The sequence below is a fragment of the Staphylococcus sp. CoH_129_LAB_1 genome (assembly GCF_058191515.1).
The window spans coordinates 90185-145766 of sequence record NZ_JBXWKZ010000001.1; the positions used below are offsets into that span (position 1 = coordinate 90185).

At 33.6% G+C, this 55582-nt stretch carries 75 protein-coding genes and 1 tRNA gene; 7 read left to right on the forward strand and 69 right to left on the reverse strand.

What is annotated here, in order from left to right:
• Window positions 1–56: 56 nt before the first annotated feature.
• On the reverse strand, window positions 57–191 hold the full coding sequence (locus AC2FB1_RS00410; protein WP_490673312.1) for a beta-class phenol-soluble modulin: 135 nt from the start codon (window positions 189–191) through the stop codon (window positions 57–59).
• Between the two features lie 42 nt (window positions 192–233).
• Window positions 234–368, reverse strand: a complete 135-nt coding sequence (locus AC2FB1_RS00415; protein WP_103167484.1) for a beta-class phenol-soluble modulin — start codon at window positions 366–368, stop codon at window positions 234–236.
• A gap of 747 nt (window positions 369–1115) precedes the next feature.
• Between AC2FB1_RS00415 and AC2FB1_RS00420 the strand changes: the two genes are divergently transcribed.
• Window positions 1116–1883 carry a hypothetical protein gene (locus tag AC2FB1_RS00420; protein ID WP_490673313.1) on the forward strand — a complete coding sequence of 256 codons (768 nt, stop codon included), beginning with the start codon at window positions 1116–1118 and terminating at the stop codon, window positions 1881–1883.
• Window positions 1884–2704: 821 nt separating this feature from the next.
• Window positions 2705–3202, forward strand: coding sequence for a GNAT family N-acetyltransferase (locus AC2FB1_RS00425; RefSeq protein WP_490673314.1), 498 nt, complete (start codon window positions 2705–2707; stop codon window positions 3200–3202).
• 813 nt (window positions 3203–4015) lie between these two features.
• Here the strand turns inward: AC2FB1_RS00425 and AC2FB1_RS00430 are convergent.
• From AC2FB1_RS00430 to AC2FB1_RS00705, 56 genes are all read right to left on the reverse strand, one after another.
• Window positions 4016–5431: an N-acetylmuramoyl-L-alanine amidase gene (locus AC2FB1_RS00430; protein ID WP_490673315.1), complete on the reverse strand. Its 1416-nt coding sequence runs from the start codon at window positions 5429–5431 to the stop codon at window positions 4016–4018.
• A gap of 11 nt (window positions 5432–5442) precedes the next feature.
• Window positions 5443–5694, reverse strand: coding sequence for a phage holin (locus AC2FB1_RS00435; protein ID WP_490673316.1), 252 nt, complete (start codon window positions 5692–5694; stop codon window positions 5443–5445).
• 56 nt (window positions 5695–5750) lie between these two features.
• Entirely contained in the window at window positions 5751–7229 is a 1479-nt protein-coding gene (locus AC2FB1_RS00440) for an SGNH/GDSL hydrolase family protein (RefSeq protein ID WP_490673317.1), read from the reverse strand.
• Window positions 7230–7269: 40 nt separating this feature from the next.
• A complete protein-coding gene (locus tag AC2FB1_RS00445) occupies window positions 7270–8748 on the reverse strand; it encodes a BppU family phage baseplate upper protein (RefSeq protein WP_490673318.1) in 1479 nt (492 codons plus the stop codon).
• 51 nt (window positions 8749–8799) lie between these two features.
• Window positions 8800–10731 (reverse strand): glucosaminidase domain-containing protein, encoded by a 1932-nt coding sequence (locus AC2FB1_RS00450; protein ID WP_490673319.1) that lies wholly within the window; start codon window positions 10729–10731, stop codon window positions 8800–8802.
• A gap of 52 nt (window positions 10732–10783) precedes the next feature.
• Window positions 10784–11275, reverse strand: a complete 492-nt coding sequence (locus AC2FB1_RS00455; protein ID WP_490673320.1) for a phage holin family protein — start codon at window positions 11273–11275, stop codon at window positions 10784–10786.
• A 39-nt stretch (window positions 11276–11314) separates the two neighbouring features.
• Window positions 11315–11455, reverse strand: coding sequence for an XkdX family protein (locus AC2FB1_RS00460; RefSeq protein ID WP_490673321.1), 141 nt, complete (start codon window positions 11453–11455; stop codon window positions 11315–11317).
• The gene (locus AC2FB1_RS00465) at window positions 11448–11786 is read right to left on the reverse strand and encodes a hypothetical protein (protein ID WP_490673322.1); all 339 of its coding nucleotides are present in this window, start codon (window positions 11784–11786) and stop codon (window positions 11448–11450) included. Before AC2FB1_RS00465 ends, AC2FB1_RS00460 begins: the two co-directional genes overlap by 8 nt.
• A gap of 4 nt (window positions 11787–11790) precedes the next feature.
• Window positions 11791–13326 carry a BppU family phage baseplate upper protein gene (locus AC2FB1_RS00470; protein ID WP_490673323.1) on the reverse strand — a complete coding sequence of 512 codons (1536 nt, stop codon included), beginning with the start codon at window positions 13324–13326 and terminating at the stop codon, window positions 11791–11793.
• A complete protein-coding gene (locus tag AC2FB1_RS00475) occupies window positions 13326–15998 on the reverse strand; it encodes a peptidase G2 autoproteolytic cleavage domain-containing protein (protein WP_490673324.1) in 2673 nt (890 codons plus the stop codon). Before AC2FB1_RS00475 ends, AC2FB1_RS00470 begins: the two co-directional genes overlap by 1 nt.
• 11 nt (window positions 15999–16009) lie before the next feature.
• Window positions 16010–17866 carry an SGNH/GDSL hydrolase family protein gene (locus AC2FB1_RS00480; protein ID WP_490673325.1) on the reverse strand — a complete coding sequence of 619 codons (1857 nt, stop codon included), beginning with the start codon at window positions 17864–17866 and terminating at the stop codon, window positions 16010–16012.
• A 12-nt stretch (window positions 17867–17878) separates the two neighbouring features.
• Complete coding sequence (locus tag AC2FB1_RS00485; RefSeq protein WP_490673326.1) at window positions 17879–18820, reverse strand: phage tail family protein; 942 nt, start codon at window positions 18818–18820, stop codon at window positions 17879–17881.
• Window positions 18821–18834: 14 nt separating this feature from the next.
• Window positions 18835–22143 (reverse strand): phage tail protein, encoded by a 3309-nt coding sequence (locus tag AC2FB1_RS00490; RefSeq protein WP_490673388.1) that lies wholly within the window; start codon window positions 22141–22143, stop codon window positions 18835–18837.
• Window positions 22144–22221: 78 nt separating this feature from the next.
• On the reverse strand, window positions 22222–22524 hold the full coding sequence (locus AC2FB1_RS00495; RefSeq protein WP_490673327.1) for a hypothetical protein: 303 nt from the start codon (window positions 22522–22524) through the stop codon (window positions 22222–22224).
• A 47-nt stretch (window positions 22525–22571) separates the two neighbouring features.
• Window positions 22572–23081 carry a tail assembly chaperone gene (locus AC2FB1_RS00500; RefSeq protein ID WP_490673328.1) on the reverse strand — a complete coding sequence of 170 codons (510 nt, stop codon included), beginning with the start codon at window positions 23079–23081 and terminating at the stop codon, window positions 22572–22574.
• A 54-nt stretch (window positions 23082–23135) separates the two neighbouring features.
• The gene (locus AC2FB1_RS00505) at window positions 23136–23675 is read right to left on the reverse strand and encodes a phage tail protein (protein WP_490673329.1); all 540 of its coding nucleotides are present in this window, start codon (window positions 23673–23675) and stop codon (window positions 23136–23138) included.
• Window positions 23662–24099 (reverse strand): DUF3168 domain-containing protein, encoded by a 438-nt coding sequence (locus AC2FB1_RS00510; RefSeq protein WP_490673330.1) that lies wholly within the window; start codon window positions 24097–24099, stop codon window positions 23662–23664. The genes AC2FB1_RS00505 and AC2FB1_RS00510 overlap by 14 nt, the downstream gene beginning before the upstream one ends.
• A 12-nt stretch (window positions 24100–24111) precedes the next feature.
• A complete protein-coding gene (locus tag AC2FB1_RS00515) occupies window positions 24112–24525 on the reverse strand; it encodes an HK97-gp10 family putative phage morphogenesis protein (RefSeq protein WP_490673331.1) in 414 nt (137 codons plus the stop codon).
• The gene (locus tag AC2FB1_RS00520; RefSeq protein WP_490673332.1) at window positions 24518–24847 is read right to left on the reverse strand and encodes a phage head closure protein; all 330 of its coding nucleotides are present in this window, start codon (window positions 24845–24847) and stop codon (window positions 24518–24520) included. Before AC2FB1_RS00520 ends, AC2FB1_RS00515 begins: the two co-directional genes overlap by 8 nt.
• Window positions 24840–25154, reverse strand: coding sequence for a phage head-tail connector protein (locus tag AC2FB1_RS00525; RefSeq protein ID WP_490673333.1), 315 nt, complete (start codon window positions 25152–25154; stop codon window positions 24840–24842). The genes AC2FB1_RS00520 and AC2FB1_RS00525 overlap by 8 nt, the downstream gene beginning before the upstream one ends.
• Entirely contained in the window at window positions 25154–25447 is a 294-nt protein-coding gene (locus AC2FB1_RS00530; RefSeq protein ID WP_490673334.1) for a Rho termination factor N-terminal domain-containing protein, read from the reverse strand. The genes AC2FB1_RS00525 and AC2FB1_RS00530 overlap by 1 nt, the downstream gene beginning before the upstream one ends.
• 15 nt (window positions 25448–25462) lie before the next feature.
• On the reverse strand, window positions 25463–26275 hold the full coding sequence (locus AC2FB1_RS00535) for a N4-gp56 family major capsid protein (protein ID WP_490673335.1): 813 nt from the start codon (window positions 26273–26275) through the stop codon (window positions 25463–25465).
• A 17-nt stretch (window positions 26276–26292) separates the two neighbouring features.
• On the reverse strand, window positions 26293–26886 hold the full coding sequence (locus tag AC2FB1_RS00540) for a phage scaffolding protein (RefSeq protein WP_490673336.1): 594 nt from the start codon (window positions 26884–26886) through the stop codon (window positions 26293–26295).
• Between the two features lie 98 nt (window positions 26887–26984).
• On the reverse strand, window positions 26985–27929 hold the full coding sequence (locus AC2FB1_RS00545) for a phage minor head protein (RefSeq protein WP_490673337.1): 945 nt from the start codon (window positions 27927–27929) through the stop codon (window positions 26985–26987).
• Window positions 27889–29319, reverse strand: coding sequence for a phage portal protein (locus AC2FB1_RS00550; protein ID WP_490673338.1), 1431 nt, complete (start codon window positions 29317–29319; stop codon window positions 27889–27891). The genes AC2FB1_RS00545 and AC2FB1_RS00550 overlap by 41 nt, the downstream gene beginning before the upstream one ends.
• A 5-nt stretch (window positions 29320–29324) precedes the next feature.
• Window positions 29325–30590: a PBSX family phage terminase large subunit gene (locus tag AC2FB1_RS00555; protein WP_490673339.1), complete on the reverse strand. Its 1266-nt coding sequence runs from the start codon at window positions 30588–30590 to the stop codon at window positions 29325–29327.
• Complete coding sequence (locus AC2FB1_RS00560; protein WP_490673340.1) at window positions 30574–31008, reverse strand: terminase small subunit; 435 nt, start codon at window positions 31006–31008, stop codon at window positions 30574–30576. The genes AC2FB1_RS00555 and AC2FB1_RS00560 overlap by 17 nt, the downstream gene beginning before the upstream one ends.
• Before the next feature lie 356 nt (window positions 31009–31364).
• A complete protein-coding gene (locus AC2FB1_RS00565) occupies window positions 31365–31757 on the reverse strand; it encodes a hypothetical protein (RefSeq protein WP_490673341.1) in 393 nt (130 codons plus the stop codon).
• A 284-nt stretch (window positions 31758–32041) separates the two neighbouring features.
• Window positions 32042–32188 (reverse strand): hypothetical protein, encoded by a 147-nt coding sequence (locus tag AC2FB1_RS00570; protein ID WP_490673342.1) that lies wholly within the window; start codon window positions 32186–32188, stop codon window positions 32042–32044.
• Entirely contained in the window at window positions 32185–32580 is a 396-nt protein-coding gene (locus AC2FB1_RS00575) for a hypothetical protein (RefSeq protein WP_490673343.1), read from the reverse strand. Before AC2FB1_RS00575 ends, AC2FB1_RS00570 begins: the two co-directional genes overlap by 4 nt.
• A gap of 59 nt (window positions 32581–32639) precedes the next feature.
• On the reverse strand, window positions 32640–32813 hold the full coding sequence (rinB, locus tag AC2FB1_RS00580; protein WP_490673344.1) for a transcriptional activator RinB: 174 nt from the start codon (window positions 32811–32813) through the stop codon (window positions 32640–32642).
• A complete protein-coding gene (locus AC2FB1_RS00585) occupies window positions 32806–33084 on the reverse strand; it encodes a hypothetical protein (RefSeq protein ID WP_017175563.1) in 279 nt (92 codons plus the stop codon). The genes rinB and AC2FB1_RS00585 overlap by 8 nt, the downstream gene beginning before the upstream one ends.
• Window positions 33085–33132: 48 nt before the next feature.
• A complete protein-coding gene (locus AC2FB1_RS00590) occupies window positions 33133–33480 on the reverse strand; it encodes a MazG-like family protein (RefSeq protein WP_490673345.1) in 348 nt (115 codons plus the stop codon).
• Window positions 33481–33666: a hypothetical protein gene (locus AC2FB1_RS00595; protein ID WP_490673346.1), complete on the reverse strand. Its 186-nt coding sequence runs from the start codon at window positions 33664–33666 to the stop codon at window positions 33481–33483. It abuts the gene before it with no gap.
• Window positions 33653–33961 (reverse strand): hypothetical protein, encoded by a 309-nt coding sequence (locus tag AC2FB1_RS00600; protein ID WP_490673347.1) that lies wholly within the window; start codon window positions 33959–33961, stop codon window positions 33653–33655. Before AC2FB1_RS00600 ends, AC2FB1_RS00595 begins: the two co-directional genes overlap by 14 nt.
• Window positions 33945–34157, reverse strand: a complete 213-nt coding sequence (locus tag AC2FB1_RS00605) for a hypothetical protein (RefSeq protein ID WP_490673348.1) — start codon at window positions 34155–34157, stop codon at window positions 33945–33947. The genes AC2FB1_RS00600 and AC2FB1_RS00605 overlap by 17 nt, the downstream gene beginning before the upstream one ends.
• Window positions 34154–34870, reverse strand: coding sequence for an HNH endonuclease (locus AC2FB1_RS00610; protein WP_490673349.1), 717 nt, complete (start codon window positions 34868–34870; stop codon window positions 34154–34156). Before AC2FB1_RS00610 ends, AC2FB1_RS00605 begins: the two co-directional genes overlap by 4 nt.
• A gap of 2 nt (window positions 34871–34872) precedes the next feature.
• Window positions 34873–35319: a DUF3310 domain-containing protein gene (locus AC2FB1_RS00615; RefSeq protein ID WP_490673350.1), complete on the reverse strand. Its 447-nt coding sequence runs from the start codon at window positions 35317–35319 to the stop codon at window positions 34873–34875.
• Window positions 35320–35323: 4 nt separating this feature from the next.
• The gene (locus AC2FB1_RS00620) at window positions 35324–35581 is read right to left on the reverse strand and encodes a hypothetical protein (RefSeq protein WP_490673351.1); all 258 of its coding nucleotides are present in this window, start codon (window positions 35579–35581) and stop codon (window positions 35324–35326) included.
• Between the two features lie 16 nt (window positions 35582–35597).
• Window positions 35598–35792 (reverse strand): hypothetical protein, encoded by a 195-nt coding sequence (locus AC2FB1_RS00625; RefSeq protein WP_490673352.1) that lies wholly within the window; start codon window positions 35790–35792, stop codon window positions 35598–35600.
• A gap of 4 nt (window positions 35793–35796) precedes the next feature.
• Entirely contained in the window at window positions 35797–35970 is a 174-nt protein-coding gene (locus tag AC2FB1_RS00630; protein ID WP_490673353.1) for a hypothetical protein, read from the reverse strand.
• Window positions 35970–36380: a hypothetical protein gene (locus tag AC2FB1_RS00635; RefSeq protein WP_490673354.1), complete on the reverse strand. Its 411-nt coding sequence runs from the start codon at window positions 36378–36380 to the stop codon at window positions 35970–35972. Before AC2FB1_RS00635 ends, AC2FB1_RS00630 begins: the two co-directional genes overlap by 1 nt.
• Window positions 36367–36783: a DUF1064 domain-containing protein gene (locus AC2FB1_RS00640; protein WP_490673389.1), complete on the reverse strand. Its 417-nt coding sequence runs from the start codon at window positions 36781–36783 to the stop codon at window positions 36367–36369. Before AC2FB1_RS00640 ends, AC2FB1_RS00635 begins: the two co-directional genes overlap by 14 nt.
• Before the next feature lie 4 nt (window positions 36784–36787).
• Window positions 36788–37033, reverse strand: a complete 246-nt coding sequence (locus AC2FB1_RS00645) for a DUF3269 family protein (protein WP_490673355.1) — start codon at window positions 37031–37033, stop codon at window positions 36788–36790.
• On the reverse strand, window positions 37008–37232 hold the full coding sequence (locus tag AC2FB1_RS00650; RefSeq protein WP_490673356.1) for a hypothetical protein: 225 nt from the start codon (window positions 37230–37232) through the stop codon (window positions 37008–37010). Before AC2FB1_RS00650 ends, AC2FB1_RS00645 begins: the two co-directional genes overlap by 26 nt.
• Window positions 37229–38464, reverse strand: coding sequence for a DnaB helicase C-terminal domain-containing protein (locus AC2FB1_RS00655; RefSeq protein WP_490673357.1), 1236 nt, complete (start codon window positions 38462–38464; stop codon window positions 37229–37231). Before AC2FB1_RS00655 ends, AC2FB1_RS00650 begins: the two co-directional genes overlap by 4 nt.
• Window positions 38457–38816 carry a replicative helicase loader/inhibitor gene (locus AC2FB1_RS00660; protein ID WP_049417241.1) on the reverse strand — a complete coding sequence of 120 codons (360 nt, stop codon included), beginning with the start codon at window positions 38814–38816 and terminating at the stop codon, window positions 38457–38459. Before AC2FB1_RS00660 ends, AC2FB1_RS00655 begins: the two co-directional genes overlap by 8 nt.
• On the reverse strand, window positions 38813–39550 hold the full coding sequence (locus AC2FB1_RS00665; protein WP_490673358.1) for a DnaD domain protein: 738 nt from the start codon (window positions 39548–39550) through the stop codon (window positions 38813–38815). The genes AC2FB1_RS00660 and AC2FB1_RS00665 overlap by 4 nt, the downstream gene beginning before the upstream one ends.
• Window positions 39547–40218, reverse strand: a complete 672-nt coding sequence (locus AC2FB1_RS00670; RefSeq protein ID WP_490673359.1) for a putative HNHc nuclease — start codon at window positions 40216–40218, stop codon at window positions 39547–39549. Before AC2FB1_RS00670 ends, AC2FB1_RS00665 begins: the two co-directional genes overlap by 4 nt.
• Window positions 40219–40770: an NUMOD4 domain-containing protein gene (locus AC2FB1_RS00675; RefSeq protein WP_490673360.1), complete on the reverse strand. Its 552-nt coding sequence runs from the start codon at window positions 40768–40770 to the stop codon at window positions 40219–40221.
• Window positions 40771–40781: 11 nt separating this feature from the next.
• Entirely contained in the window at window positions 40782–41192 is a 411-nt protein-coding gene (locus tag AC2FB1_RS00680) for a single-stranded DNA-binding protein (RefSeq protein ID WP_490673361.1), read from the reverse strand.
• Window positions 41185–41811 carry a Sak single strand annealing protein gene (locus AC2FB1_RS00685; RefSeq protein ID WP_490673362.1) on the reverse strand — a complete coding sequence of 209 codons (627 nt, stop codon included), beginning with the start codon at window positions 41809–41811 and terminating at the stop codon, window positions 41185–41187. The genes AC2FB1_RS00680 and AC2FB1_RS00685 overlap by 8 nt, the downstream gene beginning before the upstream one ends.
• The gene (locus tag AC2FB1_RS00690; RefSeq protein ID WP_490673363.1) at window positions 41804–42031 is read right to left on the reverse strand and encodes a DUF2483 family protein; all 228 of its coding nucleotides are present in this window, start codon (window positions 42029–42031) and stop codon (window positions 41804–41806) included. Before AC2FB1_RS00690 ends, AC2FB1_RS00685 begins: the two co-directional genes overlap by 8 nt.
• The gene (locus tag AC2FB1_RS00695; protein ID WP_490673364.1) at window positions 42003–42245 is read right to left on the reverse strand and encodes a hypothetical protein; all 243 of its coding nucleotides are present in this window, start codon (window positions 42243–42245) and stop codon (window positions 42003–42005) included. The genes AC2FB1_RS00690 and AC2FB1_RS00695 overlap by 29 nt, the downstream gene beginning before the upstream one ends.
• 77 nt (window positions 42246–42322) lie before the next feature.
• On the reverse strand, window positions 42323–42493 hold the full coding sequence (locus tag AC2FB1_RS00700) for a hypothetical protein (protein WP_490673365.1): 171 nt from the start codon (window positions 42491–42493) through the stop codon (window positions 42323–42325).
• A gap of 4 nt (window positions 42494–42497) precedes the next feature.
• The gene (locus AC2FB1_RS00705) at window positions 42498–42812 is read right to left on the reverse strand and encodes a DUF771 domain-containing protein (RefSeq protein ID WP_490673366.1); all 315 of its coding nucleotides are present in this window, start codon (window positions 42810–42812) and stop codon (window positions 42498–42500) included.
• Between the two features lie 58 nt (window positions 42813–42870).
• On the opposite strand from AC2FB1_RS00705, the gene AC2FB1_RS00710 reads away from it, so the two are divergent.
• Window positions 42871–43101 (forward strand): hypothetical protein, encoded by a 231-nt coding sequence (locus AC2FB1_RS00710; protein WP_490673390.1) that lies wholly within the window; start codon window positions 42871–42873, stop codon window positions 43099–43101.
• On the opposite strand, the gene AC2FB1_RS00715 is transcribed toward AC2FB1_RS00710, so the two are convergent.
• The 3 genes from AC2FB1_RS00715 to AC2FB1_RS00725 form a co-directional block, all read right to left on the reverse strand.
• Window positions 43028–43222: a hypothetical protein gene (locus tag AC2FB1_RS00715; RefSeq protein ID WP_490673367.1), complete on the reverse strand. Its 195-nt coding sequence runs from the start codon at window positions 43220–43222 to the stop codon at window positions 43028–43030. The genes AC2FB1_RS00710 and AC2FB1_RS00715 overlap by 74 nt on opposite strands.
• 12 nt (window positions 43223–43234) lie before the next feature.
• Window positions 43235–44011, reverse strand: a complete 777-nt coding sequence (locus AC2FB1_RS00720) for a Rha family transcriptional regulator (RefSeq protein WP_490673368.1) — start codon at window positions 44009–44011, stop codon at window positions 43235–43237.
• 144 nt (window positions 44012–44155) lie between these two features.
• Window positions 44156–44401, reverse strand: coding sequence for a helix-turn-helix domain-containing protein (locus AC2FB1_RS00725; RefSeq protein ID WP_490673369.1), 246 nt, complete (start codon window positions 44399–44401; stop codon window positions 44156–44158).
• A 178-nt stretch (window positions 44402–44579) separates the two neighbouring features.
• Between AC2FB1_RS00725 and AC2FB1_RS00730 the strand changes: the two genes are divergently transcribed.
• The 4 genes from AC2FB1_RS00730 to AC2FB1_RS00745 are packed head-to-tail and all read left to right on the forward strand — an operon-like array spanning window position 44580 to window position 47501.
• The gene (locus tag AC2FB1_RS00730) at window positions 44580–44915 is read left to right on the forward strand and encodes a helix-turn-helix domain-containing protein (RefSeq protein WP_049420376.1); all 336 of its coding nucleotides are present in this window, start codon (window positions 44580–44582) and stop codon (window positions 44913–44915) included.
• Window positions 44916–44927: 12 nt separating this feature from the next.
• Entirely contained in the window at window positions 44928–45389 is a 462-nt protein-coding gene (locus AC2FB1_RS00735) for an ImmA/IrrE family metallo-endopeptidase (RefSeq protein ID WP_490673370.1), read from the forward strand.
• A gap of 16 nt (window positions 45390–45405) precedes the next feature.
• Window positions 45406–46419, forward strand: coding sequence for a DUF5067 domain-containing protein (locus AC2FB1_RS00740; RefSeq protein ID WP_490673371.1), 1014 nt, complete (start codon window positions 45406–45408; stop codon window positions 46417–46419).
• A gap of 56 nt (window positions 46420–46475) precedes the next feature.
• On the forward strand, window positions 46476–47501 hold the full coding sequence (locus tag AC2FB1_RS00745; RefSeq protein WP_490673372.1) for a tyrosine-type recombinase/integrase: 1026 nt from the start codon (window positions 46476–46478) through the stop codon (window positions 47499–47501).
• A gap of 131 nt (window positions 47502–47632) precedes the next feature.
• On the opposite strand, the gene AC2FB1_RS00750 is transcribed toward AC2FB1_RS00745, so the two are convergent.
• The 8 genes from AC2FB1_RS00750 to uvrC form a co-directional block, all read right to left on the reverse strand.
• Window positions 47633–47706 (reverse strand) — tRNA-Arg (locus tag AC2FB1_RS00750).
• A 226-nt stretch (window positions 47707–47932) separates the two neighbouring features.
• A complete protein-coding gene (locus AC2FB1_RS00755; RefSeq protein ID WP_490673373.1) occupies window positions 47933–48445 on the reverse strand; it encodes a YfcE family phosphodiesterase in 513 nt (170 codons plus the stop codon).
• The gene (locus AC2FB1_RS00760; protein WP_490673374.1) at window positions 48445–49026 is read right to left on the reverse strand and encodes an XTP/dITP diphosphatase; all 582 of its coding nucleotides are present in this window, start codon (window positions 49024–49026) and stop codon (window positions 48445–48447) included. The genes AC2FB1_RS00755 and AC2FB1_RS00760 overlap by 1 nt, the downstream gene beginning before the upstream one ends.
• Window positions 49027–49050: 24 nt before the next feature.
• Complete coding sequence (gene racE / locus AC2FB1_RS00765) at window positions 49051–49848, reverse strand: glutamate racemase (protein WP_490673375.1); 798 nt, start codon at window positions 49846–49848, stop codon at window positions 49051–49053.
• Between the two features lie 174 nt (window positions 49849–50022).
• The gene (gene sdhB / locus AC2FB1_RS00770; RefSeq protein WP_490673376.1) at window positions 50023–50880 is read right to left on the reverse strand and encodes a succinate dehydrogenase iron-sulfur subunit; all 858 of its coding nucleotides are present in this window, start codon (window positions 50878–50880) and stop codon (window positions 50023–50025) included.
• Window positions 50880–52646, reverse strand: a complete 1767-nt coding sequence (gene sdhA, locus AC2FB1_RS00775) for a succinate dehydrogenase flavoprotein subunit (protein ID WP_490673377.1) — start codon at window positions 52644–52646, stop codon at window positions 50880–50882. The genes sdhB and sdhA overlap by 1 nt, the downstream gene beginning before the upstream one ends.
• An 80-nt stretch (window positions 52647–52726) precedes the next feature.
• The gene (locus tag AC2FB1_RS00780; RefSeq protein ID WP_490673378.1) at window positions 52727–53341 is read right to left on the reverse strand and encodes a succinate dehydrogenase cytochrome b558 subunit; all 615 of its coding nucleotides are present in this window, start codon (window positions 53339–53341) and stop codon (window positions 52727–52729) included.
• A gap of 421 nt (window positions 53342–53762) precedes the next feature.
• Window positions 53763–55547 carry an excinuclease ABC subunit UvrC gene (gene uvrC, locus AC2FB1_RS00785; protein WP_490673379.1) on the reverse strand — a complete coding sequence of 595 codons (1785 nt, stop codon included), beginning with the start codon at window positions 55545–55547 and terminating at the stop codon, window positions 53763–53765.
• Between the last annotated feature and the right edge of the window lie 35 nt (window positions 55548–55582).

A 55582-nucleotide genomic window follows, 5' to 3' on the forward strand; every position in this document is an offset into this window, starting at 1 on the left:
ACTAATTTAGTCATTTTAATTTCTCCATTCTTATTTTAATTTTTAAGTATAATAAATTAGAATCCTAAGTATTTACCTACGATACTTACACCATTTGCTACGATGTCTACGATACTTGTACCTAATTTTGTCCAATCTTGGTTAATACCTGCATCTACTGTATTTCTGATTGCGTCGAATAATTTATCCATGTTTTGTTATCTCCTTTGTATTATTTATAGTTAATGATTAATTTAGAATCCTAAGTATTTACTTAGTAAACCTACACCGTTTTCAACGATACCTACAATACTAGTACCTAATTTTGTCCAATCACCATTAATACCTGCAGTTACTGTATCTTTAATTGAGTTAAATAAACCTTCCATCTTATACACTCCTTAGAAATTAATTGGTAAAATTCTAAAACGATAGGTAACTTGTTTGTATTGCTTTGTTTAACTATCGTTTTGTTATCTTTACTATAAAGGGTTTATAACCTTTTATGTATTATTCTCCGTAACTCCTACTTTAATCATCATAACTGTACTTTATAAAATCCAAATAACACACTTAGGAATTCAAATATGTGCTAATAAAAAGCATATTCTTTTTAAAATTATAATTTTAAATTTTATATATATAATTTTAATGCGTCTAAAATTTATAAATATGTTATTATTTTAAAGTATATATTTAAATTAATGACTTAAAGGCGGTGATTTTAAGGATATACATTACTATCATCTTAGAATAAATGAATATTAAAACTAGTATGTTTTAAAGAGAATACGTAGTGAACGACATCTTTAAAACTTACACAGAGATAAGTACATTAAAAAATGGAAAGCATATTTACCATAATAAAATAAGAAAAAGCAACGTAAAAAGATTGGCTATTCAAATGTGCTAATTGTTTAATTTTTATTAACTATAGGCATATCTATATATTTTTCCAATTTATTCGGTTTTAATTCTAACTCTGTTTCAAATAATAATACTTTAAACAATGTTAAATCTATCAAAGTAAGCTTTAAATTTAACATTAATAATGATTAATTATTTATTTAAGCTATTGCTTTTCCTTTAAAAATAGCTTATTTATCCTCTACTTTTAATATATAAGGAGTTAAAAAATGAAAAAAATTTTATATTTACTTTTTAGTAGCGCTTTAATTCTAGGTGCATGTAGTAACAATAATTCATCTAGTGATGATTCTGATAATAAATCAGAAAAGAATTCTGAAAAGACAACAGATAATAAAACTAAAGAAGAAAAGAAGTCTAAAGAGAACAAAAGCTTTAAAGAAGACAAAAAAGAAAAATTTTCTAATGAAAGCAATAAGAATCTTAATTCAAGTACAAAGGAACATAATAATGAACAAAACTCTCAAGATAATTCATCGAATAAACAGATTCAATCAACTCAAAATATTGATATAACAAATATTAAAGATAAAAATACTCTTGAGTCTGTTATCTATGGAAATTATAGTGAAACTGATAAAATTCAAGCTTATAATAATGTAGTAGCTAATGGTGTTATTCCTCAAGGTAATGTTATGGAAGGTCCTGCTTATGCAGCTTATGAGAGTTCTTTAAGAATTGAAAATGGTCAAGAACAATCAGTTTATGACCGTCCAAAAGAACAAGATGCTCCAGTAGAAGATAAAAATATAAATTCAGATCCTAATGATGAAATAAATGCCGCTCAAACTAAAGATGAGTATTATGACGCTTTAAGAAAAAAATATAATGGAGGCCTTTCATCTGGTGAATTACAAACAAAATATGCTATAGAACAGGGTTACTATGATAGCGACGATGCTGAAGAAGTGTATCAGAATATAAAAGATCAAGAAAAAGAAATTGAAGATGGAAAATGGAATAAATATAGAAATTAAGTCCTCAATATTTATATGTTAATATAGAATCACAAAAACCTCGTAACTATAATAGTTTATGAGGCTTTTTAGTATCTTAGAAGAAAGTCATTACCCTTTTTATTAGTTAGCTTTTTAAAACCTATAATATCGATGTTTTTATCTAATTCCTTTTTATAACTTTAGTATATCTTCAAACTTTTCATCAAATAAGATTAAATATCTGTAATATTATCACAAAAATATAACTACATAATACATTTATGACAAGCAAATTCTTAGAAACCTCATATTTTTAAAATACAAGAGATTGATCTTGAACATGAAAATACATTTTAAAAGTAAATAATGAATCTCTAAAAAAAATGCCTTATGAAACAAAGAATAAACGCCTCTTTTTTAACTACTAAAAATGCTTTTAGTAAGCAAAAATTTGATGCCAACTTAGATAGGTTTATAAATGATCTAGATTCAATAGCTAGTAATTTAGAAAGGCAAGCTATGTTTATTTTTTATTCTATACAATAAAAACAATATTGCGATGAAGATAAATATTTTATAACAGATATGATAACTTTAAATTTTCAATCATATGACCTAGAACATACAAATCATAATACTGCTATAGCTATCAAATATATAAGTATTCATATTATTAGTAAAAAGTACAATTATACATAATAGAAAAACAATTTAATTTCCTATATAAATTAATTAAACTATTTTTGTATTACCTTCTTTTTTATATTATAAATAGTAAGTATAATATATTAATAAATTAAGATGATTTATTTCTCTTATTTATAATGCAAGTATATAGAACGAATTTTAGGAGTGGAATGATGAAACTTAGAGCATTAGAGGCTAGCGATTTACCTTTTGTTCATGAATTAAACAATGAATACTCAATTATGTCTTATTGGTTTGAAGAGCCATATGAGTCTTTAACAGAACTTCAATATCTATTTGATAAGCATTTATTAGATGAATCTGAAAGACGTTTTATTGTAGCAGATGAAAATCAAGTAGTCGGTATTGTTGAATTGGTAGAAATTAATTATATACATCGTAATTGTGAAATCCAAATAATTATTAAACCTGAGTTTAATGGCAAAGGATATGCAAAATTTGCTTTTGAAAAAGCGACAAGTTATGCATTTGATATATTAAACATGCACAAAATTTATTTATATGTTGATGCAGACAATGAAAAAGCTATACATATATATAAATCACAAGGGTTTAAAACTGAAGGATTACTCAAAGAACAATTTTATACTAAAGGTCAATACAAAGATGCCTATATAATGTCACTATTGAAATCTGAATATAGTTTGTAGCATAAAATTGTTAATATATCAATTTACATGACAAACTTATGAAACTGAAGTTGAAACATTTTGATTTTTTAAATAAATTTTAAATTGTTTTCACCAAATTTCCCCAAACATAGCAAAAACCCCGTAACCATAATGGTTTACGGGGTTTATTAGCGTCCTGGGAGGGATAGTATAAACGCTATAACCATAGTGTTTACAACGTTTGAAGTCCCTTTTGGGTCCCTAAAACTTGTATGTATAAAATAACCGTATCGAAATCGAGGCGGTTAAAATAAAAAAACACCACGCTCATAAGAACGTGGTTTAGCCTCATAAATAAATCTGACAATCGTCTAATATCACAAATTGGGTATGTCTCTATTATAACATAAAAAGCTACCCAGTGACATGTTAGGTAGCTTAAAAAATGATACGGTCAGCTTCTTACTGCTAAAACGCAAGCAAGTCCTCCGTACATATAAAACGTAACTCCGACTATTTACATAACCGAGTACGCCAGTGCTATGCACTGTTTCCTCACATTTATTATAGCATAAAAAAGCCTACTAGAGAGTGTATCATCTAGTAGGTAAATACATCACAATAACCTACCCTCATTCGAGGACACAGCAAACCGGCTCGTCAGCCGCACATATGAATTCTCAGTTAATGTGATGTAGGCACTTTATACAGTCTGTGCCAGTAATGACTGAGTACATTTCATGAATGACCATTTCGTATCTCCATTATAACATAAAAAAAGAGGGACAAGCACTAAACTTGTCCCAAAAAATGTGTGAAATAGAAACGCTATTATTTATCCGTTATAGCATATTACTTCCAGTCAATTGTACCCCAATACTTCTCTTTTTTAATTCTTTCTTGAATATCTGTAATTTTACATACAGCACAATAAAAGTAACCAGTTTTAGGGTTAGTTGGATATTTAAATTTAACCCACCAATAACCATCTTTTTTAGTCACGCTTACAAAGTCAACCCATTGATTAGGTTTAATCCAGTCACTTTGAGGCACTACGCTTCCAGTTATTCCCGGTGAACGTCTCACTTTGACAGTAGCATTTGAAGTGAAACGACCTTTCCAATTCCATGTGATTTTAGGTGTCGTTTCTTTAGATTTAGATGAGAATAATGATACTTTTTTAGCTTCTGATTTCTCACTAAATTTAGGACGGATAAACCACATTTGTGTTTCGTAATTGTGTTGTCTGCGTGTTGCAGTTTCCCAACCAGTACCATTGTTGATAGGACCAGCAGTCCAGCCACCATTTAACCAGTTTTGCTCGATAACAGTAATGTGATCAAGTGTTGCCTCGATTACCCATGCGACGTGTCCGTAACCTCCACCGAGTTGAGCGCCCCATACAACTAAATCACCCGGTTTAGCTAAGAAACTAGGTGTATTTTTATATACCGTTGCCTCTGTTTTGAAATTTTTAACATTTTCACTGTTGAATGGAATATCTTTCGCACCTTCACCTTTCAAACCATGACCAAATAATTTATCCCAACCAACATTAGCATAATCAAAACATTGGAAAGCAGCGTATAAATCATAATCATATTGCTTACCTTCTGTTGATTTTAACCATTTAACAAATTCATCTCTAGTCAATGGTGTAGCACCTTTTTTAGGTTTTATAGGTGTAGGTTTAACTTCTACTTTCTTTTTATAATATTTAGCGACTATTTTATCTAAGTTTTTAGTAGCACGTCCATATCCAGCAGCTTCAAGCACGTTCCCCGGATCAATCTTGCCTACTTGAATATCTTGATGTCCTGGCATATGATCTGTGTAGTCAATATTCCAGTATTCAGCAAGATATGCTAATACTCTGGCACCATTGTCTAAAGATTTTTGAGAACGCGCTTTATCGCTAAAGTAACAGATTTCAACGCCAATTGCTACATCATTAGCGTCTTTCCCGTACCAAAGGTTATCAGTAGGCGCATCGTATAATACATGCCACGCTTTCTCTGTTGTAGGAATACAAATGATTGCTTCTTTATTATCTACAAAGATATGTGCGCTTGCTACTTGATTCCATGGAATATTATATGTGTTCTCATAATAATTCACATTAGTTTGTGCTGATGTATTAATATTCCCTGTGTCATGTGCCACGATAAATTGAGGTTTACCGCCATCTAATTTCTCTCCGTATCTACGTGTGCCTTTAGTTAATAATTGGTAACGTACTTTTACACCTTTCCAGTTTTCAGTAGCCATTTATTTCACTCCTATTTTAAATTATTTTCTTTAAGGTATTCTTCTTGCACTTTAGATTTATCGTGTATTAGATATGAGTTTTTATAGACACCGTAAATCGCGATAATAAATGGTACCGCTGATGTGAAGAAGTTTTCCCATGCGTTTAATTTATCTGGATTTAAAAATTCTACTTCGATACCGCTTGATTTTAATGCTAGATACAAAGCACCTAACATACCACCTAATAAGCCGATATATTGTTTTAATTTGTCTGAAGTCATTTATTTCACTCCTATTTTTGTATTAAAAAAGCCGACCTAAAAAGGTCAGCTATCAATTATTTATATTTAAGTTTTATTGTAATAGGTTCGTAAGTTTTACCATATTCCGTATCGCCAACGTAATTCAAGTGTTGAACAAATTCGTTAATTTCATCTATGCGATTGAATTCGCCTTTAGGATAACTTGAAACGGCATACCAAAACGGACTATTACCTAAGATGTCATTAGGGTTTAAAATTTTATTTCCCTTATAATCTGCTTCTAATATCTTTTTACCTGTTAAGTTGACTGTTTCCACTGGAATTCTTAACATAAAACTTTGATTTTCTATCCAAGTTGGCAACACGCTTGGTATTTCTGCAATTGTCGAACCATCATCAGCAGTTTCAAAAGTTGCTTTAGGTGTTATTTTTATAACTGGCTCTCCATCAGATATAAAAGGTTGTTTCTCTCCAACGATAGCATGTTGCTCAAGAAATGATTGTATAGTATAAGATATATATTCATGTCCATGTACATTAGGGTGTAAACCATCTGCTTGACCTTCTTGATATGAGAAGAAGTGTTGATTAACTTCGTCGTACCAAACACGTAAATGACTATTATGATATAAATCTAAACATGGAATAGCTAAACGTTTAGAAATACTTTTTATTACTTCAACTAATTCAACTAATTTATAACCATTTTTGCCTTGATTTTCATTCATCGGATTACTTTCAATTCTAGGTAACGGTGTAATTGTGACAATTGGCGTGTTAGGAAATTTATTCATCAAATTAGTTAATAATGTGTAAATATGGCTTGCCACCGTCGGAGCGTCTGTATCGGTTGCATTCCCTAATAATTTGCTTCCAGTAACACCCGAATAATCATTCGTGCCTAAAAACACAGAAATAAAATCAGGTTGTTCTGTGATAGAGTTAACTGCATTAAGTCGGTCAACATATCCTGTTCCACTGACACCTAAATTAACCACATTCAAACCTGTACGCTCTGCAATAAATTGATGGTAATTTTTTGAAGTTCTAAAATTAACTTCAGTTATACTGTCACCAATAAATACACCTGTTAATTTTTTTAGTGGCGAAACATTAACTTCAGGTACTTCTTCTTTACCAAAATAACCTTTTTCTATTCCATATTGTAAAAACTTCTCAAATATCACTTCATCTTGATTGAATTTATCCAAAACCATACCAGTAGCACTTTGAATAATTCTAATTTTTGTTTTCGTATCACTTGGGAATATGAAGCTATTGCCATACACATCGACATGAATTTCTAACACGTACATGCCACTAGGGAGTATCTTATCGATTGAAAAGCCGACTTTACCCACTGTATCTACCGAAGATTCACTTTCAAATGCTAAACCTGTTTCATTATATAAATACACTTTAGCAGGGTTACCCGATAACCAGCTCATATCCTCGTCTGAATTACTAGATAATTTAAAAGAAAAAAGACTACCATCACCTTGTTTGATTTGATTACCATTTGTTTCATTAATCAAACTTAAAACATTTTCCATTTTATCACCTCAATATAAAATGCTGACACATAAGTGCCGACTAAACTAATTTACCGAATTGTAATGTGCTAGATTTAACTGTAATGCCATTATAATTATCTATTTTTACTCTCAGTGTATTTGAGAAATAAATTGACGGACTTGTTCCATCAACATTCCATGTTAACTCGACATTATTTGTTCCCGGTTTTAACGTCACAGTTTTTTCGCTAGTATCTATTTGATCTACTGAAATAACCATACTAATATCATTACTATTATTATTTACAAATGTGCCTTTGAAACCATACTTACCAGAATCTGTACGTTGCAATGCTTCATATTTATAACTTAATAAACTAGAGTTTACGGCCAAATCGTTAGTCGTCACATTAGTTAATAAGTTCTTTTGAATTTGGAAGCTAGTTGATGTTGTCGGAGTGGTTGTTGAACTTGTAGAGCCACTACTTAATTTATTATCTACATATTGTTTGATAGCATTATCTACATATTGTTGTGTTGCATAACTATTTAATACTGTCGTATCTAACGTAGCTTTTTTCCAATCAGACCAAGTATCTGATTTGTTTTTAACGTATATATCCGGTGAATTGAATGGAGAATATTCTATTCTTTGGACAGTATCGTTTAATCGTTTATACGTTATATAGCCATAATTAGTAACTCCAGTGGGTAAACCTATTCCTTTAGTAACGTAATAAAAACCTGTCGTTAAATTAGATTTGTCAATAGTATTAAAATCGAAATCATTTAAAAGAATAATATTACCTTTTGTGTCAGTTAATTTAGTTTTTTGCCAATTTGTAAAATCAGGTAAAGTGGGTGAAATTCCAGCAGGACCTTGTTCGCCTTTATCACCTTTATCACCTTTGTCCCCTTTAGGACCTACATCACCTTTTTCTCCAGCTATCCCTTGTTCTCCTTGTGGACCTACTTCCCCTTGTAGACCTTGTGGACCAGTATCGCCTTTGTCACCTTTAGGACCTTTAAACTCTTTGTTATGTGTAGAGAGATAATTTTCTAAATCACTAGTTAATTTATCTTTAAAGCCATCGTTTAATAAATCTACTAAATCTTCAGACATGATTTGTTTTACTGTATCTTTAACTAGGTTTAAATTAACTTCTTTGGCTACTGCTTCTTCTACACCACTATCAACAATGGTAAATGAGAAGTTAGCAACGTGAACGGAATGTTCATTGCTTTCCATAAATAACTTACAATTTACTTTCCCAATGTGTTTAATCACATTAGAAGGTATGTCGTATTGGATCAAACCACTTTCAGGAATTAATACGTCGATTGTTTCATCAATGAATACAGAACCATCTTCCATAAATAAATTAAGTTTAGGTTTCATATCTGTTTTAGTTAAATCAACCGGACTGCCATTGTAATTAATTCTAATTCTGATAAATGCAGTGTTCTCATCTTCTGTGTAGAAACGACTACCAATGTCCCCTATATCAACATTTCTAGGGTTGATATGTGTTTCTACGTCTGTCATTTTGATTATCATATATGCACCTTCTTTGAATAATTAAAGGCTACCCACTCACAGTAGATAGCCTTATTTATATTTGTCCCTAACGTAGTAAAGACCTTTTAAACCTATTTTTTTGTAGTAATAATCAATGTTTGTAGCTTGATGTCTACACCAATTAATATCCGTTGCATATTGATGTGTTGCTGGATGTTTAGGGTTCCAGCGCATACGATACAACGTATTTTGTCCTTTGCTTATATAGTCGCCCCTTACAAACTTAGCACCGCCAATAATTGCTTTAGCTGGCGTTGTCCAACCGTTATTTTTAGCGAATGTCATAGCATAGTTAGGGTTATTGTCATATGCACCTATACCAAAGTAGTTATAAGCACCATAACGACCACTCGCAAAGTTAGATGTACCGTTACCACTTTCTAAGAAAGCATGAGAGATTAAGTAAATCTCATTCAGGTTATATTTCTTACAAGCATCAGCAAAGGCTTTACCTTGTCCGGATAACGTTCCTTTACCTTTTAAAATAACGTTTAATTTACTTACAGGAATACCTTGATATTTACCTAAATCAAGCATCTGATAACGTTGAACTGAACTATCCCAAATTGTGTTAGGGTTCATTGCTGCGCTAACATCAGAACGACTAGGGAAGTACCATGTATAGCCATTGCTCTTTTGTGGATAACCACGAGACATTTGCATGTTCAAAGCAGTTTGGAATGAATATGTGCTTTTTTCTTCAACAATACGTGGTTTTGTAGGTGTAGGTTTAGGCTTAGATGTTGTTGTTCCTTTAGTAGTAGGAGTGACCTTTTTGGTAGGTGTATCAACAGAAGTTGTATTTTTAACTTTTATTGTTGCTTTAGTTGTTGTTGTTGTGATGACTTCTTTTTGTAGCTTATCTTTATTTAGATACATTCCGATGATTTTCTTTTCTACTTCTTTGTACTTACTTTCATCAGGAATGTTATTTTTGATTAAATCGTAATTGATTAAATCTTTCATAGTACGCCAAATATTCTCGTCACATCTAATAGTTGACTCTGATAATTTGATTTTACTCCAGCTCATAAGCCATACACCGTATATCAATGCTTGTATTTGATTAAGCATAAATTGACGTTTACTTTCTGTTTGTCCACCGCATACTTCTAATACAAGCCAACCCGGATGTTCTGGTGCCATATGCCCGCTTGCTCTAGGTGTCCATATACGCTCCCTGTCTATATAAACATGTGGGTATTCATTATCATTCACGTATTTATTGCGTTGTAGATAAAGTTCTTCTACTGAACGTAGATAAGGACATTCTTTGATGTAAATACCTTTTACTTTTCCGATAGGTTTACCATCATCTACTGCAAATTGATGGATATATTCAAGTTCCTTATCTAAATCTGAAGCAAATGATGTATAAGATACTTTAGTTACTTTTTTAGTAATCGGCTTAGTATCTTCTTTCATATTTTTACTTGTTTCTGTTTTATTTTCGGAAGGTTTAGATGGTGTAGATGGTTTTGTTTCCGGTTTAGGCTTAGGTTTAACTTCTGCTTGATATGCAGGTCTCACAAAGGCTAGTAAACCATTATAGGTATGATTGACCTTAGCACCGGGAGAACCTGTATATGAGTTAGCCCCAAACCAATTCTGATCTATACTCGTAAACCTATTCTTATCAGATGGACCAACTACAATAGCAACATGACCTACACCATTATTGAATGAACCTGTACCCCATACTGCAAAATCGCCCGGCTTGGGTACAAAGTCAGGCGTATTCTTGTAAACTTTGAAACCTTTAGGATAGTTGTACCATGCCATGTGAATTGCATTACCATTACACCAGAAACCCCAGTATCGACCTAAAATGTAGTTAGGTAAGTCCCAACACTGTGCGCCACCCCTACCGTCGATATCTAATCGTTTCCCTATCCTACTTCTTGCCCATTCTGCTACTTCAGATGCAGTAGGTTTCCTTTTCTTCGGGTCTGGTAGTCCCATATATGCACCCCGTTTCTATGCAAAATAAAAAGCCGACACTAAAAGTGCCGACTTACTTTCTCATCTTGATATTTATTTCTGAGGTTTTATTATCATCGAGTTCTTTATTGTATCTAGTGGTCATTTCCTCTTTGATTTCAGTTGTGATGCTTGGTTGTTTTTCTTTGTCTTTGTTAATGACAGCTAATCTATTTGCAAGTTCACTTGGAACTAACACTCCCATCGCTGCGCAATTTTCTACAACAGATAATGCTTCGTTTGCAACGTAGAATAATATAGTTGCCATAATTAAACCTCCACCCAAACTGAGTATTTGGTCAATGACATTAGAAACGATGATGATAATAAAAATAAGAATTTTACGACCAAATCCGAATAAGCCTTTTCTTGACCATAACCTACCATCTTTAATCGCTTTAGCAACTCCTGTAAAAATATCTAAACCCATTAAAAAAATGAGTATATACAAGAGTTTTAAATCTCCAGCATAGAAGAAGGTTTTAAATTCTTCTGACTGAATAATTTTGACTTTGACATCTTCCAATATTTAACACCTTCTTTATTCAATATAAAAAGCCACTAACTACTCTGCTAGTGGCTCGTAATCAAAACCAGTGATTTCTTTATATTCTTCTTCAGTGATCCATTTGATAGTGACTGATTGTTTTACTTTTTCTAAAGGGAATAAATTTAAACCGTAATATTTTTTAACCATTCTATACATTTGTATTACCTCCAGTCATGAATAATTCCATTAATGTTGCGATATCTTTCTGTGTACTATCAATTTGTGCTTGCTGTTCCACATTTTGCTTTAATAAAGATGAAATCATAACATCTTTCTCATCTGGTTCAACAGTAGGAACTTCTACATTGTTCTCAAAATCTTCTTTAGATTGACCTACCCACTTTTGACCATCGTAATAAAAAGGCGCATAAATGCCTGTTGGTGGCTTTTGTTCCGTCCATTTATCTTCAGGATAAATATATTCGCCATCATTATTTGAAAACACTAAAACTTGTTGTCCATTCTTCCATAAATAAACTATTTTCATATCATCACTCCGTCCATTCATATTGACCATAAACATAATCTGTATCTTTCCATGTCGTTGCATCTCCAACTGCGCTAAAATCGACTAAACCAGAAGGATTTAAAGCAATACGTCCTAAATATTTAGAACGCGGTGTGCTAATGTTGAAAAAGATTAAATTTTTAACAAACCCTTTAGGCAACATCGCAATAGTCTGACCATGAGCAATAGTCGTAACATTTAGTCTAATCATTTTTTTAGTAATACCATTTTGTGTGATTGTTCGATAGGCACTCGTAAAACCACCACTTGAAATGAGTTGGTTGTTAGGTGTAGCGCCATTCACAATTTGCATATCTATCCAACCAGTATCGACAATATCCGAACCAACACGTTCCCATTCACTCCAACCGTTATTAAATCTCTTTTGATATATAATTTTTGAGTTATATGGTTGGAATTGTATTAACATTACATTGTTATTGCAATTGTATTTGGTTAACCATCCATTTGACGATGTTCCAGCAGGTCTATTTAAAGAAGTTGTGATATATCTTGTCCCAATAGGTAACGAGAATAGCTGTTCATTATTAGAAAAATCAATCTGTTCTACTGGATTATAGAAGTTTGTGCCATCATCATTTGTCAATTTTGTTTTTTGCCAATTTAAGTTATTGATTTTGTTATCTACTTCATAACCGGTAGTAAATCCGTTTGTTTGTAACTTCTCATTAAAATCAGCTACTTTGCTATCGATAACTTGATTAGCACTATTACTTTTATTTTCAAAATCACTTTTAGCGTTACTAATCGCTTGTTGAATACTTGCATTAATCGTTTCATAATCGCCAGTTACAAATGATTTAGTAGCTTCAATGTCACGAATAGCATTGTCTTTAGTTGATGTGATTGTATTTACTGCATCAGACTTTGCTGTATCAATCGCTGAAATACTTTCATTTCTAATCTGTATAACTTTGCTTTTTGCATTTTCTACGATTTGATTAACTTCACTTACTAAATCAGACGTATCTGAAATTTCTTGTTTTAATTCTTGTACTTTACCTTCTATTTCTGTGCGAAGTTCATCAAACATGCGAATATAAGAAACTTTAATATCGCTATCAATCTGATTAACTAAACTATCACGTACTGTGAAAGAAAAAGTACCTAATACAACTGTGTCATATTTACCTAAGTTATTGTAATCATTAAGTGATAAATATACTTCGCCTAACACTTCAGAATTAGCAACACTTCTTAAAAACCACCCCGGAACAGTTACACCGATTAAACCACGCATTGGATCAATGAAATCTACATCTAATACTCCGGAAATACTAGGTCGTTGGTTTTCTGTACCGTTCATAGCTTTAAAGAAAGCATAACCTTTAACATTCTTATCTGAAATCAATAACGGTTTATCATTCTTAGTAACTCTAAATTGGAATTGTGCAGTATTTTTATCTAAATTATAAAAACCGATACCTTTATCAGATACCGGTTTTAAATATGCACTTTCTTCTAAATCAACTTTAGCTATTTTTTCTAATTCACTCATTATCTAACCCCCCACGTTACTAATGCGATTGCACAACCTCTATCTTCTGAATAAGGTGTAGTAATTTCTTGTACCCACCCTTTACCGTTAGCGTTGTCTGTATATCCAACACCAGCACGACTATTGATAAAGTCGTTAGCAATAACATTTTTATCAACATTAGTATAAATTTGTCCTAACAAGCCGACTGCGTTCCATTCAGGTCGTTCTGAACGTGATACATAAGGTAATTCAGGGTTATAGTTAGGGTTTTCTACTGGAACATCACGCCATTCATAATGAATATTGCCATCATCATCTTTATATGATACTTGTTTGTGTTCAGTGACTAAAACGCCATAATCATCAACTAAATATCTATCTTTATGATGATATGATTTATCATTTGCTACTAATGCAGCAGTACCAGAAATAACACCTAAGATAGGTTCATCTGGTTGCGCTCTTCTGATTTTGCCTTCATCTAATGTAACGATTGTACCTAACGGAATAGCTTCGCCACTTTGAGACTCATATAACTCGGCAATATCGGCACTATTTTGCGTTAATTTACCAGCTAAAGTTAAATTTCCCGATAAAGTGCTTAAATCGAACTTAATATTGCTTTCTGAAGGACTACCTTTATCTGAATAACCACCGACAATATGATAATTTCCCGGTGCTTTTACCTTACGACTGTTGATTACAATTTGAGTGTGTCCACCTTTTTGTGTTTCACTTTCTAATGAGTTCATAACGCTAGAACGTGAACCGTAGGCTTTAGAACCACCACCAGAGCCGATTACATAACTACGATTGCTATATGCTTTTGAGCCACCTGTTGAGGCGATTACAGCACTTACATCTGCAACACCTCCACCACCAGTAGAAGCGATACTTGCGCCACCTTTTAAAACAGTAGGAACTACGTTGTACTTTTCTCCAGCAATAACTGCGCCATTTGTATAGTTATCTGCTGTTACACCAGAAATAATCGTAGTGTTGTTATATGTTTCAATACCTTTACCTGTTCCAGTACCTTTAAGGTTACAGTTCATAATTTTTAGATCATAAATACCTGAACCACTAGCAATACCAATATTAGGTGAAGAATTGTAAATATTAACATTACTTGCAATAAAACGTGTACCTCTGTTCGAACCACCAAAGAATTTAATATCAGTTCCTGCGTTTTTGAAACCTGTGATATTAATGTTGTTTAATATTACGTTTTCTGCCATAAATTGAACTGCAATAACTGGCATAGTTGTGTCTACTTTGCCACTTTCTAATTTTCCAAAATCACTATCGCCGATTGCAGTAAAGTTGTTAACTGATACGTTTCTATATGCGCTGATTAGTAATGCTCTAGGAGTAGAGCCGGGATAAACTCCATTATATTTAGGATATAAGGCTACACAGTTGTTTAATGCCACATCATAAGCAGTTTTAGACTTAGCGTCTGTTTTTGCTCTATGATGCCCAATGTGTCGAATATTATATGCTCTTAAATCTTCAATAGATACGTGGTTATTAACAAATACACATCTTGAAGCACTAGCAGTGGCATGTGCTTTGATTTCAACGCCACCGAAGTTACCTTCTGTTTTATTATCAGATAAGAATACAAATTGTGAGCCATCATCAATTTCAATACCGTTGTTATTTCCACCAGTAATTGTCGGATGATGAGCGTAGCAATTAGTAATCGTGATATAGCGTGAATGGTGGGTAGTGATAGAGTCATCGCCACAAGCGTATGTTTCACAGTTATCAATATGAATATGCTTACTTTCTAATGCGTATGGAACTCTATTTCCATCACCTTCGTAGTAGTAATCATCATTGGCATAAGTTACGTCAATACAATGTAATAAAGCGCTGTGTGATTTAACATTGTAAATGTAACCATTTGTTACACCAGCAAATCGAATATTACTTGAACGTGAACCACCTGTTGGTTTGAGTGATTTATTTTGTCTAAACTTATTACCATCAAATGTAAAGTTCTCTAATGAGATATTTTCAGCATGTCCACTCATTCGTAAGTTAGTAATACCAATATTCTCAGCTGGTGTACTGTCCATAAATTTAATTGTCGTGATATCTTTACCTTGACCTACTAAACGTGAGTTGTTAGGCATCTTAATGCCTGTTGTAAGGTAAGTACCACCACTCATAGTTACCATTACATTACCGTAACCTAATGCGTCTTTGAACGCTTGTGTACTGTCTTTTTGACCTGTTGGATCTGCTCCAAAGTCATCAACATTTACTACACGTTGAATTTTCTTCAGTAATTCTTCACGTAAATTCTTGCGTTCATTTTCTTCTCTTAAAAAGTCGTGATACAAACGTCCAGATAAATCATCAAAACTTTCTGCATCCATTGAAGTACGACTTGCTCTCAATTCTTGAATACCATTACCATTATGACCTAGAACTAAATTAGTTACTTTTTCATTGTGGTAATTCAATGCGTCAGAAAGTGAAACATCTTGTCCTTTCTTAGTAACATGTTTGATTTGGTCACTGGTATGTGCATCCTCTTTTTGTTTCTTATGATCATTCAATGCTTTATTAGAACTATCAGCCCATAATTTTATATCTTCAAAATTACGTTGTAACTGGTCGATAAATTTATAACTAAAGAATGAATGTAATCGTGTAATCAAATTATCTAAATTTAACATTTTTGACCTCCTTAGCCATAAAAGCCATAAAAGTTTTTGATTAATTCATACATAATAACTTCGTGTCCGTTCTCATTAGGGTGCAAACCGTCAGGCATGCTAGTCTTTCTATAAGAAGGGATATTTGGCTTAAATTGTGATGAATGATAAGCGTCATAAACTGGTATATCTAACTCATTACATGCGTCTATTTGAGCGCCTACATAATTTTCAAGTGTCAAACCTAGAGTGTTTTTGTCAGTATCTCTACGTGTGATTTTTTTATCTACGATATAACACTGTTTTGTAGGTGTCATGACGATAATTTTTGAATTAGGGTTATTCTTCTTAATCAGTTCAATCGCACTATAAAAGGCACCGTAAAACGTTTTAGTGTCCGTTTTATCAGTGCCTATTGGTACATTGTCTATCCAATCATCATCAGTACCTTGTACGATAATTAAATCGCCCTTTATTTTGCTTGCTTGAGAGTATATACTATTTTCTTTCATTGTCGACATGGTTGCTCCACTTACAGCTAAATTAATTGATGTTGCCTTTAACTTTTTAGCTAACATATCTGTGAAGTTTGTTGTCGCATGTGAACCTTTCGCAACAGAGTCGCCTATTGTTCCAATTGTCTTAACTTTTCTAATTGACGATTTACTTGTGAAATCATGAATAATAGTACCGTTCTTAGTTGTAACACTCTTGGTTTCAGTTTCTTTGATTTTACTGTTTAAACTTTCTGTTCTGCCTAATAATTGTTGTGTTGTCTTTGTGTTAGCATTGTTTTGTGCTTGCATTTCTCTAGCAAACTTAGCAGGGTTTGATTTATTGAAATTAATAGCTGATACATAGTTTGCAGCGTTATTAACTGCCTTCATATATCTGTCTTTCATTCTAAACTCACCTAATACGATATCTTGTTTGGTTATCTCGTTATACACATCTCTATGTGTCGTAATTTCTATAATACGCACATAAGCGTTTAAACCTATCAAATCATCAATGACATTGACAATATCGCCTATTTTAGGTACTGCTTCAGGGAAGTGTTTTCTTAATGAAATGAAATCTAATGTAATGGAAGTTTTAAGACTTTCAGCTATTGTTAATTCCATAGCTTTTTTAAGTGTTTTTTCTTTTGTCATTCGACCATCAACAACTGGTGGTGCATGACGTTTACCAATTAAATCAGCAAGTGGATGAGTATATTCAAATTGTAAACTAGATTCATTATAAGTTTGTTGCTCATCAAAACCACCGTAACCTTTTATGAAGGTATAACATTTAGAAGCATCTTCTTGAATTTTGATGTTATTCGCATTAATTCCTGCTTTAATATAGTAGTTTGCTTTATGTTCTACTGTGTCGTATAGATGGAATGTTTTTGTATCAGGATCATACTCATATTCAAGTACATAACGTTCTAAGCCTTTTTTGAATAACTCAAGGTTAGTATCATGATTACCTAAATTCTCGAACTTATGTGAATATACATTTGCATGTAACTTGTATTTATATCCTGTATCTTTGAACACTAAATCGAAGTATTCTTTTCCTGTATAGCTACCGTTATAAGTTTCATAAATACGAAGATTATTCATATCATCAAGTTCCACCGGTCTAGCTTTGATACTTAACTTTTGCTTATCGCCGATAGTTGTTTTGTCTAAAATAACAATGCGATACTCTCGGTTGTCTTTATAACCTGCAACGTTTGTTATCGTCCACATTTTAGTAATTGCACCAATAGCGTCAAAAGTAGCTTTATTTTCGATAATATCAAACTCTAGAGAACCGTCTTCATTTAGTTTTTCGTTTAGCACAGTTTCTACATGTAAGGACTGTCCAACGCCTTGTAAAGTTTTTAATTTTATTGGCATTCATCTTCCCCCTTACATGTAATAGCGTTTATGCTTAAATGTTATTTTTTGTAATGTTTTAGTGCTATGGAATGTATTCCAACCAGGAACTAATACAGGACGTTCTCCAGTTTGATTATAATCATCAATTCTTATCTTGTTTCTATATGTGTGAATACCGTCAAAACGAATAACATCGCCTGCTTTTATATCTAAACCACTAATTTTGATAGCATTACTGCCATTAGTGATATAGAACGTTAAACCTGACCTATCGTCTTTACTTATATCTTCGCCTAGAGTGAGTTCTACTATACTGTCTTGATTGAATTGTTTGATTGGTACAGAACCACCGTAATATACATCACCGATTTTTAAATCATAGAACGTATAATTTCTATATTTTTGTTCAACTTCAAATGGATCATTATCAATAGCGCCCCACTTGTTAATGTTATTTGTTTCTTTTTCTAAGTCAGTGCTATATCCAATACTTTCAAAATATGGTAACTCGATTGTTTCAAATTCTAAATCAATCTCACCGGATATTTGAGTAGTATCGAATGAGATTTCATTTACTAAACCAACATAAATTTGTCTACCGTCAACATATTCAAGAGTAGGCTGTTGATTTTTAGGCTCGAATATATTTTCGAATTTGATTTCAGTTTCAGACGCTGCAAGTTCTCTGAGATAGTATTGTCCTCTTAGTAATTCCTGTAACCTAGCTTTTAAGAAAGACGCATGTTCTATTTTCTGAACGTTAAAACGTAATTTCATTTCAACTGTTTTCTTTAATTCGGTAGTAGAATTATGGAAACGACCATTCACTCTGTCGATATTGCTAAAAGAACGATCATACCCAGCACCTTTAACATCGTAAGAAACTACTCTTAGCATTTGTTTGGTAAAAGGGTTATCGCTAATATAATAATGTTGTTTATCTTTATAAATTTCTACGTCGTGTAATATCAATTAACTGTCCCCCTTTAAAATAGTCCGAAACTTGCATCTTTAGAGTTAGTTTCTTCAATGTAAGATTTAATATAATCAACATCACCCTCATTACGAACTGTTACATTAACGATAGGTCGATTATTTTCTTGCATGCTGTGTTGTACATCTTTAGTCATGTGAGCATTAACATCTGAATTCATACCATTACCAAATTCAGAAGTAAGGTTACTATTTAACTCTGGTTGGAAAGCACTAGTAACACTCTTAGCTAAACGACGACTAGCGTCAATTGCTCTGTTACTGTCTTTCATGATACCTATTCCTAAACCTTGAGATACATATTCACCAATTCCTCTAAACACTTTAGAAGGTGATGCAATACCTAACGCACTTTTCGCTGCATTTACTGCACGTTCTGCTACACCTTTAGCTGCGTTAACTACCCAACTAACACCTTTCATGATTCCATTAGCTAGTCCTTGCATTAAGTAGCTTCCTACTTCTGCAAAATGACCGAAGAAACCACGAATTGCACTTAACGCTTGTTGCATACCATTTCTAACAGCACCAAGTACATTTGTGAAACCACTAATCACACTTTGAACAAATCTAGCCATTGCACTGATAATAGCTGATACCCATTGAGAGCCACCGGAAACAATTCTGGTATATGCTTGTTGCATGTGTTGCCAAACAGAATTGACTACTCGCATAAAACCATTAGCAACTTGACTGAAGAAGTTAGAAACGGTTGATGTAATAGAACTTATCCATTGAGAGCCACCAGATACAACGTAGTTATACGCTTGCATCATTTTTTGCCATACAGTTTGAGCCATTTGACCAAACCATTGTGACACGCTAGCCCAAATTTGACTGACAAATTGAGTGGTTGATGACCAAATTTGTGACCAACTAGAAATGCTAGTTCCGAGTATAGAATTTAGTGTTGTGAATATAAATTGAGAAATCTGAGTGAAAATTGATTGTACCGCAGTCCAAATAGTGTTTAGTACGTTTGTAAACGTTTCTTGTAAAGTTAGTAATGCGCCTGAAAAATCGCCAGTAATCAACTGAATAAATGCAGTGAATAAACCAACAAGCAGTTGAACTACTGCTGAAACAATTGCACCAATCGCAGTGAATACAACTGATACAATCATCCATAATGACTGGAAGCCACCGATTACTAATTGAATAGCGCCCATGACTAAGCCACCTAGTACGTCCATGAACATTTGTCCTAGTTGTTGTAAAATCGGCATGATAGGTTGTAGTGTCTGTTGGATAGAACCCCACAATTGAGTAAACCAGCCAATGATAGAACTGATTGCACCAGAAATGGCATCAACGATTCCGTTCCACGCATCAATGATCATATTTCTGAAATCTTCGTTAGTTTGCCATAGATAGACGATCACACCAACAAGCGCTAATATAATTCCTATTGCTATTCCAATTGGACCAGTCAAAGCACTAAATGCAGTGCCTAATAATGGTAATAATCTGCCTATATTAGCTATTGGACTAACTAATAAGCTAAATGCACCACGTAAGATATTTAAAATACCTTGAAGTATTCTTCCGGCACCTAGAAATCTTCCTATGTGTCCTACCGCTTGTATCAACGCAGCAACGAAACCACTACTTATAAACGTACTAACTGCAATAATCGGAGCTAGTAATGCCCACATTATTCCACCTAGTATCATAGCAACGCCAATCATTCTAGCGATAGCCGGATGCGTTTCAAATAACTTAGCAATGAAACCAGCTAAAGCAGTCACTACTTTAAGTATTACGCTTGCTATTGGTGCCATAGCAGTACCAAACGCTACTAATACTCTTACGATATTTCCAATTAAGTCCATGATTACTGGACCATTCTCTTGAACATACTGTACAAATTTCTTAAAGCCTTCTGATTTGCCCACTTGTTCAGACCATTCTCTGAATTTGCCAGTCATTTTAACTAACCAATCAAAGATATTAGAACTGTTTTGAGCAAATGCTTTCATTAAGTTACCGATACCAGCAAATACATTACCGAATATCTGTCCTATTTTAGGTAAATTTTCTTTTGTGTACTCGATAAATGACTTGATAGCGTTTTGTCCTTCAACGCTATTAGCCCAGTTTTGGAACTTCTTACCTAAGTTGTCTAAACCTTTAGCAGTCCATAAGAATAAAGGACCTAGTTGAGTGAATACGTTGATTAAACCATCACCAAAACGTCCTGCTGCACTTAGTAATGTGTTAAACGTCTTAACGCCTGTTGTATTCATCATGTTAAAGAACTTGCTAGCTGTTTGACTGTTCTCAGCCCATTTCAAGACGCTTTGAGACGCTTGTTCCATTTCTTTTGATACACCAGATAAGAATGGTTTCATACGTCCTAATGCTACATTTACTGTGTCTAATGCATTAGCTAATGTATTGAAGATTTGTGATTGATTTTGCTTGATAATACTTGCCCATGTTGATTTAATTTGATCTAAAGATGCTTGATAACGTCTAGTTTCTGCAGTAGCTTGTAGCGTTCCATCATTCAACATCTTAATCGCACTTACTGCCATAGCACCAAATGCAAATGCACCACTTGCAGCGATACCAAATGCACCTGCTACACCTAACGCACCACCAGCTACTACGCCTAATGCGTTAGCTACTGCCATGATTGCGGGTACTAAACCAGCTATGATAGGGATAAGTCCTTGAAAACTAGCGATTAAAACACCTTTGATTTGTTGTCCGAACACAGTACCAAATGTACGAATACGATTAGCTAAACTATCCATTTTATCGCCATATTCGTCTAATGCTCTACCCATATTAGTCCAAACTTCTCTAGATTTAGTTCTGATTTTATCTAAATTAAATCTAGCTGTTGCGCTAACTTTTTCAAATTGTTTAGCGAATTTACCAGCTTGGCCATCGCCTAAATCTATGTGCCAACGTCCTTTATGAAAGACACTTTTCTCAATATCTAACATGCTTTTCTGAAAGCCTTTTGCTGCCATTTCTGCTGCGCTAGTGTCCAAGTCGAGTTTCACTACATGTTTTCGCCACGCTTCGATGGTAGCCTTATCTTTACGATATTTAGCCATTAATTCAGCATCGCTTAGATTAAGTTCAACTTTATGTTTTTTCATTGTATCGAGATAGGCTTGTGCTTCACGTTTTTTAGCTTTAAATTCTTCTGTTTCTAAAAAGAGTTTAGATTTAATATTACCTATCCCTTTTTGAGCCATTGCTTTTGCTCTTTGTAAGTTACGTTTGAATTTTGATATGTTAGCGTCTACTTCTGTTTCAATTTCATCTGGAATATCAGTCTTTGCCATACGTTGTGCTTTTCTGATATTTCTCTGGAAATTGCTAATGATTGCACTAATCTTAGCAACAAAATTCTTTTCCAATGGCTACCCTCCTTTTTGACTTGTAGCACGCATAGAATTTAAAAATCTACGTGTGCCTCGTTTTTGTACTTCTCTATTACGCTTATTCTGTGCCAATTTACGTTGTTTCATACGCTCATAGCCTTCTTCATCGTTACGAACAATATAACGATTACGTTCTATCTGTCTTTGCATACGTTTTAGAGGTTTACCAGCTTGTACTAGGCCGTTAGCTTGTGCCATGAACAACATATTCTCTTGTTCATCTAGCAACGCTTGCTTACGTCCTATTATCCAGTCTTTCCACTCATTAGGTGTTAAGCTCATGAGTTCGTCATAGGGTAGGTAGCCTATGTATTGACTGGTAATTTGTCTTATTTCTGAATAGTCGAGTAAGGTTCTTCGCCCATGATTTCTTTGTAGTTGTCCTTCATGAACTGAATACCGTTTTTCGTACTCTCTTTTTCGTCCTCTTTCACCATAGTTGGTGCGATATTCATTTGTGTCCAGAATAGACGTGATTTCTGTTTGAAAAAACCACTATTATTTAAGATATCTAATGCACCTTGTAAAAGTTCTAATGTATCTTCTTTTTCTTCAATAACTTCTGATAAAGCTAACTCAATATCTTCACGACTAGGAGCTTTCTTACCTAAGTAAGCAGTAGCACATTCCCAAAAGTCTGCAATTGAATTAGTATCACGTTCTAGCAAACCATTAAAAATATTATTGAAACCAGCTACTTTAGTTGTTTTACCTTCATTATCTTTATCTTCAGTTGCAAATTTCTCGGCTTTTTTATCGAATAAGAATGTAGCCTTTGCTTTAATTTCTTCGTCATTAATAGTTAATACTGTAATAGGATTGATTGTATTTTCTGCCATGTTTTAACCTCTTTCTTTTTATGAAATAAAAAATAGAGAGCGTTAAGCCCTCTATTAAGCACCTGCACTAGGTTTTCTTTCTTCATATGTGCCTGTATATGCGCCCATATCTTCCCATTCAACTGTTGGAGCTGATGCGCTAGGGTTAAGCCATTCAGGTGGTAATTCTGGTTGAGAACCGTCGGCACTGTTGAATTTGAATTTAGCAGTGATTTCGATTTTGTCATCTTCGTCATCAAATGACCATTCATGATCTTCAATAACGATGTAACCGAATGTACCATTATGAACGCCGTCACGTTTTTTAACTTCCCAGATCCATAAACGTAACTGTAAGAATTCTTTTACTGATTTCTTCAAGGCTTCTTGTCCTTTATCGCCGGGTACCTTATCAATTGTTAATTTAACTTCTTCTTCAACTGAATTACGACCATAGTCTTTTTTTCCACCAGTAATCATTTCAGATAAATCATTACTGATAGTATGGCCACCTTCAGCTAAACTAGCTAAAAGAACTGCATCTTCTTCGGATAATTCTTTTGCCAACTTCTCATCGGCAATTTGAATTGCTGCGATGTATTTATTTTGAGCCATTCGTTACACTCCTTTGTAATGTATTGTGTCTATATCTAAAAACAAGCCGAATGATGCCATGCTTTGTGTACTGGTCAATGTCAGTAATCACTTCTTGGGTATCAATTCGACTTTTAATAAATGAATAGTGTTCGATTTCAATTTCGTTGTTTAGGATATAGCCTAAAAATTGAATAATTCGTTTTGCTTCATACTGATTGCGAGTTTGACTGTAAACATGGAATGTAATTGCTACATCTTCAACCATGCTTGTTGTCGTTTCATCATTAGTGACGTTAGTTTCCCCAACAACGATATATGGGTAAACAGCGTCTTTCTGAACGCAATCAAAAACCCTACCACCAAGCTGTTTGTTGATGATAGGGTTACTCTTTAATTTGTTATATATCTCATTAAATAGATATGGTTCAACTGATACCCACATATCTTAACCACCTTATGAAAAATACTTATTGAAGAATGCTCTACCTTCATCAATAGCTGGGTTCCAGAAAGGTTGTGCATGTTGCCCGTATGTTTTATGCCATTCACCATCACCATCTTCATAAAACCATGGTATTTTTTTAGCACGACTACCACCAGGACCTTCTGCATATATGCCAGTTCCGTATTCAACGTATATAGCGTAGTCTGCACCAACACTAATTACGCTAGAAAAACCACCATCAGTAAATTTATAATCGATGCTTTCTCTTAAATAACTTGTATCTACTGGTGCTAACGCTACTGCTGTGTTGTAAATCTTCATTGTAGTCTTAGCAATACCTTTTTTAACCCAACTTTCCATTTCTTCCCTGTAATCTTCGAGTTCTGCAACTAAGTTCCAATTACCATATTTTACCTTAGCCAAGTGGACACTCTCGCAATCGTGTTAGATTGATTTCTTGTTGTCCGCCTTGATCTACTGGCTCGCCTACTACTTCGTAAGTTTTACCCTGATATTTAAATAATGTTTTGTTAGTGATTGGCACGCTGTACGGAGTATATAGGTTTCTATCGTAATTATTATCCATTTGATAGAACTTGAGTTGTTCAGATGATGTAGGAGTATCCATAAATCCTTTTATGACTTGTTCGCTTTTAAAGCGCTCTTTTTCATTAGGATACACACCTACTAATTCTCTTGAACCCATAGCAATGTGATGAGGGAATTCGTCATATGGGTTAAACATGATAACCACTCCATCTTAGCTTTCTGAACGGTTTTAAATGCTTATATGTCGCTTTAGGCATTTCAGTTACAAAAGTATAGCTAACCGTACCCATAGAACGTGATGAGATATTGCCATTTGCACTATATTTAATGCATTCTGCAATAAACTTCTCAACGCCAGTGGGTAAATGTTTAACGTCAAAAGTTTGGTTGCAATATTCTTCTGCTAACTTCAAATACTTAGGGATAAGCATGTCTATCTCGTCATCATGTGAAGTGTCATCAACAGGCGTTTGGTTGAGCATTTTTACATCAAGTGCGTCCATTATTTCGCACCTTCTAATGCGTCGATAAGTTCAGACTTTTTCATATGAGAAAAGCCTTCAATATCACGTTGTTTAGCAAGTTCTTTGAGTTCTGATACTTTCATATCATCTAACGCTACTTGCTCTTGTACACGCTCTATTAAAGGCTTATTTTGACGGTTATTTTTTGTGGATAATTCAGTTAATCGTTCTTTACTTACATCTAAACCAGTACGTGGAAATGGATCTCCAACGTTGTATTCATAGTTATTGTCTTGTAAGTCTGTAAAATACTTGATTACTTTATACGTCACTATTAATCACTCCTATTATGCGCCAGCATTACCGATTTTAACTACTTTGCTTTCATCATATAGGTAAGCTACATAATGTTTGTCTGAATATAATGCAGTCGCTTTACGTGAAGGGTCACGGTCAGTTTCTAAGAAGAAGTCACGTTTAGTAATTAATTTAACTGCACCACGTTTAGCTAAGATAGCTTCTCCTTCTTCTAATTTATTAGAACGTACAATAATTGCACCTAACGCTTCGCCAAATGCACCTTTAACGATAATGTTATCGCCTAATTCAGTTGCACGAGTGAAGTTTGCTGATGCACTAGCACGTAATTTACCAGCATCTTTAGGGTTCACGAATAATACCATTGGTTCTAAATCTTCATCGTTGAATGTGTCGATTGCAGTTTCTAAACCAGTTAATGTACCAATATCAGCGTTGACGCTTAATGTAGCACCACGTAAAGCATCTAATACATCATTATCTACTTTGTTAGCAATTGCTAAACCATGTTGACGTACTGCTTCGCCTTTAGGGTCGCCATAACCAGATAACAACGCTTCATCTGTAATTTCAGTACCTTTACCAATCTTACGAATTTTAGCTTCACGTCTATTAGTTTCGATTTTATCGATAGGAATCTTTTGTCCTTCTGGTACTACTGTTGCATCGCCACTGTAAACGAACGCTGGGAATGTTAAAGTGTCTCCCGGTTGACCTGCTAATGTGTTATCGATTTGTGCAAATTGAGCAAATCTTAATTTCTTATCTAATTCAGCTTGCATCATTGGTGCTAATACCTCTGGTACAACTTGATTAGCTAACATTGTTGTGCCTTGTGCCATATTTTATTACCTCTTTCCTAATTGTTAATTAGAGCGTCATATGTCTTTCTGTCATTCACAAATAGATCAGTTCTTTCGTCTACGCTCATATTGTTGAACTGTTCTTGTGTTATTCCGCCAGTAACGTTTCTACCTTCATCCGGTGTACGTCCACTAGGTTTTGTATCGGCAAATAAATAAGGCTTAGACTCTTTAAGCGTTTCAATTGCTTTATCTAAACCTTTTACAGTGCCATCGTCTTGCAATTCCAACTCATCTTCGTTAATGAAAGCTAGAATGTCGTTAGCGTCATTTGCATCTTTAGCAACTGCTAACTTAACAGCGTTATTCAGTTGTGATTTGTTGTACTTATCTTGCCACTCTGCGTTTTCTTTTTGTGTTTGTTCGAGTTCTTTTTTTAACTCGCTATCATCTTTCACAGAGTCTTTTAATTGGACAATTTGTTCATCACGGTTAGAAATCTCAGCTTTTAATTCTTCAATTTCTGCGTTCTTATCATTTAATCTTGAACGTGGTACCATTCCAGATTTACTTTCATCAATAGCATCAATAACTTTCTGCTTATCGATTTCTCCGTCTTTAAATTGTCCTAATAATGCATATAAGTCCATATTTAACTACTCCTTTTACGTTTTTAACGTGTTACGACACGAAAGATTAAAATAAAAGAAGCAGTTTAACGACTTACTTCAGGTCGAGTAGTAGGTTATTAGCCTTTTTGTTTCTCTTTCTCCCATTCACGATATGTAGTGAATGGAATAACGCCATCTTCTTTAGTTCTCATTACAGTAGGTAATTCATCTTCATCTATGTAATAAAGTAACTTACAACGGCAGTTAATATTTTCCTTTGCACTTGCAGCACCTTTAAATAACTTAGGTGCTTGTGCAGTACAACCACTTGAACGGAATACTTCATGTAATCTAAGTGATTGACCATCTAAGTGTCTGTGTGTATGTCTAGTACGTGTATCTTTAGTAGCTAACCAACGTTTGTGCATAGACAAACCGTTATCTCTTGCTACTTTCGCACTATCTAAACCAGCTTGTGACATTGCTCTACCAGCTTCAGTACGTGCTACACGTTGTGCTTGCGCCTTAGACATGCCTAAATCATCACGTAAGGCTTTAGCAATATGTGTGTACCCTTTACCATTTACAATACCTTTAGTGATTTCTATACGTATCTTTTTAAGCACGTTGTTTCTGTGACGTTCTAATGTTGGCACTAATTTAATCAAGTCAACTGGTTGTTCTATGGCTTTTTGTATAATGGCTTGATTTGGTACATCGAAGTCCATTGATGTTTGACTTGCCATTTCATACAAATAAAGGCTCATAAGATACTTCTCGATATAGACGTTTTGTTGAGATTGTTTAATAATCTTAGCGACTTCTCTATAATCTTGTGTCAATATCTGTCCTATACGGTCAAGTTCCTTATTGAGCCTGTTGTACTTATTAAATTCAGTCCATGTTACATATACATCATCAGATTCGTACTTAGAAAACATATCCGCTATTTCTTGTTTAATTTCTTTCAAACGGTTGGCAAATAATATTTCTATTTCTTTCTCTGCTGTCATTATCTTTCTATCAATATAATCATCTATATCATGTTGGTTGGTTATCTTCGGACTGTTGTTTTCTGCCATTCAAACCCTCCTCAATATCAGGGAGTTGTTGGTTAAGTTCAATATTTTCTTGTTCTATTCTTTCCATTTCTGCGACTGGATCATCAACCCATGCATGATTAGCAATAACTGTTTCTTTAGATAAGATAGCTGTTGAGTTCATAGCAATTTGAGAGTTTTCCAATTCATTTACCATGATGTTGAAGTTAAATGTAATCTCGATGTCTTGCACTTTGATATCTAACTTGTAGAAGTCAATGATGTATTGTAATAACTCTTGTAACGCAGTCAGTGTCTTATTCTTCAACTTATTCGCTTTTAAATCTAAGTTACTGTACATAAACTTTAGTGCGATACCACTAGGACTATTACCAAATTTATCTTGCTGGAAGTCTACGCCTTGACCGAACTCGATAATGTATTCACGTAGCATTTTTACATACTCTTTAACTGCGTCGACAGGTACTTCTACTTTAATCGTGTCTACTCCCGAGCCTTCGCCATCAACATTAATCGCTTTATAGTATTTAAGATTATGCATGAAGTCTTTTAAGTTTTCGCCTTCATAACCTTTTAGGATATAAATTAACTCCACAGACTCATCAAACGTATTTTGTGTATCGGATAAACGTCTGTCTAATGCATCAATAATCGTCTTATACATAAACAAATCTGATACTTCTTGAGGGTTATTCTTGAACGGAATAAACGGTACACGTCCCCAACTCATTAATTTATTACCTTGAAAATAATGTGGTTGGATATGGTCGTCACTACGATAAAAGTCAGGGATAAGCTGTTCTTCTTGTAACTCGTAGTACGTCACATCATCTTTAGTCCAGTACTCTACTCTTTCAGCACCATCTAATTCATACACACGAATAAATGCGTCTAACTCGTCACGCTCTTTGTTTGTCCAAATAGGAATTGCTTGTTCGGCAGGCACTCGGAATGTTTTAAACTCTCCTTGTTCATCAACATAAGGTTGTACCCACTCAATACCTTTATTGCTTGCAGCGGTTAGAATATCTACCAACTTATCGTCCCACTTATGATTAAGTACATGTTGAATAGTCTTGAGTGCTTTCTCGTTCTCTGTACCAAATGTAACTGGGTTAGCTACTGTGTATGCGACTTTTTGGTCTACTAAATTTTGATGATAGTTAGTGTACATTCTCCAGTCTGGTTTAGTTTCATCATAGTCACCGTTCACATCAGTTTTGAATGGTGCATCTAAGATATCCGGATGATGATTATAATATCGTTCTCCAATTGTGATGTTATCGATATTCTCTTTATGTTCTCTAACTAACCGCATTATCATTTCTTCTTGCGTTTCATACTTCGGCTTGATTTGTTCCATTATCGTTTCGTGATAAGGTCGTTCCCATGGCCAATTAATAATAACCACCTCGTTTACGTTAATATACTAATTTTGTTTTGACGCATATCACGTTCTAGCGCATATCTTGTAGCGTCTATTGTGTGATTGTCTTTATCTTCTAATCTTGGTTTGACGTTACCGTCTTTGTCTGTTTCATAATCAATATTTTCAAATTCTCTTGCTATATTAGGTGTGCGTGTTGGATCAATTACAATTGCATCTAAATCATCTAACCATTGTTCGCCATGTTCTACGCTGTCCGGCCCTTTTTTAACGCCTTTGATACGTCTGATACCATGCTCTTGTTTCAACTCTGCAATAGACTTAGGCTCTGCACTATCTGCATATATCTCATCAGATTGATAACCTTTCTTTTTCAACCAGTTAGCAAACTCCCTATTGCTTATTTGCACGCCATAATGTTCATCAACTGCGTAGATGATGCGTTTCTTCTTGTCGTAGTGCCAACGTACAAATGCTAAAGGGTCAGTCGCATATCCGAAGTCAACAGCATTACGGATATTATCAAATGAGTTATATAAGTCATCAGGTATCTTCTCAATGTGTAGATTGTTGAACGGTACAACACCACTACCGATTGCTTCTCCTAGATATTCCCAGCGATATCTCAATTCGTTACGTTCTTTTGCACTTTCTGCCTCTTGAACGAACTGTTTAGATATATAAGGGTTATTCAAGTATGTTGAGTGATGTACAAACGTGTTAGTTGGTTGGAACGATGTTTCATACTTCTTATTCGCCCAGTGTTGCTTACGCTTAGCTGGGTTGTATGAGAAAAAGAATTTATAAAATAGTCCTTCGTCTAGTTCTCCACGTAACATTGAGTTAGTGATTGTTGTTACTTCATCTTCTGTTTTAAATTCGCCTAATTCTTCTATCCACATAATAGAAAAAGGGAACCGACTATCTTTTAACGACTTTAATCGTTCAGGGTTCTGCGCCCCTCTAAAGATAATTCTGTTCCCTCTAGGTATATATGTGATTTCCATAGGCGATACTTTAACTTTAAATAAGTGTGATACCTTTTGTTCTTCAATCGCCCATTTGATTTGTTCAAATACAGATGTTGCTAATGTGTTATCTGTTTTACGTACTACAACAGCGTTCATAGGATAACGCATAATAAGTTGAGTGATAATGATAGATATGTCAGATGATTTACCACTACCACGTCCACCTTTAGCGACTACGTTTAATATATTAGGGTTCTTAGTTGCTCGCCATAAGTCGTGAAAGTGCTTAGGTATCAGTTGAGATAAGTCAATTGATATCGTCATTGAACTGCACCGTCGCATTTGTTTCGATTTGTTGTTTATCAGTCCACATCATATAACGTTTACCTAACAACTCTGCTGCTTTTGTCCTAGCGTTTGTATCGGATCGTTTCTCTAAAGATTCTACTTCCATTTCGCCTTTACCAATTCCGACAGGAATAAGTTCTTGGTCAGTAATTTCTCCACGAATGACAGAAGTAAGGTAACGAAGTATCTCATCTTGGTCTGCAATTGCTTCTTTCTTATGTTCTTCCATTCGTTCATCTATATACGCTTTAACACTCACATTTTCCAACAATCTAACCACATTACCTTTTGCATAACTCTCACTGTAACCTGCTTTAATTGCCGATTGGTATGCGTTTCCTGTCTTTATATATTCATCTGCGAACACTTGTTGTTTAATACTTAATTTCGTCATCTTATGCTACCACCTACTTTACGTTAATAACTCTATATATTTGTAATAAAAAAAGACTACCCGAGTTGCTCTCGGATAGCCAAAATCTAAATTGATTAATCGCACATTATATGAAAAAAAGGAGACGTATGTAAGAGTATTATCGAAACTGCCTATCTCACAGATAGACAGTTCAGCAATCGGACCCATAACATCTACAAGATGATAAGTGGTTATCCAATCACTTGTGTTAGGTACATCTCCGGGTAACTTATAAAAACGCTACACTAGGAGATAACTCTTACACAAAGATTATATTATGATTTTTTCATTTCTCATAATAGCGTCTATTATGTCCAATCTTTCCACTTGTTCCACTATTGCATTAAGAATATCTGTTCTGCTAAATCTATTTTGCGGTCTTTTAAATAGTTCTTATGGATAGGTAACTCATCACAAATAACCTTACTTGTTTCCCCACGTTTCAAATAATCGAGCAATACATAATTAAGTGTATCGAGTTTAGGTTGGTGTTTATTAATCACATTGATAATACCCAACATCTTTGCATAATGACTATTAAACTTCTCTAATCGTATAACAGTTTGTTCTACCTTACTGCTATTTTTTCCCTCTGTTTTAGGCATGGTTGCCTCTATACCATATTGAGCAATTGAGTTGCTACTATAATCTGGACAGTGTGACGCAATCGCATTACACCACCAGCTATAATTATTTATTCCCTGTAAAATATCATCTCTACTATACACTTATATTGCCCTCCATATAAATTAGTATCTGGTACTAATTATAACATAAAAATAAAGATTAAGCCCATCGTAACAGGCTTAACCATTAAAAATATTGAATATAATCAATAAATATATACCAAATGTTATTGTGTTTATTAATATGCCCAATAAAAACAATAGTAATATTGGTTTAATTCCTTTTCCTGAAAAATAATTTGGAAACTTTATTTCGCTAATATAAAATAAGAGTATTGTTGCAATAAGTATCGGAAAGATTACAGACCAGTTCACTTATCTTCCCCCTAATCTTCATATTTACTCAATCTATGTTCTAGTAACCTTACTTGATATTCCTTACCTTCCATATTCCCCCTTAATTTGGCGTTCTCTATTGCAAAACCAAATGTTAATATCGTTAAAAATACACATATGATGATAAGCCAACTCATTCTGCTACCTCCAAATTAGGTTTATGTTGTAATACACGACCACCGCATTTTTTCGCATACTCTTTAGCTGTCTTTAAATCTTTATAATAAGTTGCCTTAAAGACATTTTCCGTAAAAAGAAAAAATGTAGAAGTAGGTAAAGTGCCACCTTTTTTAAAATACTCGTAAGCGTCATATCCTTTTTCTACTAAATAAATACCGTCGTTTACTTCAATTAAATATCCTTCCATATAACTCACTCCCGTTTTATTGTTAGATGTATTTTTCTTTTTTGTCTTTTGAGATTCTTTGTACACAGCTAAATGATTAGCATTCATTCCCTCTATATCCATTTTCAGTCGTCGATTATCCGAACGTAATTTAGATATATTCTTGTTAGTTTTTCTATACATACTCATCGTTATTAGCCAACATAAAGTCATAATTATAAATAGTATTGTCATTACCCACACTACTCACTCACCTCTGCTTTGATTAAATCGAATTGATCTGTTTCTAATGCAAAGTCATTAGGTGCGTCAATATCATCTTCGCTTTCTAAAATAGTGATGAGTAGAGAAGTGAGATACTTCCCTAACTCATACATAGCGATTAAGAATAAATCTTTAATTATGTGTTTAATCATTACTACGCACCTCACTTTTAAAATTAATATCTTTTACAGTGATACTATTATGATCTTCTAATAAATAATAATAACTAGATAAGAAATCTGCTATAACTATAGGATGCTTAACAGCCATTCCTTGTTGAGTATTAATTCCGGACAATTTTAAAAAATACACGTCGCTATAATTGATTACTGAACAATCACCGACAATCAAGGTGTCATCTTCTATTTCAAACTCAATGCCTTTGCTAATTAATTCTGAAGTTATTATTTTGAAATCACTCATTCCGTTCACTCCTTACCAAGTATTCTTTTAATCTCTGCTAATATGTCCTTACTCTTTAAGGTCTGCTTCTTTGATGAATGTGCCATTGATTGTCTTTCCTTTTCTTCCTTTAATTTCGTCATATGCATACTGTAAACACTCCTGTAACGTCATATCATGTTGTTGTGCCAATATGATTAAAGTAACGACTGTATCGCCTATACCGTCTTTTAATGCGTCCATTTGCCCGCGAGATAATGCTGCTGCAACTTCGCCTGCTTCTTCATAGAATTTAAGTGCTTGTCTATCTGAATTACCTTTGTGTAAATCTTTATCAATACTCCATTGTTGTACTTGTTCTACTAATTGATCTAAACTGCCAAAGTTTTCTGTTTTTGATTGTCCTAATGTGTTCATTTATTGTTCCTCCCAATATTTGATTAAAATATATGAACGTTCTCTATTATTTGCGTTCTCAAAATGGTTAACTGAATAACCTAGTACATGTAAGTTTGGATATATGGATAAGTAGCTTTCTAATTTTTCAGTAGCTAACTTATCGTCGTTATTCTCAAAATCTCTTAATTCTTTAACCTTCCACATCACTACCACGCTCCCTAATAATGTCCAAATATCGTTCGTAAACTTCAGCTGCACCATTAAAACCATGTTTTCTATTTGCATTAGCCGAAGTTTCGAACATTTCTTCTAACTTATCTAATATTTCTGCCTTCCTTTTAATCTCTGCCATATCGTCAATAAGCTCATCACGTTGTTTACGGAAACTGTCACGTTCATCTCTAAACTTCCACCAATCACTACGTGGATAGCTTTCATCCCAATCTAAATCATTGTTTTTAATGAATTCCAATACTTGTTCTTTAGTTACTTCTGCCATTCTTTACACACTCCCTATTACTTTTCTTCTTTCCATTAGGTACTCGCATTGTTACGTTCACATTCGACATACGAATAACAAATCCTTCTACGCCCATAGCCTTTAGTTCATGCTGTACTTCGGTAGGCGATTTACCTTTTGTTTGGTATTTGTACGTCTGTACTATGGTTTCATCTAACTTAAAAATATTACTCATGCGTTCAACTCCTCATATTCGTCTGCCCACATGAACGCTCTATATCCGATTGAGTGATAGTTTTGTCGTAAGTTGTTACAACATTCGCAAATCGTATTCCTGTTATATAGCGTCACTTGCTCGGCTTCTCTTGTGCTTTTAAATTCATCTAACAATTCGCCATGTTCTCCGATAAAAACAATGCCCCTGCGTTTACTTTTATGACCTGTAAGACGACCTAATTCTTCTCTAGAAGTCTTTTCTAAATTGTTTGCTCTGACATCGTATTTCAGTCCATTTTTAGCATGAATAACATCGTCTTTATCTAAGTTTCCATAGAACGCTTCATAAACAAGCCTATTAGCTCGATAGTGTTTCTTTTGATATTTGATAGATGGATAACCTTTTTGACTAAATACAAAATAGTAACGCCAACCTGTATTAGTTTTAGTTCTAAATCTAGCATGATCGCTTACATATAAACCTTTTAATCTAGTTTCACGCCATACTTCGTTTGGTATTTCTATTTGCTGGATAAGTTGGCGTTTCTCTTTAACAGATAAAGGTTCTCTAATGAAGTAGCACTCTAACTTTTGGTTATATGTTCTATTTTGAATATATCTTGTAAGTGATGATGGTATAATGCCTAATACTTTATGAGCGTATTCAGTTGAAATGCGGGTAAGCCGATTGAATAACGGCTCCCACATGTATACTGGCAATTTCTTTGCCATGCTTACCCCTCCAATACTTCGATAAATCTATTCGCATATTCTTTTAACTTTTGCTGATCCTGTAAGTCATTCTCTTTTCTACCTGTTCTAAGTGCATAACGTAATTGAGTGAACTTCATTGCACCTCTAAATTCTTCTTCGGTAAATTGTTGCTTACAAAATTCAATTAAGTCGATACCTTCATCGCTTGTATAATGATTAGGTTCTTTAACCATATCCACCTTACGAGTGAAAGGCTCTTTCACTCTGATAAAGTCATCGTTATCAGTTATCGTAAATGTACGTCCTGCTTGATTTTCCACTTCTGCTTTCCAAATTGTTTTTAATCTTTTTTCTTCTGCATACACACGATTAACGATAGCTGTCTGAAAAGCGCTAAACTTTTTATTAGCACATTGGAACTGCACTATGTCATTTTTGTTGAGTTCTACTATTCTCAAATTTTCCATTCGCCTATCCCCTTACCTTTGGAAATATGTCATTCTCTGCTAAGTATCTAAACCACTTACTACTCACTCTGTGCTTTTTAACTAACGCCTCTGATCGTTTCGCTCTTGCAATACGTTGCTCACGTCTTTTACGTTTTAACTCTCTTTCGAATGATGCTCTGATGTGCATAAGTTCGTTGTATTCTTTCTCGCTTAAAGCACCATATCTTTCCTTGTTGCTTAATCTTTGTTCTCTGTTAATTAATTCGTTATCATTAATCATCAATTATCCCCTCCGATTATATTTCTCCTAGTTCAATTTCAACGGGAACCTTGCCTTCACCATAGACAAGTTCCCAACCTCTTAATTTTTGCTTGTAGTATCTTCTACGAACTGTTCCATCTCCAACATCAAAATACTTATATACGTCACATAGTCGGTATTTCTGACCACCAATATTTACATTTGGAATATTTTTATATCTGTCGTACATACGATCACTTCCAATGCTCATAACGAAAATCTACATCTTTAATGTCGATATCGTCGAAAATTTCTTCTGGACTTTTCTTAGCTTTTTCAATCGTGTATTCCATTTCTTCATCTGTTTCTTTAGTTGCTGGTAATTCAATCGTGCCTCTGATAACTACTTCAGCTTTGATTGTTGCCATTACTCATCACCTACCAATTCGTCATCTTTCCAGATGAGTGTCAATGTCATGTCTTCATTAACTAAATATAAACATTTAGTGTTAAAGTAATTCGGTTTATGTTCCATAATGTTATTGATACTAGCAGATTTATGAATAACGGAAAAAATTGGTCCTGGAGTATGCGTATCATTATATATCTCTAATACAGTGTCTAGTTTTGTGTCCTCTGTAATCTCTTCTTCAATTTCTACTGTGAAAGTTTCATCTTTACCAATTGAATGCTCTACAGACACTGTTTGTACCATGTCAAAATACACAGAACCTCCGTCAATATTGCTATAAAATGCTTTTTCTTTAACTCCATTCTTCCAAGCCCACTCAATTAATTCTGGTAATGTCATTTCTACTTTTCGTTTAATCTTTACCATTACTCATCTTCTCCTTTTTACGCTTCCTGCGTGCTTTAATTAGTTCTTCATACGTTATCCACTCAAGCCCTGTATATTTAGGTGCTTTGCATATCCATGTAAGCTTGATTTTCGGATATTTATGTCTAAACATTTTCGCTTTCAACTTCGCTACTTCTGTTGGCATTCCTTTTACGTCTATTACTTCGACCAACACATCATCTTTGAATAGTGCAAAGTCTGCGATGTATTCTGTTTTACGTTGCTTATCTACTTTAGGTATTAATTCGTACTTAGGTTGCAATTCGATACGATCATATCCGTTACCTAAGTTACGTTCTAAATATTGGTAGTAGTCGCATTCGACTTTGCTATCGAACACGACACCTTTGTATTGGATTTTTTTAGCATTATATTTACTCACGTTGTCACTCCCATAGAAAATCATCTATTGTTGTTTGATGCTTTAGTTCTTCTCGTCTGAACAGTTTATGTTTACGTTTCATCTCAGCTAATTCTTCTTTTGTCACATACTGCTTAAAATATTTATCTGCCATTCCACCTAAGTTGGTTAAGTAGAAAGTGCCATCATCTCTAGGTAGCACTCTCAACATTTTCCAACCGTCACTTTCAAATAAGTCGTAGGCATTAGGTTGATTTTCGATAAGTCCCATCACTTTGCCTCCACTTCGTATCTTTTTCAATAATGTTTAGCACTTTCTCATAATCATCGAATGGCGATATCTTTTTCTCTTCCAGCAAGCGATTGATAGCCCGACCAACTTCAATCAGTAACGTTCCGATAAGTTGATCGTTTCTATAATCTTGTCGGTACATTTTTCCGAGTAGTTTTTTATATTCGATAACCGTCATGTCATAAACCTTTGTGTACGTTTATAGTATTCAAATTCGATGACACCTGTTTCTCCGTCTTTATTCTTTGCAATATTACATTCGACAATCGACTTACCAAGTTCATCTTCTTCATCTTGGTTGTAGTAATCTTCTCGGTATAAAAGCATGGCCAAACTTGCGTCAGCTTCGATGCCCCCTGCTTCTTTCATGTCAGACAACATAGGTCGTTTATCATTTCGACTTTCTACACCACGACTAAGTTGTGAAAGTAATACGATGATTGCACCAGTTTCGTTTGCTATGATTTTCAAATCACGACTTATTTTTTCAATACCGTTTCTACGGTCTAATTTGCTATCTGTTTGCATTAATTGAAGATAGTCGATGAATATGACCTGTTGCTTATCTTTGTTCTTCATGGCTTGCTTACGGACTTCCTGAGTGCTTACATTACTTTGTGAATTGACATCTATCTCAAGTTTTAATATTTCGCTTGCACCTTTGGTTAATTTTGTTAAATCGTCATAGGTTAAATCAGCTTTTTGCTTAATACGTTTTAATTCAATACCAGTAATGGTTGATAACATCCGTTCTAAAATAGCTACACCTGTTGTTTCTAAACTGAATAGCGATGTCTTATAGCCTTGTTTAGCGATATTAAGCATCATTTGAAGTGCAAATCCTGTTTTACCTACTGAAGGTCGTGCAGCGATTACAACTAACTGTGTAGGCTCTAAACCACCTATTTTGTAGTCCATTAGTGGATAGCCTGTCTTAATCACTTTCTTAGGTTCATCGCTATACAGTTCTTCTACAAACTCATCAACGATTTTCTTTGTACTTGTTTCATCTGTTGCGCTAATCATTGATACTTCATTTAAGTCAGCAAGCATTGTTTCAAATGACTTTATACTTTGTGTTTGGTTAAACTCGTTAATAACTTCATTCGCTTGTGATATCTGATAGGCTTCTAATAAGTTTTGTTGGTAACGTTCAAATATGCCATAGCCGATAAAATCTGAATTGTAGAGTTTTTGTATTGTGTCGAAGTCTAAGAAGTTTTTATTCTTCGATGTTTCTAGGAATATTTCTTGATGATCTACCTTACCGACTTCAAACACATATTCCATAAACGCTCTGAAATCGTCGTAATAGAACATATAAGGTCTAACACGTAGCTTTTCGATAAGTTCAGGTTTTTTGAGTAAACTTGCAATAATCGTACTTTCAATATCTCTACGTTCATTCATAGCTGTTCACCTCAAACTTTCTTAGCTGTTCTTTAAATTCATCGAGTAACTTTTTTCTTGCAGCTACATATTCAGGATCATTCTTCATTTTCCAATGATGTTCTTTCACATCTTCTGGCTCTTCTTCATATTCCAATTTCTTAGGTGCTTTTCTCATGATTTTAGGTAAGTTAGGTGGATATGAGTTGCCACTGTTAATGTAGTTTTTAACCGTTTTAAGCGTTGGTTCATAATCACCGTTTTCACTTAATACGTCTATCCATGTTTCTAATTTAGGAGTATCGAATTCCATATTATAAATACGTCTGACTTTATCTATAATTTCGAATGCTTGTTGTTTAGTCATACTCATTCGTTAACACCTAATTTCTCTTTCATTGCTGCAAATACATCTTCGGTCTCATTAGATCTCTTTTTCTTAGGTGTCACTTTAGCTAGTGCTTTCTCTTTAGTATCTACACCTTCGTTATTCCAGTTTCTTAATACTTTAATTAGGTAGTTAATACCTTTCTTGTTTTGTTTGCAGTAGTTAATAGCTATTGTTGTTATTTCTAGTTTGTTTCCTTTAATAAGATTGAGTTCATCTTCTAACTCCTGTACTTTTAAAGGACTTTGTATCATTTCTAATTTATTACTAACTAACTGAAAGATTTGTGACGTGTCACTGTCACTCTTACTATTGTTATTCTTATTATTGTTCTTCTTAATACTGTTATTCTTAGTACCTACATTTTGTCCGTGTACGTTTTGTCCGTGTACGTTTCGTACGCGTACGAATTGACCGTGTACGAAATGATGATTAATTGTATATATCGTTTTACTAAAACCGTTGTTTGTTCTTTCTCGTGTTTTACTAATGATGTTTTTATCTAAAAGTTCTTTACGGTGCTTATAGAAACGTTTTTCACTTATGTTCAATTCATGACATATTAGTCCGATACTAGGAAAAGCTGTATCTTTACCTCCAGCATAAGAAGATAAATAACTGTAAATTGCTTTTGCTTCAATGCTTAGTTCTTTATCTTTCAAAACTTCTTTATAGACAGTTCCATAACCACCAGTTATATCTATTAGTCTGTCGCTCATGAAGTCACTCCTTTCAGCATTTTGTTTAGTCGTTCATCCACATCCACCCAGCTGTCTGTTAAGTGGTACTTTTGATTGAATGTGTCCATTCCTATTTGGTGCTGTTCGTTGTGATGAGTTCTGCATAACGCTAATACTTGATTTCCAAAGTGGTTAATTTTCGTTCTATCTCTGCCACGTCCTACTGCAAATCTATGTGCTAAGTCAGAATGTGATTTGCCACAGATAACGCAGTTGCGATTAACCGTTGACCAATATAGAAATGCTTTGTCATTTTTAAGTAAATCGCTTGTTTTATAGTTAAGTGGGATATTGTTATGAAAGACCCAGTCAAGAATGACCTCTATTAATTGTCTAGCTTGTTCTCTTGAACAATTACTTAATGACAAACGTTTATCATAGCCATTTAGAAACGTTAAATAATCTTGGAACATTTCTCTCATATATTCTCTTGGTTGCCCCGTATAAGCCTCTATATCGTTACATAGAGCAAACACTTTTCGGCGCTGCTTATCAGTGATTAGGAATGGATCAATTGCTTTAACTTCACACTCAACTTCTAGTCCGTTGTCGAGTAATAACGATGTTTTATTGTCTATATCTACACCCTCAATGACAACGGTAGTTGTACCGTCATCTTGAGTAATGTAATTTTTAATAATTGGCATTTATATCAACTTCTCGACTTTGTATTTATTGCCATCTGTATCCGTTAACTTCGAACAGTTGTTTTTCAATCGGCCACTTACATATCCGTGATTGCGACCTAAAAACTTACTAGCTCTACTCATACTGATAAATTCATATTCAACACCTATTTGATTAATTAATTTCACTTTCATGTTTGTCGTCATAAGACCAGTTTCAAAAGCATGTTTGTTATTTTCTAAATGATTACACCATTCTAAATTCTCAACATTATTATTTTTAGGGTTACCATCAATATGATTAATACAATCTTTACCTTTGATAGTTGGAATAAAAGTAAGACCTACCAATCTATGAACTAAAAAATCTTTAGGCTTCCCGTTCTTCCAAAGTGTTACTCTTGCATCTCTACCGTTAGGTGTTTTGTCTTTTAAGTAACGTTGTTTCCAATGTCTCCATTTTTTATAGCGTTTTGACCAACTAACTTTATCTTTATGAGTTCTTACTCGTCCTTTGGTACTTATTTCGTAGATACCTTCATAACCAACCACATCTTTCCAAATTTCAGTCATTTAATCACATCCTAAAAAGGGAGATCATCCGAAATATCGTTGTCATCATTTGCAAACGGGTTATTGCCTGCTGGTGCTTGTCCTCGTTGTTTAGATTGATTGTTTTGTTGATTACTACCTTTGCTATCTAAGAATTCAATTCTGTTAGCGATCACTCGTACTACTGAATGATTGTGTCCTTCTTTATCTTGAAATCTATCTTGTTTCAAGTTGCCTTCAATTAAGATTTTGCTACCTTTACCACAATAGTTATTAAGTAGTTGTGCAGTTTTACCAAACGCTACAATGTCAAAGAATGAAGTATCATCTCTTTTGAATGGGTTATCTACTGCTACTGAGAAATTAGTCACTTGAGTTTGCCCTGCTTGTTTTAGTTCTAAGTCTTTAGTGATACGACCTGTTAAAATTGTTAAATTAGTCATTGCCATTCTCCTTATCCAACTGTTTTAGTCCTGCATCTAATTTTTGATGTGCTACTGCAATATCTTTTTTAGTAACTTTGTTAATGTTTTGAATACCTAACCAACGCATTGTTTTATCTAACGTTGCGTCTCTACCTTTTTCTTGTGATAGCGTTATAAACTGATTAATACGATCTTCTAATTCAGTAATATCGTTATCACTTGCGCTTGGCACTTCTTCGCCGTTGTAGATATATAAACCTAGTCCATGAAGTGCGGCAGCTTTCACAAAACAACGTTTCTGTGCTTTGTTAATATCAAATGTTGTTGCGCTACCTTTAGCTAACGACTTGTTTCTAAAGTCCAATACTGGTAACCATTCTGTCTCTGTATGACCTTTGACTGTAACTGATACTTGTACGAAGTATCCTTCTGGTGTAGACAGGTAGGGTACAAAATAATCATCTCTAGCTACATCAGGGTGTGGAAATTCGTGAGTTTTAATAGTGTATTCAGGATCAATCTTTTTTAATTCTTGATGAGCATATGACCAAGCTAGATAAGTAAGCCCGTTTTTCTTTTCTACATGGTCGTTTACATCTTTTTGGTTAAGTTGATTAAATAATGTCTGTTCAGTCATCAAGTTCTACCTCCTTATATTCAGTTGTTTCTGTTACTACTTTTTTGATTGCTGCATGTTGTGTCATGTCTATTGAAGTTTTATCTAACCCGTCAAACTCTCTCGCTCTACGTTTATCTCTTGTGTATTCTGTATCTTCGGGAGTATTAGGTCTGTTTCTGATATATAAGTCGTAAGGTGCATCTTTCAGCTTAATTAGGTAAGTGACTGTTTCTTTCACGTTCATGCACCTCCGTACATTCGACTATTGATTGTGCGTTCTTATCTGCTCTAGTGTTTGCTGATTGGTACATTGTTGACCAGTATCGGATATCTTTCATTAAGTCATCGATAATTTCATCTTTTAATGCTATTCGTTGTTTAAGTGTTCTATTTTCGATTGCAAGCATTGAAAGTTCGATTGCGTTCTTTTGATTTATATTTAGTTCTTGCACGGTTTATCCTCCCGTTGTATGATTGAGTTGAAATTCATTTTATTAGTGTTCGACTGTTTGCTATTTGCCGATAGCATTCAGTCTTTTATTTTGTAGTAATATTCGCTGAAGAATATGTGCGTTATCATTCCAGCTAGTATTCCTAAACCTAGTGCTTGTGCAATGAACACTCCACATATCATTAAAAACGTGAATAATACTAGCGTCATTGTTCCAGCAATTGATAATGATTTATCTTCGTTAGTCATCTTTTTATTCCTTTCTATGAATTTCTTCGAAATGTTCATCAATGAAATCATTCATCTTTCTAGCATTAATATGCCAACGGTTATAATCTTCATTTGGATAATGAACAATTCCTTTTTCTTTGAATATCTTCATGAATTTAGGTCGAAATAATAATTTCTTTTTAATTGTTTCGTCAGAAGATATTTTCATTTTTCGTTTTAATTCTTCTAAACTCCAAATTGGATCAAGTGAATTATTAACAAGTTCCTGATACTCTTCTTTCGTAATTACAACGTGTGTTTCAGGAATTGGTACTGTAACGTTGATTGTTTGAACCATAAGGCTTACTTCCTTTCGTGTATAATATGGTTATCCTTTAAAGAAAGGGGTGTTGGATATGGATAAAACTGAGTTCGAAACCAAATTTCGTGCGATTGAAAATGAAGTTGACAGTGAGATTGATTCTTTAGATTTCCAAGATAAGTTAAATAATCACATCGAAGAAAATTACTCTAGTTATTCTGAAGAAACAAAAGATGTTTTCTACCATTTACTTAATTCTCAATATCGTTCTGAACGGCTTTTGGAAGAGAGTTTAAAAACCTTCTTGTCTGTTGATACTGATTAGCTCGCGATTTAGATAAAGACACATCAATCGTTTTTGGTTTTAAATAGCTTTCGATTTTTGTAACCTTCCACGTCACAACTGCCATTGTGATGAGGAGGGTTGTTTTGTATAAAAATTTCATGGTTATTCCTCCTTAAATTTCAAATTGACTTACGTCAACGCCATATTTGATTGCCATACTTTTAATTACTGATATATAAATTTCAATTAATCTCGGATCATCATTTATTACATCCAACTTTGATAATTTATTGATTTGTGTTTTTGTAGCACCATTAGCTAGCATTTTTCCTTTTCTGTTTTGCATGCGAACTTTTAAGTTGCAGCGACCTTTTTCTTCAAGTGCTGTATATGCTTCTGATTTAATTTTCTTGTGCATATCTCCACCACCTAAATGTTGAGCAATGGCTGATAGTATTTTGTTTGTATCATTACGCCAGTTTTTCGTTTCTATACCTACGATATTTCTGATACCTGTTACTTCATTTTCGATACGTTGATTAAATGCTTGTTGTTCTTCTTGTATTTGTACGAACATCTTTATTGCTTCTAATTGACTTGTTGGTGTACTGATTTGTGCTTGTTGTTTAATGTGTTCGTCCATTTTGTGAAATGCATCTACATACATTGCTGTGAACAGTACACCTTTTGAACCTGTCATTTTGTTTGCTACCATGTCACAACCTTTTTTAGTAAGTAAGTAGTGTTTATAAGTTTGATTATTTCCACCAATATAAGTAGATTCTTCAAAATAATTAGCAGGGTCCAAATTTGGACTTTGCAAAATTACACTTTTATAATTTTCGATATCTCTTATTAAATGTTTATGTTCCTTATTAACCATTTCTGCTACTTCTCGACTGTCTATATAAAATTCATTATTTTGTTCTACTACTTGTAAATCTTGCACCTTTTAATTCCTCCTTCTTCTTTTCAACGCCCACATTCAACGTACAGTCTTGGCAATGACCTAATAATTTATTATGGCGTGGCTCATATCGTCGCTCACTCTCGCTCTTATACGCTCAATGTGAGCGTTGAAATCGTCATTTAATTAACTAATTACTTTTTCCTTACGTCTCAATTTTGAGACATTAGGGTTAAAAAAATAATCATCCATACTAATATCTAAAACATCACAAATAGCACTAGCTTCATCAATCGTGAAATTACTCTTATTTTTATTGATTTTCTGACTAAATCTCGCTGGTGTCATTCCAATCATATCAGCCACTTCTTTATGCGAATATTTACTTTCATCAATAAAATTTCTGAGTTTTTGATAACGCTTAGTATTCAATTTTCTCTCACCTCTTTCGTCTCATTTATGAGATTACACTAAGAACTATACACGCTTATTTTTTTAGTGTCAACAAATAAATTTCATTTTTGAGAAATAAATTTGTAAAATGCGTTGCATTTTTGGGAACAAACTTATATAATAAGTTTGTAAATTACAAATCAAGGAGAAAAAAACAATGACAAAATTTTCGGATAACCTTTCTAACCTTAGAAAAGCTAATAATTATTCTCTAAAAGAATTGAGTGACAGATTAAATTCAAAGTACAACGTTAAGTTCTCTAAAGCATCAATTGATAGATGGGAAAAAGGAACAACAAGTCCTTCTATGGAACATGCTAGTGCTTTGTCTGATTTCTTTGGAGTATCTTTAGATGAATTAAGCGGTCGTGAGGAATTAGTGGTTGAAGAAAAACCTAATCATTTAGCAGCACATCTTGATGGTGATTTAACAGATGCAGAATGGCAAGAAATTCTTGATTATGCTGAATACATAAGAAGTAAAAGAAAATAAAGGGTGTTTTATGTGGGGAAATATGAGGATATGTTAATTGAACATGACTATATTGAAGTCATTGAATGTGATAACTTACCTAAAAGGTTATCTGGTTTATGGCTTGGGGATATGATTTTAATTAATCGTAATCTGGCTATCACTTCCAAACTTGAAACACTTGCAGAGGAACTTGCTCATAACGAACTTACATATGGAAATATAGTTGATCAAAGTAATTTTAATCATAGAAAATTTGAAGGTTATGCACGTAAATTAGCCTACGAAAAGTTAGTCCCTCTCAAAGATATTGTAAAAGCATTTTTGCAAGGTATTCATAACTTATATGAACTTGCTAATTTTTTTGAAGTTACAGAGAGTTTTGTCCTACAAAGTATTGCGCATTATAAACAAAAATATGGTTATTCCACTCGATACGGTAAATACGTTATTCAGTTTGAGCCATTACGAGTGTTTGAATATAAAGATATATAGTAAAGGAGAAATGCATATGAAAAAGTTTTTAGCTTTAATCTTTAGCAGTGCTTTAATTCTAGGCGCTTGCGGTAATAATGACGATAATAATTCAGATGGTAAAAAATCTAATAATACTGAAACTAAATCAGTTAATGAAAATAAACCACAGTTCGCAAATAACACTCTAGTTATTGATCAAGCAGTATTAAAAATTGATGATACTTTTATTCTTAACGACAAAGATTCAGGAGATAAGTTATTAGCTTTCAAGTATCATGTTAAAAACAAATCAGATAGTGAAGATATAACTTCAATGAATGTATGGTTTGCTTGCTTTGAAGCAACTCAAGATAGCGATAATACTGTAAATAAATTAGATGTAGGTATTACTCCAACGACTGGTAAACTTGGAAAGTGGAATGAACATAGCACTGATACTATTAAAAAAGGTAAAACTGCAAAAGGTATCATGACTTATAAATTACAAAATGATGAAGATGTAGTTTTAAAAGCTACAAAAGGTGCCGATGGTAAAAAATTAGGTACTAAAACAATTAAGTTAGATGACTTAAAATCTGAAGATTATTCAGTAACAGAAGATTTAACAGATAGCAGTAATAATAACGATAAAGTTATAGATGATAATAAAGAACATAACGATAGCAAAAATCAAACAGTAGCAAAGTCGAATGATGAAAATGCTAATTCTACAAAAGAAACAACAAACAATAATGATACGAATAAAAACGATGATAATTCTAAGACGTTAAATGACAATGGACAAAAAGAAGTGGCCGTTTCTACTCAAAATACAGAAGAACCATCTAGCGTACCTGCACCAAATCAACCAAACAACAATACGTCTAACCAATCGCAACAAGCTGATAATGGACCTTCAAGACAACAATATGAAGAAGCACAAGCATTTACTAAAGATGTTAAAGAAAACCCAGATAATTACGGTGGTATTGGTGGTGGTCCAGCTTTAACATCAGATGCGGGAGAAAGTTATGATCAATACAAACAAAGAGTGCAAGAAACAGAATAAATTTTAGGGTAGTCCGCCTACCCTTATTATTTTTTTACTTTTTTTGAGGTGATTATATGAAAACACGTTGTTATGACGGTAAAAAATGGCAGTATGAATTTAAATACGAAGGTAAAAGGTATCGTAAAAAAGGGTTTAGAACAAAACGTGAAGCTGATGCTGCTGGACTAGAAAGAATGAGTGAATTAAAAAATGGCATTGACTATCAACCTAACTTAACATTGAATGAATATTTTAAAACGTGGTGTGAAACGTTCAAATTATCCACTGTAAGCCCTAGAACGTACAAGTCGTATGCTTCAGCTATAAAACATATAAGCGAACATAGTATCGGTAAAAAGCCTTTAAAAGACATTTCTAGGTATCACTATCAAAATTTTATAAATGATTTCTCTAAATCTCATTCTAAAGAATCAATCAGAAAATTAAACGGTTATATTAGAACGTCATTAGATGATGCAGTGTATGAAGGTTTAATAACTAAAAACCCTACATTCAAAGTGAATTATAGAGCAAGTAACCCAAATAAAAGTGAAGATAGTAAATTTATTAACCTAGAAGATTATGAGAAATTAAAACAATATCTAAAAACTAAAGATAATGCTTCTTCATTAGTTTTATATATTATGATTTGTACAGGTTGTCGTGTTAGTGGTGCATTAAATTTAAAAAGAGAGTATCTCAATCAAGTTAAAAATGAAATATATATAGATGAACACAAAACAGACTCATCTCCTAGATATGTTGAAGTAAGTAAAGACGATATGAAATTTATCATACAATCAGTTTCAAAGTTACCAGCAACGATTGACGGTAGTGTTTTTGGCAATTTAACTATCAATGCGGTTAATAAAAGATTAAAAGCATATTGTAATGATCTAGGAATAAAAGAGATAACTTCTCATGCGTTAAGACATACACATTGTTCTTATCTTTTAGCAAAAGGTGTTTCTATTTATTACATTTCAAAAAGATTAGGTCATAAAAATATTTCAGTTACAACGGATGTATATTCACATTTATTAGAAGAACAATATAAAGAAGAAAATCAAAAAGCAGTAGAAATAATCAACGCAATGTAGTTGGGGACTTGGGTCCCTGAAAAGTCCCTAAAAATTGATGGACTATGATATTCAATTAATAGGCAAAATAAAAAGAACGCCGTCATTACAGCGTTCTTGAAATAAAAATGTGCTTAATTAAAAGCTATTAGCGTCCTGGGAGGGATTCGAACCCCCGACCGATGGCTTAGAAGGCCATTGCTCTATCCAGCTGAGCTACCAGGACATTATTTTTTAACACAAGAATTATTATATCTAAAAAAATCTTATTTAGCAATAGCTTTAATAAAAAAAAAGTTTATATTTTCCACTAATTACGTATAATTGTTACCGTTCACTTACTTTCTTCATTTATATTTAGTCAAACTAACTACATTAAATATCTATCACTTATATTTAAAATTAAATAAGACTAGGACGCACGTCATCTTAGTCCTAGCCTCCTTTAATTATTAATTGATTTCAAATTCTATTGAGTGAATGACCTGATGATCTCTATTTCTAAAATTTAACGTAGCTTTTTTACTTTCATCCTCTATAAGTAATTCTGCATACGTTTCTTCTATGTTACTACGTGATTGCGAAATACTACCTGGATTTATAACATGCACGTCGCCTAATTTTTCATATTTAGCTACATGTGTGTGCCCATAAAAAGCAAGTTGGCAACCTAAAGAGTGTGCTTTTTCAGCTATACGCATACGTGTTTGATTCACACCATAAAGATGACCGTGAGTGTAAAATGCTTTAACATCATTCTTTTCAATGATTTCTTCATTTGGAAATTCAGGATAAAAGTCACAATTTCCTTTTACACGTTGATATAAGCTTAATTCGGTATCGTTATATTCAAATTCAGAATCTCCTAAATGTAAACATACATCAGCGTCTTTATGATAGTCATATAATTGATACAAAATTCCAGACTCTGTATGATTATCACTTACAATTAACCATTTAGACATTATTTTTCACGCTCCAAATATTCATTTAAAGCTTTAATTGCATTCCCACGATGACTCACATCGCTTTTTTCTTCTGTAGTTAATTCAGCCATTGTTTTTTTCTTTTCTGGAAGATAAAAAATAGGATCATACCCAAACCCGTTATCGCCTTCACGTTTTGTTGTAATTTCTCCTGAGACAGTTCCTTTGAACATACGTGTTGGTTCATTGGGAGCACTCATGCTAATGACGCATACAAACTGTGCTTTTCTATTTGTCTCGCCATCTAATTTTTGAAGTACTTTATCAATATTTGACTCATCATTTTTCTCGAGACCTGCATAACGTGCCGAATATACACCGGGCTCACCATTTAACGCATATACTTCTAAACCACTATCATCTGCTATTACTCTTTTATTGAGTGCTTTAGCTGCCGCTTCAGATTTTAATCGCGCATTTTCTTCAAAAGTTGTACCTGTTTCTTCAACATCAAAATCCTTTATAATTTCTGAAATGCCGATAACATTATCATTAGGAAAAATGGTTTTAAAATCATTTATTTTACCTTTATTATTAGAAGCTATAACAATATCTGACACTTAAATCTTCCTTTCTATTCTATTTTAATCTACTTTTATACGTTCAACTTCTACATCTAATTTTAACCATTGAGAAATGATATGTTTAATATGAACAGTATTACCTGTTGCAAAAAATCGATGTTTTGGATGTTGGGTATAGCTTGCATGTTCATTACTAAAAGTAAGCAAAGCACTTACTTCACGTGCAGTTTCCAGTCCAGAAGAAATAACTTTTTTATTTCCCCCAAAATAATCATTAATAGGTTTATATAATAACGGATAATGCGTACAGCCTAAAATAACAGTATCGGCATCTGTATTACGCCAATGTTTTAAAGTCTGATGTATGACAATACTAGTTATTGTAGGATCATCATAACGCATTTGTTCAACGAGTGGTACAAAACCTGGACATGCTACCCCATATACTTCGACATTTGGATTAATTCGTTTAATATGATGGCGGTAAGCTTCTGATTTAATCGTACCTTCAGTACCTAAAATCAAAACTTTTTGATTTTTTGTAGTCATAATAGCGGTCCTAGCACCGGGTTCAATAACTCCTATAACTGGAATTGGTAATAACTGTTGTAAATGTTCTAATGCCACTGCGGTTGCAGTGTTACAAGCAATGACTAACATTTTTATATCAAATTCCATTAGTTTATTAGCAAGTTGTGTTGTAAAGGCTTTAACTTCTTCTCCAAGTCTTGGACCATATGGACACCTTGCAATATCCCCTAAATAATATATTGTTTCATTAGGAAGTTGTCGCATGATTTCTTTAGCTACGGTTAGTCCTCCAACTCCAGAGTCTATGACGCCAATAGGTTTATTCATTTACATTCATCCTTATAATACATAATACTTTTATTTTACCATAGACAAACCTAATGATTCATTAATTGATATTATTAATCATTTTCATTTGGTTAAATGAACATTTATATTCATTGTGAACTATCCATTAAAAAAGCCAGCAAAGTTTTTACTTTGCTGGCAAATCAATCATATTTAATTAACTTGATGATCAGACCCAAAGAATGATTTGAACATATGGAAAGAAGTTTCACGGTTCATTGCTGCAATAGATGTTGTTAATGGAATACCTTTTGGACATGCGTTAACGCAGTTTTGTGAGTTACCACATTCTTGTAAACCACCCTCACCCATTAATGCATTTAAACGTTCATCTTTAGTCATGGCACCAGTTGGATGTAAATCAAATAAACGCACTTGTGAAATAGCCTGAGCACCAACAAATTTATTATTACGTGTCACATTGGGACATACTTCTAAACATACACCACATGTCATACATTTTGATAATTCATAGGCTGTTTGACGTTTCTTTTCTGGAATACGTGGACCTGGTCCTAAATCGTAAGTACCATCGATTGGAATCCAAGCTTTCATACGTTTTAAGTTATCAAACATTCTTGTACGATCAACTTGTAAATCACGAATAACCGGGAATGTACTCATAGGCTCTAAACGAATTGGTTGTTCTAATTGGTCGACAATAGCTGAGCATGCTTGACGAGCACGACCATTGATTACCATAGAACATGCCCCACATACTTCTTCTAAGCAGTTCATATCCCATACTACTGGCTTTGTTTTTTCACCTTTACTATTAACAGGGTTACGTCTGATTTCCATTAAACAAGCGATAACATTTAAATTCTCTTTATAAGGAATTTCAAATGTCTCTTCATAAGCTTTTGCTTCTTGATTATCTTGACGTTTAACAATTAATTTAATTGTTTTTTGCGTATTTTTTTCTTCTTTTTGTGTTGCATCTTGATTATGTTGTTTATCTGTATGACGTAATTCTTCTGGAGTTTCTTTTACTGATTGATTGTTAGCCATCATTTTTTACCTCCTTTAGATTTACTTGTATAGTCACGTTTACGTGGTGGAATTAAACTAATATCTACAGGCTCATAAGTGAATTTAGGCGCTTCATGTTTACCTTGATATTCAGCTAAAGTTGTTTTTAACCATTCATCGTCATTACGTTCTGGAAATTCTGGTTTATAGTGTGCTCCACGAGATTCATTTCGGTTATACGCCCCAATTGTTATTACACGTGCTAGCTGCAACATGTTCCATAATTGACGTGTAAAGAATACAGCTTGGTTACTCCAAGTTTGTGTATCTTCCATATCAATATTTTGATAACGTTCCATTAACTCAACAATTTTTTTATCTGTTTCTAATAATTTATCATTTTCACGTACTACTGTAACGTTAGCTGTCATTATTTCACCTAACTCGCGATGAAGTTTATAAGCATTTTCAGTACCACGCATATTAAGTAATTCATCGAAGCGTTTTTGTTCTTCATCTACGCGTTTTTGATAAATACTGTCATCTAACTCAGTATATGATGTTTCAATATTTTCAACGTATTTAATTGCATTTGGACCTGCCACAGTACCACCGTATATCGCTGATAATAATGAGTTAGCGCCTAAACGGTTACCACCATGTTGAGAGAAATCACATTCTCCTGCAGCAAATAAACCTTTAATTGTTGTCATTTGATCATAATCTACATATAAACCGCCCATTGAATAATGTACTGCTGGGAAGATTTTCATAGGTACTTTACGTGGATCATCGCCAGTGAATTTTTCATAAATCTCGATAATACCACCTAATTTAACATCTAATTCATGTGGATCTTTATGAGACAAATCAAGATACACCATGTTTTCACCATTAATACCTAGTTTTTGGTTGATACATACATCAAAGATTTCACGTGTTGCGATATCACGTGGTACTAAGTTACCATAATCAGGATACTTTTCTTCTAAGAAGTACCATGGTTTACCATCTTTATAGGTCCAAATTCGACCACCTTCACCACGTGCAGATTCACTCATTAAACGTAGTTTATCATCACCAGGAATTGCCGTAGGGTGTATTTGAATAAATTCACCATTTGCATATTTAGCGCCTTGTTGATATACGATAGATGCGGCTGATCCAGTATTAATCATTGAATTTGTTGTTTTACCAAAAATAATGCCAGGACCACCTGTAGCCATAATCACAGCATCAGAAGCGAAAGATTTAATTTCAGAAGTAGTTAAATTTTGAGCAACAATACCTCTTGCTGCATCTTCATCATCTTTAACTAATCCTAAAAATTCCCATCCCTCATATTTAGTAACCAAACCATCAACTTCAAAAGAACGAACTTGTTCATCTAGAGCGTAAAGTAATTGTTGCCCTGTTGTTGCCCCAGCATATGCAGTTCTATGATGAAGCGTACCTCCGAAACGTCTAAAGTCCAATAATCCTTCATTTGTTCTATTAAACATAACGCCCATACGGTCTAATAAATGGATAATTTTTGGTGCAGCTTCTGTCATTGCCTTGACTGGTGGTTGGTTTGCTAAGAAATCCCCACCATATACTGTATCGTCAAAATGAATCCATGGTGAATCTCCTTCACCTTTAGTATTTACCGCACCATTGATACCACCTTGGGCACATACAGAGTGCGAACGTTTAACAGGTACAATTGAGAATAAATCCACATGTGCACCTTGTTCTGCAGCTTTAATTGTTGACATTAGCCCCGCAAGGCCACCTCCGACAACAATAATTTTTTTCTCTGCCATAGAATTGTCACTCCCCTAAAATATATCTGAAACTAAACTATTTATTACTTTTATAACTTTTCTTTAATTACTCTCAAATTTTATGCAAAAGCTAAAATTGCAGTCACACCTATGTAAGAAAGAATTAAGAAAATAATTAATGAAACCCATGTGAAAATACGTTGTGATTTTTTAGATTGTAAAAATCCCCATGTTACTAAGAATGACCAAATACCATTAGAAAAATGGAAAATTACGGCAATGATACAAATAATGTACACAATAACCCAAATTGGATTTTGTAACGTTTGATGCATCATGTCATAACTGATTTCTTTGCCAAAGAAAAGTTTTTGTAAACGTGTTTGCCATAAATGTACAAAGATAAATATAAAAGCAATAATACCTGTTAATCTTTGTAACGCAAACATCCAGTTTCTAAATAATGAGTAATGGCCGATATTTTCTTTAGCAGTAAAAGCAATATGAATACCATATAATCCATGATATAAAATTGGAATGTAAATCAAAATAAGTTCAGTTGCCAATAAAAATGGTAGAGATTCCATAAAGCCTGCAGCTTTATTAAAAGCCTCAGCTCCTTGAGTCGCTTGGTGGTTAACCATTAAATGAACAATTAAAAATGCACCAATCGGAACAATCCCTAGTAATGAATGAAGACGTCTAAGATAGAATTCATTTTTAGACTTAGCCAAAAAGAGTCCCCCCTGTTATAAAACATATAATTTAAATAGCTTCTTTTTAAGATAGTAGTATATAAGTATTTACTATTTTATTTAGTACTCGTATGTATAAAAAACCACTATAATTATAATAAGTATAAATCTTCTGAATATCTAATAGGTCAGACAGTAACTTATTATTAGATTGAGTGTTAATACTTTTTATAACAACAAGTATGTCTTAAAAAAGTAAATACAACTAAAATCAAAACGAATAAATGAGATATGCAAGTATTACATTATAAGCATACAACTACTATCAAATGATAATATTTCTCATTTAGAAAACGCTTCCATACTTTCTTAAAAAAAGAAGCTGTTTGTTAACTTTATTGTAACATTCTTTCTATATTTATGGGGTATGAATTTCAAACTCATACCCCTTTTTTTGTAGTTAATCTTCTTTTAAAGCTGATTGTAGATTTTCAGCTACTTTTTTGGGTAATCCTGCAGCTTTTAAATCTTCTATATTAGCTTCTTTCATTTTTTTTATAGAGCCAAATGTTCTTAATAATTTTGTTTTTCGTTTACTTCCTATACCATCTACTGTATCAAGAACAGATTGTAATCCTGTTTTTTGTCGTGTTTGACGATGGAATGTTATCGCAAAACGATGCACTTCATCTTGGATTCTATGGAGTAAATAAAAGGCTTGACTATTTTTCTTTAGTGGTACAACTTCAGCATTTGAACCATATAATAATTCAGATGTTTGGTGTTTATCATTTTTCCTTAACCCAGCAACAGGAATATCTAAACCTAGTTCATTTTCTAGTACGTCTATGGTACCAGACATATGTCCTTTACCGCCATCAACAATAATAAGATCTGGTAATGGAAGTCCTTCATTAAGTACACGCGTATAACGACGGCGTACAACTTCTCTCATTGACTTATAATCGTCAGGTCCTTTCACAGTCTTAATCTTGTATTTACGATACCCTTTTTTATCCGGTTTACCATCCACAAACGTTACCATTGCTGAAACTGGATCAACACCTTGAATATTTGAATTATCAAATGCTTCGATTCTTATTGGCGTTTGAATTCCCATTCTTTCACCTAGTTCTTCAATAGCCTTTACCGTTCTAGATTCATCTTTAGCGATTAATTGGAATTTATTTTCTAGTGCAACTTCAGCATTATGATTAGCTAAATCAATCATTTCTTTTTTTGTTCCACGCGCAGGTTGGACAATTTTTGTATCAACTACAGAATGAATAATGTTTTTATCTAAGTTTTTTGGTACGTGTACTTCTTTAGGTAAAATATGTTGGTTTAAGCTGTAGAATTGCCCAATAAACGTATAAAATTCTTCTTCTTCTGTTTGTTGTAGAGGAATCATTGTTGCATCACGTTGAATCATGTTTCCTTGTCTAATAAAGAACACTTGAATACACATCCAACCTTTAGAAACGCTATATCCAAAAACATCTCTAATCGTATTATCTGAAGACATAATCTTTTGTTTTTTAGTTAAATTATGAATATGTTGAATTAAATCTCTATATTCTTTAGCACGTTCAAAATCTAATTTTTCACTAGCATCTAGCATACGTGTTTCGAGATTATGAAGAATTGTTTTATCTTCTCCATTTAAAAAATCAGTAATTTCACGCGTCATTTGTGCATATTTTTGTTGATCTACATCATACACACATGGTCCCATACACTGACCAATATGATAATATAGACATAATTTATCTGGCATATTGTCACATTTTCTAAAAGGATAAATACGGTCTAATAATTTTTTAGTTTCCTGTGCTGAATACGCATTAGGATAAGGTCCGAAATATTTTCCTGTACCTTTTTTTACTGTACGAGTCACAAGTAAACGAGGATGTTTTTCTTTAGTAATTTTAATAAAAGGATAACTTTTATCATCTTTTAATAAAATATTATAGCGAGGTTGATATTGCTTAATCAAATTTAACTCAAGTAATAATGACTCTGTTTCACTTGAAGTTACAATAAATTCAAAGTTACGAATTTCACTAACAAGACGTGTCGTTTTTGCATCATGTGCCCCAGTAAAATAAGAGCGCAATCGATTTCTTAAACGTTTTGCTTTACCTACATAAATAATTTGATCGTTTCGATCTTTCATTAAATAACATCCTGGTTCAAATGGGACGACACTTAATTTATCTCTAATGTTGTCTTGGTAGTCGGCCATCCGTCTCCTCCCTCCTATTATTTTGAAGTCCACAT

What these genes read in the sequence shown, in the direction of transcription:
- AC2FB1_RS00410 (WP_490673312.1), bottom strand. Translation starts at nt 191, where the DNA reads ATGGATAAATTATTCGACGCAATCAGAAATACAGTAGATGCAGGTATT.
- AC2FB1_RS00415 (WP_103167484.1), bottom strand. Translation starts at nt 368, where the DNA reads ATGGAAGGTTTATTTAACTCAATTAAAGATACAGTAACTGCAGGTATT.
- AC2FB1_RS00420 (WP_490673313.1), top strand. Translation starts at nt 1,116, where the DNA reads ATGAAAAAAATTTTATATTTACTTTTTAGTAGCGCTTTAATTCTAGGT.
- AC2FB1_RS00425 (WP_490673314.1), top strand. Translation starts at nt 2,705, where the DNA reads ATGAAACTTAGAGCATTAGAGGCTAGCGATTTACCTTTTGTTCATGAA.
- AC2FB1_RS00430 (WP_490673315.1), bottom strand. Translation starts at nt 5,431, where the DNA reads ATGGCTACTGAAAACTGGAAAGGTGTAAAAGTACGTTACCAATTATTA.
- AC2FB1_RS00435 (WP_490673316.1), bottom strand. Translation starts at nt 5,694, where the DNA reads ATGACTTCAGACAAATTAAAACAATATATCGGCTTATTAGGTGGTATG.
- AC2FB1_RS00440 (WP_490673317.1), bottom strand. Translation starts at nt 7,229, where the DNA reads ATGGAAAATGTTTTAAGTTTGATTAATGAAACAAATGGTAATCAAATC.
- AC2FB1_RS00445 (WP_490673318.1), bottom strand. Translation starts at nt 8,748, where the DNA reads ATGATAATCAAAATGACAGACGTAGAAACACATATCAACCCTAGAAAT.
- AC2FB1_RS00450 (WP_490673319.1), bottom strand. Translation starts at nt 10,731, where the DNA reads ATGGGACTACCAGACCCGAAGAAAAGGAAACCTACTGCATCTGAAGTA.
- AC2FB1_RS00460 (WP_490673321.1), bottom strand. Translation starts at nt 11,455, where the DNA reads ATGTATAGAATGGTTAAAAAATATTACGGTTTAAATTTATTCCCTTTA.
- AC2FB1_RS00465 (WP_490673322.1), bottom strand. Translation starts at nt 11,786, where the DNA reads ATGAAAATAGTTTATTTATGGAAGAATGGACAACAAGTTTTAGTGTTT.
- AC2FB1_RS00470 (WP_490673323.1), bottom strand. Translation starts at nt 13,326, where the DNA reads ATGAGTGAATTAGAAAAAATAGCTAAAGTTGATTTAGAAGAAAGTGCA.
- AC2FB1_RS00475 (WP_490673324.1), bottom strand. Translation starts at nt 15,998, where the DNA reads ATGTTAAATTTAGATAATTTGATTACACGATTACATTCATTCTTTAGT.
- AC2FB1_RS00480 (WP_490673325.1), bottom strand. Translation starts at nt 17,866, where the DNA reads ATGCCAATAAAATTAAAAACTTTACAAGGCGTTGGACAGTCCTTACAT.
- AC2FB1_RS00490 (WP_490673388.1), bottom strand. Translation starts at nt 22,143, where the DNA reads ATGGCAAAGACTGATATTCCAGATGAAATTGAAACAGAAGTAGACGCT.
- AC2FB1_RS00495 (WP_490673327.1), bottom strand. Translation starts at nt 22,524, where the DNA reads ATGAGCTTAACACCTAATGAGTGGAAAGACTGGATAATAGGACGTAAG.
- AC2FB1_RS00500 (WP_490673328.1), bottom strand. Translation starts at nt 23,081, where the DNA reads ATGGCAGAAAATACAATCAATCCTATTACAGTATTAACTATTAATGAC.
- AC2FB1_RS00505 (WP_490673329.1), bottom strand. Translation starts at nt 23,675, where the DNA reads ATGGCTCAAAATAAATACATCGCAGCAATTCAAATTGCCGATGAGAAG.
- AC2FB1_RS00510 (WP_490673330.1), bottom strand. Translation starts at nt 24,099, where the DNA reads ATGTGGGTATCAGTTGAACCATATCTATTTAATGAGATATATAACAAA.
- AC2FB1_RS00520 (WP_490673332.1), bottom strand. Translation starts at nt 24,847, where the DNA reads ATGTTTAACCCATATGACGAATTCCCTCATCACATTGCTATGGGTTCA.
- AC2FB1_RS00525 (WP_490673333.1), bottom strand. Translation starts at nt 25,154, where the DNA reads ATGGACGCACTTGATGTAAAAATGCTCAACCAAACGCCTGTTGATGAC.
- AC2FB1_RS00535 (WP_490673335.1), bottom strand. Translation starts at nt 26,275, where the DNA reads ATGGCACAAGGCACAACAATGTTAGCTAATCAAGTTGTACCAGAGGTA.
- AC2FB1_RS00540 (WP_490673336.1), bottom strand. Translation starts at nt 26,886, where the DNA reads ATGGACTTATATGCATTATTAGGACAATTTAAAGACGGAGAAATCGAT.
- AC2FB1_RS00545 (WP_490673337.1), bottom strand. Translation starts at nt 27,929, where the DNA reads ATGGCAGAAAACAACAGTCCGAAGATAACCAACCAACATGATATAGAT.
- AC2FB1_RS00555 (WP_490673339.1), bottom strand. Translation starts at nt 30,590, where the DNA reads ATGACGATATCAATTGACTTATCTCAACTGATACCTAAGCACTTTCAC.
- AC2FB1_RS00560 (WP_490673340.1), bottom strand. Translation starts at nt 31,008, where the DNA reads ATGACGAAATTAAGTATTAAACAACAAGTGTTCGCAGATGAATATATA.
- AC2FB1_RS00570 (WP_490673342.1), bottom strand. Translation starts at nt 32,188, where the DNA reads ATGAGTTGGCTTATCATCATATGTGTATTTTTAACGATATTAACATTT.
- AC2FB1_RS00575 (WP_490673343.1), bottom strand. Translation starts at nt 32,580, where the DNA reads ATGTATAGAAAAACTAACAAGAATATATCTAAATTACGTTCGGATAAT.
- rinB (WP_490673344.1), bottom strand. Translation starts at nt 32,813, where the DNA reads ATGATTAAACACATAATTAAAGATTTATTCTTAATCGCTATGTATGAG.
- AC2FB1_RS00585 (WP_017175563.1), bottom strand. Translation starts at nt 33,084, where the DNA reads ATGAGTGATTTCAAAATAATAACTTCAGAATTAATTAGCAAAGGCATT.
- AC2FB1_RS00590 (WP_490673345.1), bottom strand. Translation starts at nt 33,480, where the DNA reads ATGAACACATTAGGACAATCAAAAACAGAAAACTTTGGCAGTTTAGAT.
- AC2FB1_RS00595 (WP_490673346.1), bottom strand. Translation starts at nt 33,666, where the DNA reads ATGTGGAAGGTTAAAGAATTAAGAGATTTTGAGAATAACGACGATAAG.
- AC2FB1_RS00600 (WP_490673347.1), bottom strand. Translation starts at nt 33,961, where the DNA reads ATGGCAGAAGTAACTAAAGAACAAGTATTGGAATTCATTAAAAACAAT.
- AC2FB1_RS00605 (WP_490673348.1), bottom strand. Translation starts at nt 34,157, where the DNA reads ATGAGTAATATTTTTAAGTTAGATGAAACCATAGTACAGACGTACAAA.
- AC2FB1_RS00610 (WP_490673349.1), bottom strand. Translation starts at nt 34,870, where the DNA reads ATGGCAAAGAAATTGCCAGTATACATGTGGGAGCCGTTATTCAATCGG.
- AC2FB1_RS00615 (WP_490673350.1), bottom strand. Translation starts at nt 35,319, where the DNA reads ATGGAAAATTTGAGAATAGTAGAACTCAACAAAAATGACATAGTGCAG.
- AC2FB1_RS00620 (WP_490673351.1), bottom strand. Translation starts at nt 35,581, where the DNA reads ATGATTAATGATAACGAATTAATTAACAGAGAACAAAGATTAAGCAAC.
- AC2FB1_RS00625 (WP_490673352.1), bottom strand. Translation starts at nt 35,792, where the DNA reads ATGTACGACAGATATAAAAATATTCCAAATGTAAATATTGGTGGTCAG.
- AC2FB1_RS00630 (WP_490673353.1), bottom strand. Translation starts at nt 35,970, where the DNA reads ATGGCAACAATCAAAGCTGAAGTAGTTATCAGAGGCACGATTGAATTA.
- AC2FB1_RS00635 (WP_490673354.1), bottom strand. Translation starts at nt 36,380, where the DNA reads ATGGTAAAGATTAAACGAAAAGTAGAAATGACATTACCAGAATTAATT.
- AC2FB1_RS00645 (WP_490673355.1), bottom strand. Translation starts at nt 37,033, where the DNA reads ATGGGACTTATCGAAAATCAACCTAATGCCTACGACTTATTTGAAAGT.
- AC2FB1_RS00650 (WP_490673356.1), bottom strand. Translation starts at nt 37,232, where the DNA reads ATGACGGTTATCGAATATAAAAAACTACTCGGAAAAATGTACCGACAA.
- AC2FB1_RS00655 (WP_490673357.1), bottom strand. Translation starts at nt 38,464, where the DNA reads ATGAATGAACGTAGAGATATTGAAAGTACGATTATTGCAAGTTTACTC.
- AC2FB1_RS00660 (WP_049417241.1), bottom strand. Translation starts at nt 38,816, where the DNA reads ATGAGTATGACTAAACAACAAGCATTCGAAATTATAGATAAAGTCAGA.
- AC2FB1_RS00665 (WP_490673358.1), bottom strand. Translation starts at nt 39,550, where the DNA reads ATGAGCGACAGACTAATAGATATAACTGGTGGTTATGGAACTGTCTAT.
- AC2FB1_RS00670 (WP_490673359.1), bottom strand. Translation starts at nt 40,218, where the DNA reads ATGCCAATTATTAAAAATTACATTACTCAAGATGACGGTACAACTACC.
- AC2FB1_RS00675 (WP_490673360.1), bottom strand. Translation starts at nt 40,770, where the DNA reads ATGACTGAAATTTGGAAAGATGTGGTTGGTTATGAAGGTATCTACGAA.
- AC2FB1_RS00680 (WP_490673361.1), bottom strand. Translation starts at nt 41,192, where the DNA reads ATGACTAATTTAACAATTTTAACAGGTCGTATCACTAAAGACTTAGAA.
- AC2FB1_RS00685 (WP_490673362.1), bottom strand. Translation starts at nt 41,811, where the DNA reads ATGACTGAACAGACATTATTTAATCAACTTAACCAAAAAGATGTAAAC.
- AC2FB1_RS00700 (WP_490673365.1), bottom strand. Translation starts at nt 42,493, where the DNA reads ATGACTAACGAAGATAAATCATTATCAATTGCTGGAACAATGACGCTA.
- AC2FB1_RS00705 (WP_490673366.1), bottom strand. Translation starts at nt 42,812, where the DNA reads ATGGTTCAAACAATCAACGTTACAGTACCAATTCCTGAAACACACGTT.
- AC2FB1_RS00710 (WP_490673390.1), top strand. Translation starts at nt 42,871, where the DNA reads ATGGATAAAACTGAGTTCGAAACCAAATTTCGTGCGATTGAAAATGAA.
- AC2FB1_RS00715 (WP_490673367.1), bottom strand. Translation starts at nt 43,222, where the DNA reads ATGAAATTTTTATACAAAACAACCCTCCTCATCACAATGGCAGTTGTG.
- AC2FB1_RS00730 (WP_049420376.1), top strand. Translation starts at nt 44,580, where the DNA reads ATGACAAAATTTTCGGATAACCTTTCTAACCTTAGAAAAGCTAATAAT.
- AC2FB1_RS00740 (WP_490673371.1), top strand. Translation starts at nt 45,406, where the DNA reads ATGAAAAAGTTTTTAGCTTTAATCTTTAGCAGTGCTTTAATTCTAGGC.
- AC2FB1_RS00745 (WP_490673372.1), top strand. Translation starts at nt 46,476, where the DNA reads ATGAAAACACGTTGTTATGACGGTAAAAAATGGCAGTATGAATTTAAA.
- AC2FB1_RS00755 (WP_490673373.1), bottom strand. Translation starts at nt 48,445, where the DNA reads ATGTCTAAATGGTTAATTGTAAGTGATAATCATACAGAGTCTGGAATT.
- racE (WP_490673375.1), bottom strand. Translation starts at nt 49,848, where the DNA reads ATGAATAAACCTATTGGCGTCATAGACTCTGGAGTTGGAGGACTAACC.
- sdhB (WP_490673376.1), bottom strand. Translation starts at nt 50,880, where the DNA reads ATGGCTAACAATCAATCAGTAAAAGAAACTCCAGAAGAATTACGTCAT.
- sdhA (WP_490673377.1), bottom strand. Translation starts at nt 52,646, where the DNA reads ATGGCAGAGAAAAAAATTATTGTTGTCGGAGGTGGCCTTGCGGGGCTA.
- uvrC (WP_490673379.1), bottom strand. Translation starts at nt 55,547, where the DNA reads ATGGCCGACTACCAAGACAACATTAGAGATAAATTAAGTGTCGTCCCA.